This window comes from Mesorhizobium sp. P2_E10 (genome assembly GCF_056404235.1).
This window is the reverse complement of sequence record NZ_JBFUEK010000012.1, coordinates 1-55913: the sequence shown is the minus strand read 5'-3', so window position 1 is coordinate 55913 and position 55913 is coordinate 1. Positions and strand designations below refer to the sequence as shown.

Genomic DNA, 55913 nt, shown 5'->3' with positions numbered 1-55913 from the left:
GGCGGCAAAACGACTGCAAAGAAAAAGAAGGGATGAGAGATGACCGACAAGAGCAAGGTATTTGTCTACCCCAAGGATGTTAGCGCCTTCGGCTTCGACTGGGGCCGGCTGGCGCTGACCGTCGCTCCCGAGGTCAACGGTGCGGAGCGCTTTTCCGGCGGCGTCGTCGACCTGCCCCCCGGCAAGGGCCACACGCGGCACAATCATCCGGGCGCCGAGGAAATCATCTTCGTCATCTCAGGCCATGGCGAGCAGATGGTCGAGGACGAGAAGGGCAATCCGGTCGTCGCGAAAGTCGGGCCAGGCTGCACCATCTACGTGCCGGAAAGCCGTTTTCACTCGACGCTGAACACCGGCGACGGACCGATGCAGCTGTTCGTCGTCTACTCTCCGGCAGGGCCTGAACTGGTGCTGCGGGAGTTACCGGATTTCAGGCTGCTGCCGCCGGGTGGGAAATAATCAACTCCCTGTCCGCTAAGCGACCCCACCGCGATTCCACCTCCTGCCCCGGTCGCCGAACATCACATAGCCGGCCTCGGTGACCGCCAGCGTGTCCTCCAGCTTGATGAAGCCGCGCGTCGGGTGAAGCATGGTCGTCTCGACCGACAGCACCATGTTTTTCTCCAGCGGCTTTGCCGCATAGGTGCCCTCATAGGTCACCGGATGGTTGGTCATCAGGAACGGCGCTTCATGCGTGATCAGCCCCATGCCGTGGGCGAAAAAATCGGTGTAGGGCGCCACCTTCGACGCCTTCAGCACGCCCTCGGCGTAGGAGATCATGTCGCCACCCAGCGTGCCCGCTTTGACCTTGGAGAAGGCCGCCTGCTGCACCGTCTCGACCTCGGCCAGAAGATCCTCCAGCTCGGCGTCCGGCTCGCCCAGAATGCCCATGCGACAGAGGTCGCCGATATAGCCGTGATAGTTGCCGCCGGAATCGATCGACAGCACCTCGCCCTTTTTCCACGCTTGCGGTGAAGCGGCGCGGTTGTGGCTGGCGCCCAGCGTCAGCAGGCAGTATTCGAAATGCGCGCCGCGATTGGTCTCCTCGCGCCGAAGCTGCTCGATGATCTCGCTCTTGGTCGTGCCTTCTCGCGCCCAGCCAATGGTTGCCAGCATGGAATCGGTGATCAGTTCGGAGGCGGTGCGCAGCTTCTCCAGCTCGGCGTCCGTCTTGATGGCGCGCATGCTCTCCAGCATGGCGGTGGCGTCGATCAGCTTGGCATCCGGCAGCGCCTTGCGGATCAGGGTGTAGGCGTCTGACGGCAGAAAACCCGGCTCGATGCCGATGCGGGCGCCCGCCTTGCCGATCTTCGTCAGGTGTTGGACGGCCAGATTGGCGGCGTCGAGCGTGCCCCAGCAGGCGGCGTGCAGTGTCGGCGTCCAGAACGGGTTGTTCTGATGCTCTGCGCCTTCCATGCGGTTGCCGATATAGGCGGCGTGGTCCAGCCCGCCCTTCTCGTAGACGACAACCGGCAGATAGCGGCTGTGGCCGATTGCATCCATGGCGGCGAAGAAGATGAATTTGTAGCCGCCGAGCAGATACTGCGTGTTGTGCTTGGACGTCGCGAGCAGCACATCGATGCCCGCCTCCTCCATCAGCCGGTCGACCCTGGCGTGGTCGAACGGGATGTTGCTGACGGCAGTCTTGCCCGGGGCGACGTTCATCTCTCTCTCCCTGAATTCGCCAGCCGGTCGGTCGGATCGCCGGCTGTTTTGGTCCTGATCTTCTGGCTGTCCGCCAAATCTGCACCATTTTGCCCGGTCTGGTCCAGCCAGAAATAGGTTGTTCTGGCTCAACGGCTCAAGCTGCGGGCTCCGCCAGCCGCTTTCAGCCAAATCTGGTCTTACCAGATCGGGCGCATTGAGCCACTCCCCTGTAACTGGTCCAGCGGATGGAATTTTCAAAGCCACATGAAGATGCGCCAATTCCGTCTCTGGCGAAACCCTCGGCAAGGCCCATAATCTCCGCCGCATGGATGCTCGCGAGCGTCCTAGGATATTGGCGCCCCCGGCCGGGTCGCGGAGAGGACGGAGTTCGACCATGTCAGATTTCACGATTTCCAGACGCACGATGCTTGCCGGATCAGCCTTGCTGCTGGCCTCCACCGCCATGCCTGATATCGGCTGGGCGCAGACGCCGAAAAAGGGCGGACGGCTGGTGCTTGCCGCCGATTCCGAGCCGCGCAACCTGAACCCGGCGATCGTCGCCTCCAACGGCGTCTTCTTCATCTCGAGCAAGATCGTCGAAACGCTGGCGGAAGCCTCGTTTGACGGCAAGGACGGGCTCGACCCACGCCTGGCGCTCAGTTGGGAAGGCGCTGCCGACGGCCTGTCGGTGACCTTCAAATTGCGCGACGGCGTCAAATGGCATGACGGCAAACCCTTCACCTCCGCCGACGTCGCCTTCTCGGCGCTGCAGATCTGGAAGCCGCTGCAGAATCTCGGCCGCACCGTGTTCAAGGATCTGGCCGCCGTCGACACGCCGGACGAGCTGACCGCGGTGTTCAAATTCGCCAAGCCGACACCATTCCAGCTGATCCGCAATGCCCTGCCGGCGCTGTCGAGCGTGGTGCCGAAGCATATCTACGAGACCGGCGACATCGCCACCAACCCGGCCAACAATGCTCCGGTCGGCACCGGCCCGTTCAAATTCGCCGAATACAAGGCCGGCGAATATTACCGGCTGGCCAGGAACCCAGACTACTGGGGCAAGGACGAGCCCTGGCTGGACGAAATCATCTACCAGGTTCTGCCCGACCGCACCTCGGCGGCCAGCGCGCTCGAAGCCGGCGAGATCCAGCTCGCCGCCTTTTCCGCCGTGCCGCTGGCCGACCTCGACCGCATCTCCAAGGTGCCGGGCCTCAAGGTGATCACCAAGGGTTATGAAGGCCTGACCTACCAGCTGGTCGTCGAGATCAACCATCGCCGCAAGGAGCTGGCCGACCTCAAGGTGCGGCAGGCGATTGCACACGCCATCGACAAGGATTTCGTCGTCAAGACCGTATTCCTCGGCTATGCCGCCACCGCCACCGGGCCGGTGCCGAAGAACGATCCGCAGTTTTACACCGCCGACGTGCCGACCTATGCCTTCGACGTCGCCAAGGCCAACGCGCTGCTCGACGAAGCCGGTTACAAGAAGGGCCCGGACGGCAAGCGCTTTACGCTAAAACTCTTGCCGGCACCCTATTTCAACGAGACCAAGCAGTTCGGCGACTATCTGCGCCAGGCGCTGGCGGCCATCGGCATCGACGCCGAGCTGGTCAACAACGACTCGCCCGCGCACATCAAGGCCGTCTACACCGACCACGCCTTCGATCTCGCGGTCGGCCCGCCGGTGTTCCGCGGCGACCCGGCCATCTCGACCACCATCCTGGTGCAAAGCGGCATCCCGGACGGCGTGCCCTTCTCCAACCAGGGCGGCTACAAGAACGACGATCTAGACGCCCTCATAGCCAAGGCCTCGGAGACGCTCGACACATCAGCCCGCACCGAGCTTTACAAGGAGTTCCAGAAAAAGGTCGCCGCCGACCTGCCGCTGATCAACGTCGCCGAATGGAGTTTCATCAGCGTCGCCAAGGATACGGTGGGCAACATCGCCAACAATCCGCGCTGGGCGGTCTCGAACTGGGCGGACACGTATCTGGCGGGCTAACCTCCAGACTTGCAGATCATCTGTCCGGGTGCTCAGGTTCGACAATGAGAGTCCCTTCGCGCCCCCCTCTGTCCTGCCGGACATCTCCCCCACGAGGGGGGAGATCGGCTGTCATTGTCGCCTTCGCAAATCGCCAACGTCGCAGGATGGAGCGCCGCGCTGAAACTGCCAATCTCCCCCCTCGTGGGGGAGATGTCCGGCAGGACAGAGGGGGGCGCCCTAGAACGCGACCTCAAATGCTCGCGAGCGGCGTCTTTACGCCATGACCCGCGCCCTCACCCTCCTCCGTCGCCGTCTCGTCGGCAGCATCTTCGTGCTGGCGATCGTCATCATCGGCACCTTCCTGCTGCTCGAACTGGCACCCGGCGACGCGGTCGACGCCTATATCGTCTCGACCGGCGGCGATGCCGGCATGATCGAACTGCTGCGCCATCGCTGGGGCCTCGACCAGTCGGAACTGACGCGTCTTGCCAACTATCTCTGGGCGCTGCTGCATCTCGATCTCGGCCAGTCCGTGACCTTCTCACGACCGATCCGCGACGTCATCCTCGAGCGCCTGCCCAACACCCTGCTTCTCATGGGCAGCGCCACCGCGCTTTCCTTCGGCCTCGGCTCGGCGCTCGGCATTTATGCCGGCGCCAGACCCGGAAGTTTTCGCGACCGTTTCCTGTCGATCGGCTCACTGGCGCTCTATGCCGTGCCGGGCTTCTGGCTCGGACTGGTGCTGATCGTCGTCTTTGCCGTCGACCTGCGCTGGTTTCCGATCGGCGGCATCGAAAGCATCGCCTCGAACAAGACCGGGCTTGCCCGCGCCGCCGACATCGCCACCCATCTCGTCCTGCCGGTGTCAGCACTCGGCTTCATCTACCTGGCGCTCTATCTGCGCATGATGCGCGCCGGCATGGCCGAGGTCTGGCGGCAGGATTTTGTCCTGGCCGCTCGCGCCAAGGGGCTGTCGCGCCGCCGCATCGTGCTCGCCCACGTCGCCCGCAACGCGCTGTTGCCACTGGTCACCATGCTGGGCCTGCAGTCGGCGCAGATGCTGGGCGGCTCAGTCGTCATCGAAAGCGTCTTTGCCGTGCCCGGCCTCGGCCGGCTGGCGCAGGAAGCGGTAGCCGCGCGCGACACCCCATTGCTGCTCGGCATCATTCTCGTCAGCGCTGTGCTGGTCATCGTCATCAACCTTCTCGTCGACATCGCCTACGCCGTCCTCGATCCGCGCGTCGGCGCCAGCGAGGCCGGCGCGTGAGCCCGCTCCGCCGCTTTCTGCGCACCCCGGAGGCCGTTGCCGGCGCCATCATCCTGGCCGCGCTGTTTGCCATGGCGCTGTCGGCGTCGCTGTTTTTTCCCGGTGACCCGCAAGCCATTGCCGGACCGGCGCTGCTGCCGCCGTTCCAGGATTGGTCGCTGCCGCTCGGCACCGACCGGCTCGGCCGCGATGTGCTGGCCGAGCTTTTCCATGGCGCCCGCACCTCGCTGGCGGTCGGGCTGGCGGCGGCAGCTGCATCCCTCTTTATCGGCGCTGTTGTCGGCACGCTGGCCGGCTTTGCCGGCGGTCTCGTCGACGAGGTGCTGATGCGCATCACCGACGCTTTTCAGACCGTGCCGAGCTTCCTTTTGGCGCTGGCCTTCGTCAGTGTCGTCGGGCCGTCGCTCGGCGTCGTCGTCGTGGCCATCGCGCTCAGCGCCTGGACCGGACCGGCGCGTGTCGCGCGCGCTGAAGTGCTGTCGATCCGCGAGCGAGATTTTGTAGCCGGTGCCCGCGTCATCGGCATGCATCCACTGGAGATCGCCTTTCGCGAGGTGCTGCCCAACGCATTGCCGCCGGTGCTGGCGCTGTCCTCGGTGATCGTCGCCGCCGCCATCCTCACAGAAGCGGCACTTTCCTTCCTCGGCCTCGGCGACCCCAATCGGGTGACCTGGGGCGGCATGATCGCCGAAGGCCGCGCGGTCCTGCGCACAGCGCCCTTCCTGTCGATCATTCCAGGCATTGCGCTCGTGCTGACCGTGCTCGGCGTCTATCTCGCCGGCGAAGGCGTCGTCGAGACGACAGCGGTGCGAAGGAGCCTGTCGTGACGGCGCTGCTCTCCATCCGCGACCTGACGGTGACCTATCGGCGTGATGGCAGCGGGGTGGTGGCCCTGAAAAGCATCAGCCTTGATATTGTTGCCGGCGAGCGCTTGGCCATCATCGGCGAGAGCGGCTCGGGCAAGAGCACGCTGGTGCTGGCGATTGCGGGGTTGTTGCCAGCTTCCTCCATAATCGGAGGGCGCATCGAATGGCCGGCGATGGATTTTCAATCGTCGAAGGATCGCCAACCTAAATTCGTCCCCCTCCCCGGTCGCGATATCGGCTTCGTCTTCCAGGACCCTTCGGCCAGCCTCGATCCCGTCATGCCGATTGGCAAACAGATCGCCGAGGTCGCCCACACCCATCTCGGCCTCGGTTGGGGAGAAGCCTTCGCCAAAGCCAAAACCCTGCTCGCCCGTGTCCGCTTGCCTGATCCAGGCGCCGCCATGCGTGCCTTCCCGCATCAGCTGTCCGGCGGCCAGAAGCAGCGCGTGGCGATCGCTGCCGCGATCGCGGCCGGGCCGAAACTGCTGATCGCCGATGAAGCGACCAGCGCTCTCGACACCATCGTGCAAGCCGAGATCGCGACCCTCATCCGGCAACTAGTGGCCGAGGACGGCATGACGCTGCTGTTCATCAGCCACGACATCGCATTGGCCGCCGAGCTTGCTGAGCGCATCGCCGTGTTCCGGCATGGCGAACTGGTCGAACTCGGCGCAACGACGCAGATCATCAACGCGCCGCGCCACGCCTATGCGCGTTCATTGCTGGATGCCAATCTCGGCCTCGATGCCGAGCCGCTGCTTGGTCGAACAGTCAGGCTCCCGGCATGAGCCTGCTGACGGTTTCCAGTCTCGCCAAGCGATACCGCGGCAGTGGCAAGCCCATCGCCGCGGTCGATGATGTCTCCTTCCACATTGAACCCGGTGAGACCCTGGCTCTGGCCGGGCCTTCCGGCAGCGGCAAGTCGACCATTGCGCGGCTGGTGCTGCGGTTGATCGAGCCTGATACCGGTCACATCGAATTCGAGGGTAGCGATTTCCTGGCCTTGAACGGCGCAGCCTTGCGCGCGCTGCGCGCCCGCCTGCAGATGGTGTTCCAGGATCCGCTCGCCGCCTTCAACCCGCGTGCCACCGTGGCGCGTGTGCTCGACGATCCCCTGCGCATTCACGGCGTTGCCCCCCGCAGCGAACGCCCGCGCCGTATCGCCGCGCTGCTGGAACGTGTCGGCCTGACGGCTGATCTCGCCTCACGCGCCATCCATGAAATCTCCGGCGGCCAACGCCAGCGCGTCGCCATCGCCCGCGCCACCGCGACAAACCCGTCGCTGATCGTGCTCGATGAAGCCGTGTCGGCGCTTGATGTATCGGTGCGTGGACAGATCCTGGAGTTGCTGCTTGACCTGCAGCGTGAGGAACGGATCGCCTATCTGTTCATTTCGCATGATCTTGGCGTTATCAGAGCTATCGCCCATCGCATCATCATCCTCGACGCCGGCCGCATTACCGAGAGCGGCGACGCGCGTGCCGTGATCGAAGCACCGCAATCGGCGATCGGCAAAGCGCTGGTGGCGGCAGCCCCGAAATTGAAAAGAAGCCAGGACGCATCATGACCGACCTCGAAGCCAGGGCCGAGAAACTGTCGCGCGAACTCGATTCCGCCTTCCGCAACCGCGCCGACCTCTACCGCCTGTTCCTCGATGAACTGACGGAAGAACTCGGCGCCGAAAAAGCCGAAGCGATCATGATCCGCACCATCGAGCAGCGCGGTAAGGAGGTCGCGGCCGCCGCCTTCGCCGCCTTTGGGCCCAACGACGCCCGCGCCATAGGCGAGGCATTTCTGGCCATCAGTCCGGATGGCGGCCGCATGTATCCGACCGATGTCGAACGCAGCGACGAGCGCATTGCCTTCAAGGTCAAGCGCTGCCCGTTGAAGGATGCCTGGGTGGAGGCTGGTGTTGGCGACGAAAAACTCGCCACGCTCTGCCGCATCGCCGGCGCCTTCGACCGCGGCCTGTTCGAGGCGACCGGCGTGCACTTCGACAATGTCACCTGGACGCCGGGCCACGGCTCCGGCTGCTGTCATATCGCCTTGACCAACCGGGATGCGGGCTAGACGAGATCAGCGGCTGCGAAAACGTGGATTTCCGTACCGGCCTCTTCGCTGGCCGCGCGCAATTCGGCCTGCGGTTCGCGGTCGGTGACGATGTCGGAAATGTCGCGGAGCGCGCAGACGCGCTCGAGGCTGGCGCGGCCGAACTTGTCATTGGTCACCACCAGGACCGTCGACAGCGATCGCGACATCATCGCGCGCTTGACCGCCGCCGCACCCGAGATCATGTCGCTCGGGCCATCCGCCGTCACCCCAGATGCACCGATGATGGCGACGTCGGCATTGTAGCGGTTGACGAACTCGACCGTGTCTTCGCCCAGCACGCTGCCTTCGCGGCTGTCATAGGTGCCCGGGCACAGGATGACGCGAAAGGTCGGATTGGCGCCGGCCACCGATGCCACACCGGTCGAGTTGGTGATTATGATCAAATCCCGCTTCAGTTGGGAAAGGTTGCGCGCCACCTCATAGGTGGTCGAGCCGCCGTCGATCATCACGATCTGGCCTTTCTCGACCAGGCTTGCCGCGCCGCGCCCGATCCGCGCCCGTTCCTCGACCATGGTCAGGCCACGCTCGGAAATCACCGGCTCCGACGTCACCAGAGAGATCGTCGCGCCACCATAGGTGCGGTTGAGAAGCCCGGCCTCGCCCAGTTCGATCAGATCGCGGCGGATCGTTTCGCCGGCGACGCCGATGCGTCTGGCCAGCTTTGAGATGCGGATGGAGGCGGAACGGCGCACTTCCGAGAGGATGAGCTCGTGCCGCTCCTTCTTCGTCAGTCGGCCTGGCTCCATGGCTATTCCCGTTCCTTCACTGCAATCAGCGCCTTCGCAAGTTCGGCAAATCCGTCCGCGCCGCGTCCCCCTGTGACGAAGGCGGGCGACGCCGGAAGTTCGCCGGCGAAGTCGAGAACATTAGCGACGCCGACGCTGTTGGGGAAGAAGCCGAACATCGGTGCGTCGTTTGGACTGTCGCCGACAAAAACAACACTGTCCTTGTCGCGGTCGATGTCTATACCGAAACAGTCCCGCAAGAATAGCCGGCTTGTCGACAGTTTGTCATAGCCGCCGAACCAGCCATTGACGTGGATGGACGAGATTTTTGCCGTCGCGCCATGGCGCCGGAAGATGTCGACGATCCTCAGCACCTCGGACTTGTGAAGTGGCTGCACATCCTCACGGAAATCGATCGCCAGATCGGCCTCGCGATAGGCTTGATCCGCCGCCACCGCGGCGCCTGGAATTTCCGCGAGCACCTCCCGCTCGATCTGCCGAAGCTTTGCGGCATCGGCATGCCGCTCGGTGGCATTTTTGGCGTAGTGGCGAACGATCCGCTTCCTGGCGTCGTCGTAGCGAAAGTAGAAAGCGCCGTTCTCGCCGATCACGCCGTCCACGGGCCATTGCCGTGCGATCAGGTCGCACCAGCCGGCCGGCCGGCCCGTGACCGGGGCAACGATGAAGCCCGCCTGCTTCAGCCGCTCCAGCGCCGTATAAGCTATGGCCGGCAGCCGGCCCTTGTCGGTCAGCGTGTCGTCGATGTCGGTGAGCACGACTGTGATCTTGCGCCGGTCCTCAACCGTGAAATCCGCGAGCGGGCGCAGCACCCGCTCAGGCCCCTGCCGGCACTGGCGCGAGCGACGCCGCCGCAACATCGAGCATGGTGAACCGGTCACGGATCAGCCGCGCATTGGCGACCGCCTCGTCGTAGAACGCAGGCGGTATCGCCACATCCTCGGGCGTGGTCGGTGCACCCACCGCAAGCAGGGCCTGCGCGATCTCACGCGCTGGCCGCGCCGCCTTGGTGAGCCTTTCACGATGCGACGGCCAATGCCTGGCCAGCATGGCGTTGATAACGTCCGTCCTTTCCCGGTCGAAAACCTTGGGCTTGAACGCAGCCCAGCAGGAGCGTCCGAGCGCCTCTCCAAAAATCGCAGTGAAGCGATCCGGTGTGTCGGATGTCGGCGACAGCAGCAGTTCGGGTAGGGCCAGCACCCGCTCCTGCAGCCGTGCCATGGTCAGCGTCGTCACCGCGATGTGTTCGCCGTGATGCGCCTCCGGCAATCCCTGGCCGCGCATGTCGATGTAATGCGCGATGAGATGCTCGCCCTGGCTGGCCGGATAGGAGCCGCCGCACAGCGTCATGCCGAGGCCCGACATGACGAGCGTGCGCACTAGCACTTCCATCGCTGCGAGATCGCCTGTCCTGAGATCGCCGGCCTTTGCGATGAGCGCCTTCTCATCTTCCGCCAGAAGCATGAACGGCGCCTCGCGGTACGGCGTGCCGATCAACAGATGCGCCATCAGCCAATCGGTCTGGGCGGTTGGCCGGGCCATCGAATCGCCGAAACCGGCGGCGATCAGCCGGTGCGGCGCCCGCGCCATCACGTCGAGATCGAGGAAGACGCCGACCGGCAACGTCGCTGTCAGCGACTTCTTCAGGCCGTCCTCGGTGATCGCCGCCGAGACCGATGTGTAGCCGTTCATCGACGGCGCGGTGCCAAACACCGCATAGGGTTTCTTGGAGAGATGCGCGGCATATTTGGTGATGTCGTTGATCGAGCCCGACCCGACCGCAACGAGGCCGCTGGCGTTTTGCGTGCGGGCGATGACCGATCGAACCGCCTCCATGTCGGGATGCGGATGGCGCGGCAGGATGATCTTGTCGACATCGCCCGTGCCGCGCAGTGCGATCGACACCCTTTCGCCCAGCGCCAGCCTTGTATCGGGATCCATGACGACGGCCAGCTTGCGGCCGAGCGGCAGCGGCGCCACCAGCGTGTCGGCCTCGTCGCCAAGGCCGCGGCCGATGACGATGGTTTTCAACGGCACCGACAGCATGCCGCCGCCATCCGGATCAGGCAGCGTGCCGGCGATGAGGCGATCGAGCATTAGTCTGGACATGAGGATGTCGTCCGGTCAGTCGTGGAGTGGTGCCAGCGCGTCGAACAGCGTTCGATAGCGCCGGTAGCTTCTGTCGTAGATTTCCCCGGCTACGGGGTCTGGGTCGATTGTCTCGATGCGGCCGGCCAGCCTTTCGGCGGCTTCCTGCACCGAGGTGGAGAGGCCGATGGCAGTGGCGGCCAGGATTGCCGCCCCGATCGGCGAGGCGTCAGTGGCGCTGGTGATTTCCACCGGCCTGCCGCTGACATCGGCGCGGATTTGCGCCCATACAAGGCTGCGTGCGCCGCCGCCCGAAAGCCTGATGCGCCGGGTCGCGATGCCGAGTTCGCTCAGCCGGTCGACCACGTCGCGCATGGCGAAGGCACAGCCTTCGAGAACAGCGCGGGCGCAAGCTGCTTTGCCGTGGAAGGAGGTCAGCCCATAGAAGGCGCCCCGCGCGCCGGCAATCCAGCGCGGCGCCATGGCACCGGACAGCGCCGGCAGGAACAAGAGATCGTCGCTGCCGGCAACGATCGTTTCTGCCAGTTTCGACATCGCCGCCGGCGATCTGACGCCGAAGGTCGACAGGAACCACGTCACCGCGCCGCCCGAAAGCCATCCTGGATTCGAGACGAAATAGCGATCGCCGAGGAAGCCGTGTGTTTCGACCAGACCGTCCGGGTCGATGCGAAGCGTGTCGGAAATCGCGCCGACCACTTCGGCGGTGCCGAGATTGCAGGCGACGACGCCAGGCACGACGACGCCGGCGCCGATGGCGGCGGAAAAGTCGTCGCCGGTGCCGACCGCCAGCGGTATCCCCAGGGGAAGCCCGGTCAGCTCCGCGCCGGTGCGCGTCAAGGTTCCCGCGACCGCCGACGCGTTGTCGATCTCCGGCAGCCTTGTCACATCGATGTCGAACGCGGCCAGCAGGTCACCGGCATAGGCCCGCTCCTTCAGCCCATAGAGCATGGTCGTCGAAGCCAGCGCGTGGTCGATGACGGCGCGGCCGCACAAGGCGGCGACCACAAAAGACACCGGCTGGTGCCAGCGCATTGCGCGGCGCGCTTCAGGCAAATTGCGTGAGGCCCAGCGGATCTTGGCCGCCATGTGCGTGGCGTCGAGGACAAGACCGGTGCGTTCGCGAATGAAGCCGGCATCGATGCCGGCGATTTCCGCGGCTGCCCGGCGGTCCATCCAGATGATGCAGGGTGCCAGCGCACGGCCGTTGCGGTCGACCGCAATACAGCCGTCGAGCTGGCCGGCGATGGCCATACCCCTAATGTCGGAAGCGTTAAGCCCGGCCTTGCCAAGCGCATCGGCAATGGCGGGCTTCAAGGCAGCGAGCCACAGCGCCGGATCCTGCTCGGCCCAGCCTGGCGCCGGGAAGACCGGCTGGTAGGGCACGCTTGCCTCGCCACGCAGCCGCAGATCGTCGTCGACGACGACCGCTTTCAGGCTCTGTGTGCCGAGATCGATGCCGACGACTGCCATGATGCCTCAGACGCGTTCGCAATCCGCGAGGACATCCCGCAGCTGCGAAAGGATAGAACCTTTCGTCGGCGAATAGGAACCGTCGAAAACCGCGGTGCCGATCGTAAAGGCATCGGCGCCAGCCTGCTTGATCGCCTTGATCCGCTCGGCCGAGGCAACGGCGCCGGCAACGATGAGATGTGCAGCCTGGCCAAGCCCGCGGCGGGCGGCGCGAACCAGCTCGATCGGATCGGCCTCGGTGGCGCGGTAGGCGAGGATATCGCATCCGGCACAACCTTTTTCGGCGAAGGAACGGCAATCGGCCTCGACATCGGCGACGGAGCCGCCGAGCTTGGTCGGGTGGCCGACCGGCTTGCCCGGAAACGGGTAGTATTGCGTGTCACTACCCTTCAGCAGCTGCATGATCTCGTCGACCTGCGTGCCGCCCAGCAACCGATGAATGCCGAGATCGCGGGCGATGCGCGCCGAGTTCAAGCAGGCCTCCGGTGTCGTCGAAACGACTTCCATATAAGAGGTCGCGCCGGTCCGGTGGATGGCGCCGGCCAGCGTCTTCAGCACCTCCGGCGCCACACCGATATCCTTGAAGCCGACGTGCTTCAGGCCGACCGGCTCGATCAACTCGACGAGATCGAGACAGTCCTCGACCGTGCGATCGTTGCGCGTCAGCATGAAGATGAAGTCCATTCGAAATTCCCTTGGCCTGGTCGGAAAGGCGGCTCGCTGCCGGTCTGTTAGCACCACTCAACCAATTGTTGCAAGGTGCCACATTTTGATTTGCAGTACTACACATTTTGTGACAGAACGGGCGCCAGCTTCGCCAGGCACGCTCCGAGGAGAGAGAAGAATGCTTAAGTTGCTGACGCGCGGGAGTACCGCATCCGGGCTGCTCGTTGCCGCCGCCCTATTGTGGCAAGTCACACAAGCGGCGGCGTGGAGTTTGGAAGAGGCGTCGAAGCCTTACAGCGGGCAGACCATCCGCATGGTCGGCGAGTCGCTGCCGCCGCTTGAAGCGCTGAAGAAGATGGCGCCGCAGTTCGAGAAACAGACCGGCATCCATGTCGAAGTCGAGATGTACGAGCATTCGGAAGCCGTTAACAAGGTCCAGCTCGATCTCAACTCACACCGCGGCCGCTACGATGTCATCATCCAGCCGCACCGCGAACTCGGCAAGTTCGCCACCAACAATCATCTCATTGAAATCTCCAAGATGATGGCAGATCCGGTGCTGCGCGATCCGACCTTCGAGCCGGAAAAGCAGCTCTACCAGACCGCCTGGCACGAAATCTCGTGGTATGACGGCAAGGAGTACGGCTTCCCCTTCACCGTGCTCAACATGTTCATGTGGTATCGCTCCGACCTGCTGGCCGATCCCAAGGAACAGGCCGGCTTCAAGGCCAAATACGGCTATGACCTCGCCCCTGCCCAGGACTGGAAGCAATACCGCGACATCGCCGAATGGTTCTATCGCCCCGACCAGGGATTTTATGGCACCGCCTTGCAAGGCAAGCGCCACGAAGCGCTGTGGTACGAATGGCTCAATTTCCTCTACTCCTTCGGCGGCGACGTGCTCGACGTAAAGAGCGGCTCGGCCTGCGGCCCTGTCATCGTCAACAGCCCGAAGGCCGTCGCCTCGCTCGAATACTACAAGAGCCTGCTGCAGTTCTCGCCGCCGGACAGCCTCAACTATTTCTGGGACGACGTGATGGCGCTGATGCAGCAGGCCAAGGTCGCCGAGCTGATCATGTGGAACGACGCCACCTATGCCGTGTCGGTCGACACCACGGCATCGACGGTCGTCGGCAAGGTCGGCTTCGACCTCGTGCCGCAAGGCGATGGCGGCAAGATCGGCCAGGTCGAGGGCTGGACCTACCTCATCCCGGTCTATTCGAAGAACCCGCAGGCCGCCTTCCTCTTCGTCCAGTGGATGATGGGCTACGACCGCCAGCTCGAACAGCATCTCAATGGCGGCGCTTCGGGCCGGCCCGATGTCTATGCCTCGCCGGAGGTGCAGAAGCTGCCCTACGCCAAGGCCTCGATGGCGGCCAACGAACATGCGGTGCCGAAGGCGACGCTGCCGCAATCGGCTGAGATGACCGACATATTGGTGCGCGAACTCTCCTCCTACCTCGCCGGTGAGAAGGAAGCGCAGGCGGCACTCGACACGGCGGCGACCGATATCTCGACGCTGCTCGGTTCTTGCGCGCCAGTGACCTATCCGGCACGATAGGCCCCAAGCGTCGCGCAGAGGCTACCCGCAGCAGCGGGTAGCCGTTCTTGTACCCAGGAATTGCCCGTGACCAACCGCACTCCATCGTCCCGCGGAATGCCGCTCCTTGACCGTGGTGTGGGACCACTGCTGATGCTGCCGGCGACGCTGCTGGTCGTCGTCTTCCTGGTCGGTCCGTTCTACTACATGGTCTATACGGCGCTGACCGATCTCAGCTTCGCCGATGCGAGCCATTCCGGCGCCTTCATCGGCTTCGACAATTTCCGCAAGCTGATGCGCAATGATCCGTTCTTCTGGGCATCGTTCCTGCTGACGCTGAAATTCGTCATCATCGCCGTGCTGCTCGAATTCCTGATCGGCTTCGCGCTCGCCTTCCTGATCTTTCGCTTCGTCGCCAGCCAGCGGCTTTTGACCACGCTGCTGCTCATCCCGATGATGATCGCGCCGGTCGCCGTCGGGCTGATCTGGCGCCTGCTTTTGCAGGGCGACTTCGGCATGCTCACCTTCAACATGCGCAAGATCGGCTTGCTGGCGCAGAACGCGGCGGTGCTTTCGGCTCCCGATCTCGTCTTCCCAACCATCGTCGCCATTGATGTCTGGCAGTGGACGCCCTTCGTCACGCTGATCATGCTGGCCGGCATGATGAGCCTGCCGCGAGCACCGTTCGAGGCGGCAATGATGGACGGCGCCAAACCGTTCCAGATTTTTCGCGATGTCATGCTGCCGCTGCTCAGGCCCGTCATCGCCCTGGTGCTGCTTTTGCGCGGCATCGATGCCTTCAAGGAATTCGACAAGGTGTTTTTGATGACCGGCGGCGGCCCGGGAACGTTGACCGAACTGGTGTCGATCTATGCCTACCGCGTCAACTTCCGCAACTGGGACCTCGGCTACGGCGCCGCTGTCGCCTTCATGATCTATCTGGTGGTGCTGATCCTGTGCTCGGTCTTCTACAAGGCCGTCTACTGGACAGGCAGCAAGCCGGCGGCTGCGTTTTGAGGGCGCGTCGATGATCGATCAATCCACCAGCCGCGCCTGGAAGAGCTTTGCCTGGGCGGTGCTGCTGGTTGCCGTGGTGGTGGCGCTCACGCCTTACGTCTGGATGGTGCTGGCCTCGTTCAAGAACCGCGTCGACCTGTTGTCGTCGGTGCCGAAGTGGATTTTTTCGCCGACGCTCTCCAACTACCCGGCCGTCTTTATCGACAAGGAATACTGGCCGCTGGCGATCAACTCGGTGCTGATCTCGGTGTCATCGACCGTGCTCTGCATCCTCATCGGCGCGCCCGCCGCCTATGGCTTTGCCCGTTCCGACTTTCCCGGCAAGGAAGACCTGTTCTTCTTCTTCCTGACCACGCGCATGGCGCCGCCGATCTCGATCGCCGTGCCGCTGTTCCTGTTCTTCACCTCGCTTGGCCTGATCGACACCATCTACGCGGTGGTGATCGCCCACACCTCCTTCAATCTCTCGCTGGTCGTCTGGATGATGCGCGGCTTCTTCGCCGAAATCCCCAAGGAGATCGACGAAGCCGCGATGATGGATGGCCGCTCGCGCTTGGGCGCTTTCTTCTTCGTCGTCGCACCGCTGGCCGCACCCGGCATTGGCGCCACGGCGGTACTCTGCTTCATCCTGTCCTGGAACGAGTTCCTCTATGCCTTCATCCTCGTCGCCTTCGACGGCCGGCCGCTCACCGTCGGCATACCGGGACTGGTGACGCCGCATGGCACGCTCTGGGGTCAGGTCGCGGCGGTCGCCATCGTGGCGACGCTGCCGATCGTCCTCTTCACCTTCCTTGTCCAGAAACAGCTCGTGCGCGGCCTCACCTTCGGCGCGGTCAAAGGCTGATCTCAGGAGTTCGCATGGCAATCGTTTTCGACGGCGTCACCAAGGCCTTCCCGGACGGGACGGTGGCGCTGCAGGCGCTCGACCTCGCGTTCGAGCCGGGCGAGTTCCTCGTCCTGCTCGGCCCTTCGGGGTCCGGCAAGACGACGGCCTGCCGGCTGCTCGCCGGCCTCGAACGTCCGACAGCCGGCCGCATCATGGTCGAGGGCCGTGATGTCACCGACCTGCCGCCGCGCCTGCGCGGCATGGGCATGGTGTTCCAGAACTACGCGCTCTACAGCCACAAGAGCGTCTACGAGAACATCGCCTATCCCTTGCGCATCCGGAAGATGCCGGCCGCCGAGCTCGACCGCAGTGTGCGCGCCATGGCTGAGCTGCTCGAAATCACCCGTTATCTCGACCGTCGCCCGTCGCAACTGTCAGGCGGACAGGCGCAGCGCGTTGCCGTTGCCCGTGCGCTGGTCTGGCAGCCCAGCCTCTGCCTGATGGACGAACCGCTTTCCAACCTCGATGCGTTGCTACGCCTTCACATGCGCACCGAACTGAAGCGGCTGCATCGTGAGTTGAAGAAGACCTTCGTCTTCGTCACCCACGACCAGGAAGAGGCGATGACTTTGGCGACAAGGGTCGCGGTGCTGCGCGAAGGCGCGCTGATCCAGTTCGACGATCCGCGCGAAATCTATCGCCGGCCCGCCAATCGCTTCATCGCCGAATTCATCGGCCGCCCGGCGATGAACACCTTTGACGGCCATGTGCGTGGCGGCATCTTTCACGCCGACGGTTTTTCCTGCCCCTTGCCCGGCCGGCCGGATGGTCCGATCACCCTCGGCATTCGTCCGGAGCAGATCCAGCTCGTCGATGCCACCGCCGGCGATGCGATCAGCTTCGCCGTCGATGTCGTCGAACTGGTCGAACCGGATGTGCTGATCTTCGCCAGGAGCAAGGCCGACGCCCTGATCGTCAGGACCGTCAACGACGATCGCGCCTACGATCCCGGCCAGACGCTGCATCTGCGCTTTCCCGCAGCGGCGCTGCATGTCTTCGACGCAGCATCGGGAGCACGGCTGCCGTGAGCACGCTGCTTGCGTTTGTCCCACTGGTCGCGGCAGCGTTCGTCTGGTGGCAGTTCCACCGCTTCAACAATTCGAGGCGCTGGTTCTCGACCGGCGAGCTGATCTTCTGGGACGCCATCGCGCTGGTCATCCTGCAACTCGTCTGGCTGATCTGGTTCTAATGCATGTCGCCCAAAAGTGCGCAGCGGTTTTGGGACAACGACACGCATAAAGACAAAGACACAGCCGTTTCGTCAGTAGCCCAGCGCGCAACCGTCCTTGCGCGGATCGGAGGCGCCGGTGAGCGTGCCCTTGTCCCAGTCGATCAGCACCAGTTGACCACAGCCATGCGGCTCTTCCGCAATCGATACCTGATGGCCCCGCTGGCGCAAGCCGGCGATCGCCTCGGCCGGAATACCACGCTCCGCCAGCACTGCGTTCTCTTTGTAAAACACCCTTGGTGCATCGAGTGCCTGCTGCGGATCCATGCCGAAATCGAACATGTTGGTGAGCAAGTGAACATGGCCGAACGGCTGGTAGCCGCCGCCCATCACCCCGAACGGCATCACCGCCCGGCCATTTTGCGTCACCATGCCCGGCATGATGGTGTGCATGGGACGTTTTCCCGGCGCGATGCGGTTCGGATGGTCCGCTGCGAGCTGGAAGCTCTTGCCGCGATTCTGCAGCACCACTCCGGTCTTCGGCCCCACCACGCCGCTACCGAACGAGCCGTAAGTCGAGTTGATGAAGCTGACCGCGTTCCGATCGCGATCGACCACGGAGATGTAGACGGTGTCGCTCGGCTGCAGCTCGAGCCGCGGCAAATGCGTCATGGCGCGGGCCGGATCGATGGCGGCGCGCAGCCGGTCGGCATGGGAGCTGGACAGTAACTGTTCCACAGCGACGTGGACGAAATTCTGATCGCCTATGAAATTGTCGCGGTCCTGATAGGCGAGCCGGCCGGCCTCGATCTCGAGATGCAGCCGCTCGGCGCCGTTCGGCTCCAGCGAACCGAGCGCAAAGCCGGAAAGCACATTGAGCATGATCAGCGCCGTCATGCCCTGATTGTTCGGCGGCATCTGATGGATGTCGTAGCCTTGGTAGGATGTAGCGACGGGCCTTACATAGTCGCCCTTCGTCGCCGCAAAATCCTCAAGCGCATGCAGCCCGCCGAGGGCACGCAGACGCTCCACCATGTCGGCGGCGACCGCGCCTTCATAGAAACCGGCGCGGCCCTGCCTCGAGACGATACGCAAGGTTTCCGCCAGCTCCGGTTGTCGATGCAGGTCACCGGCCTGCGGCGCCCGTCCGTTCGGCAGGAAGATGCGCGCGGCATGCTCGTTGGCGGCGAGCAGGGCGACCTCGTCAGCCCAATCGAAGGCGACGCGGTCGTGAACGACATAGCCCTGTTCGGCATAGCGTATGGCGGGCGCCAGCGCTGCGTCGATGCCCTTGTTGCCGTGATCGTCAAGCAGCCGGCACCAGGCGTCGATGGCGCCCGGCACGGTGACCGCATGCGGGCCGGACTCGGGCAACCCGTCATACCCCTTGTCCAGATACCACTCGGCTGTCGCGGCTGCGGGTGAACGCCCTGAGCCGTTGAAGGCGAGGACATCGCCCTCGCCCTTAGGACTGTAGAGAACAAAACAGTCGCCGCCAATGCCGGTCGATTGCGGCTCGACGACCGCTTGCACCGCCGCCGCGCACACGGCCGCATCCATCGCGTTGCCGCCGGACCGCAGCATGTCGACCGCAGCCAGCGTCGCCAGCGGATGCGAAGTCGCAGCCATCGCTTCCGTCGTGCGCACCGGCGACCGTCCGGGGAATTGAAAATCACGCATGCAATCGCCTCCGATGGTCCCCGCCCGCCAACAGTAACGTCAATGCTTGATACGGTCGCGCATCGCGTACCACAGCATGCCGAGCACATAGAGCGGACCGCGCAGCGCCGTGCCGCCGGGGAACGGCATCGGGGTCAGCGTCGAGAACAGATCGAGGCGTGACGAATCGCCGGTGATCGCTTCGGCGAGCAGCTTGCCCGACAGCGTCGACAGGATGCCGCCCTTGCCGGAATAGCCATGCGCGAAATAGACCTCGCCATAGTGCCCAACATGCGGCAGCCGCGACGTCGTCACCGAAACCAGCCCACCCCAGGCGTGGTCGATGCGACAGCCCTTCAGTTGCGGAAATGTGGCTTCCATATGCGGCCGCACGAAGCCGGCAATGTCGGCCGGCGGCGACGGCGTGTAGCGCTCGCCGCCACCGAACAGCAACCGTCCGTCTGCCGACATGCGGTAGTAGTTGACGACGAAACGCGTGTCGGACACCGCGACATTGGCCGGGATGACATTGCGCTTGCCCTCCAGCGGCTCGGTGGCGACGATGTAGTTGCCGACCGGCATGATGCGGCTGTTGACGCGCGGCTCCAGCCCATGCAGCAGCGCATCGCCGGCCAACACGACATGTTTGGCCCGCACCGCCCCCTTCGCCGTCGAGACCCGGATCGGCGGCTCGCGCTCCAGCTTCATCGCCACCGAATTCTCATGAATAACGACGCCGGCGGCCACGGCGGCACGGGCAAGACCGAGCGTGTAGTTCAGCGGATGCATGTGGCCACCAAGCGGCTCATACATGGCCCCGTGGTAAGGCGTGTCGACCTTGGCCCGCGCGTCCGCCGCCGACAGGATCTCGACATCGCGAAACTTCATCACGCTCTGAAGGCATTTCGCCTCTTCTTCGAGATCCCTAAGATCGGAGCCGTTGACCGCGCCGACCAGATGGCCGGTCAGTCTCAGGTCGCAATCGATGGCGTGGCGCTCGATGATGTCGAGCACCAGGCCGCGCGCCTCGAAGGCGAGGTCGAACAGCGCCTTCGCCCGCTCGGGGCCGTAGAGCTTGACCAGCCCCTTGGCGCCCTTGCGCAGGCCGGGAATCATCTGGCCGCCATTGCGGCCCGACGCCCCCCAGCCGATCTTGCCGCCTTCGAGCAGCACCACCTTCAGGCCGCGCTCGGCGGCATGAAGGGCGGCGGACAGGCCGGTGCAGCCGCCGCCGACCACCACCAGGTCGGCCTCGACATCGCCTGCCAGCGACGGATGATCCGGCGCCGGATTGGCGGTGGCGACATAATAGGAGTTGCCGATATCGAGACCGGAATTGAAACCCGTTGAGCTGGAGGCCATGATCACACCTTCAGCAACAAATGGTCGCGTTCCCAGCTCGTCACCACGCTCTGGAACAGGTCGAGTTCAACGCTCTTGACGCGCAGATAGGTCTGGTAGAAATCCTCGCCGAGCAATGCCCGCACTGGCTCGCAAGCGGTGAATCGGTCGAGCGCCTCCTCCATGGTTTTCGGCAGCGTGCTTTTGATCTTGTAGGCATTGCCCGATGCTTCCACCGAGCGCGCCAGTTTCTGCTCGACGCCGAGATAGCCGGCGAGCAGCGAGCCGGCGATCGCCAGATAGGGATTGCAATCCGCACCCGGCAAGCGGTTCTCCACCCGTCTTGCGGCACGCCCGCCGGCCGGCACGCGCAGGCCGCAGGAACGGTTGTCATGCGACCATTCGATGTTGGCCGGCGCGCTGTGGTTCGGCCGGATGCGGCGGAACGAATTCACGTTCGGCGCAAACAGCGGCATGATCTCAGGCACGTACTTCTGCAGGCCGCCGATGAAATGGTCGAACATTTCGGTGTCGGCATCATCAGCGCTGGCAAACAGCGCCGCGCCGGTCTTCTCATCGACGACGGACATGTGCAAATGCATCGAGCTTCCCGCCTGCGCGGCGATCGGCTTGGCCATGAAGGTGGCATGCATGCCGCTCTGTTGTGCGGCCTGGCGCGTCAGCCGCTTGAACAGCAGCACCTGGTCGGCTAGCGACACCGCATCGCCATGGAGCAGATTGATCTCCAACTGCGCGGTGCCCGATTCATGGATCAGCGTGTCAAGCGGCAGGCCGGCGGCCGCGGCATAGTCATAGACGCGCCGGATCACCGGCTCGAATTCTTCCAGCGCCACCATGTCATAGGGATGCTGTGAGCCTTCGGCGCGGCCATTGGCGCCGACCGGCGCGGTCAGCGGCTGGTCTGGATTGGGATTGGGCGCGGTCAGATAGAATTCCACCTCCGGCGCCACCACCGCCCGCCAGCTGCGCTGGCGATAGAGATCGAGTACGGCGCGGAGCACATGACGCGGCGAGGCCATCCATGGCCTGCCGTCCATGTGGAAGGCGTCTGCGAAGACGTACGCTTTGCCAACACCGCCGCCCGGCGCCAGGCACAGCGTCGAGACGTCGGGCACCATGCGCATATCCGGATCCTGATAGGCAAAGCCTTCATCGATCGAGCCGGAATAGCGGCCATCAATGCTGACCAGGAAAGCGCTGCTCGGCAGATAAAGCGCGCGGTCTTCCAGCGCCTTGAGAAACTTCGCCGTCGGCAGCGCCTTGCCGCGCAGCACGCCGTTCATGTCTGGCACCAGGCACTCGACTTCGGTGATGCCGTGCTGAGCGAGCCAGCTCTTGGGATCGTTGCCGGTGAAGAGAGTGGTGTTGGTATTTTTGTCCTGCATTTTGGTTCACGTACCTACGAGAGAGAGTATGGCTTGCGCGGCCACATCCGTTCCAGGGGTCAGCGCCATCCGGGCTGCATTCTCCCTGAGGCGGGCGCGCATGACATCGTCGGCCAGCAGACCGAGAATGGCTCTCTCCAATCCCCCTTCGGTCCAGGCATCGCGGCCGATATGGTCGCCGACGCCCGTCTCTCCCGCGCGTTGCGCATTGTCATGTCCGTCCCAGCAATAGGGCATGATCAGCGACGGCACGCCGAAGCGCAGCGCCTCGCAAAAGCTGTTGTTGCCGCCGTGATGGATGAACAGGTCAGACTTCGCCACCACAGAAGGTTGCGGAAACCAGGCGTCGAGATAGACATTGTCCGGCACCGCGCGATAGGCGTCGCGCAGTCCGCCGGCATTGACGATGAAGCGCGCCGGCATCCTGTCGAAGACGGCCAGCATGCGCTCGATCAGACCGACATCCATGGCGCCAAGGCTGCCGAAGCTGACATAGACCAGCGGCCCGCCATTGCGCGGAAACACCGGCACCTCGAACGGCCCCTCCGAGCGCACGCAGCCTTCGAGATAAATGAAGCGTTCGGGGTCGAGCGGCTCGGCACGCTCGCGCCGTACGATCGCCGGCGTCAGCAGCAGGTTGAGATCGGGTGACGTCTCGAGAAAAAGGCCTTTGGGCAGCGGCGCCAGGCCGGAATCCGCGCGAAAACGGTTGAAGCGGTCATGTGCCGGCGCCGAGGCCGACAGATAGCGCGCCTCGAACGCCTCGCGCTGCGGGTCGTCGGCAGCCATCCCGGAGAGGTAAGGTGGCACCTCGGCATCCGGCAGCTCTGTCTCGGCGCAGGAGACGACACGCACCCACGGGCAACCGGCGGCAGCAATCGCCGGGAACATGATGACATTGTCGAGCACCACGGCATCCGGCTTCAGACGCGCCAGCAATTGGCGCAGGGGCGCCTCGGCATTGACCGCCGTGTCGACGATCGCTTGCCAGGTCGGCGCGACATAGGTTTCGAGCTGGTCGATCGGGCTCAGCCGGAAATGCGGCAGATGCCGGCGCACGAACGCCTGCCAGTAGCTCTGGCGGTCACTGTCGCTTAGCGGCTCGTCGGTCGGCAGCTGGTATTCCTGGAAACCATAGTCGGCAAAGACGCCGGAGAAACCGGCATGGCAGATGAAGACGGGCCGGGCGCCCCGTGCGCGCAATGCCTGTGCGATACCGACGCAATTCAACGCGGCGCCGAAACTGGCTTCGGGAAACAGCGCGATGGTCGGGCTGGCTTTACGCGTCAATTATTCCTCTTCAGTCCGGCCGGCTGATCATGCCGAACAGTGCGGGAGCTCCGCGGCTGGCCGCTTGCGGTCGCTGGTTGCGGGAGAGCCGCAGGTGGATGCGAAGCAGATCGGCAGCCACCTCATACTGCCGGCTTTCAAGATAGTCGAGTATGCCTAAGTGTTCGCGCAGCGATTGCCGCAGCCGGAAGACGTTGACGCCGGCATAGATGCCAGGCAACCGGCGCAGGCGGAGATGATCGGCCAGCGCATCCGACACAAAGCGGTTGGCGCAGCCTTCGGCGATCATGCCGTGGAAATCCATGTCCAGCCGCTGGAACTCGCGCGTGTCGAAGCTTGCGTCCGGCAACGCCGACAGTACCTCCATGCCCTGGCGCAACGCTGCCGCCCGCGCACCGTCCAGCCGGAAGCCAGGCGCCAGGATCGCAGCCGGCTCCAGCAGCAGGCGGAATTCATAGCTCTCGCCTTGCGCCTCCGGATCGTCCGGCGCGCGCCGGAACAGCCAGGACTGGCCGGGCGCACGATCAAGCAGATTCTCGTCAGTCAGTTTGTTAAGCGCTTTTAGTACCGTCTTGCGATCAGCATCGTACCGCCGCATCAGCCCGGCGACGGTCACCGTCTGGTCCAGCCGGCGCGCCGAGCGGTCGCGCAGGATCGCTTCCGCGAGTTCGTCTTCCTCGGCACTCGGGAGCTCGGCGGCGATCGCCGGCTGCGCGGCGAGATCGACCGCCAGGTGATAACCCGTGTCGGCCTCCCAGCGCACCACGCCCTGCCCGGCAAGCAGGCTGAGTGCGGCGCGCACCGGCGTGCGCGAGACATTACAGAGCGAGGCGATCTGCTGTTCGGGCAGGCGCGCGCCGGGCTCAAAACCGCGCTGGCGCGCGACATCGAGGATGCGCTGCGCCAGATCGAGATGGTTGGTGCGAGGTCGTCGGGCTGCGGCTTGCATGACTGGTCTCGGCGGACGGAAGTGACTGCATTTGGTTTGACCGATCGCCGAACGGACGCAATCGGCCAGATTCCTCGGTCGGTTGGCAAATTATGGATTGACGTACTTTTTTCTGCAATAGTACTGTCAGCACAATCGGCGAGAAAAGACCGAGGGAACAGGATCGAGCCAGCGGCACGGGTCGCCGGCCTTGGTTCGGCGATGAATTCGACGATCAAACCGAATGGGAGTCTGCCATGACCGCTACCAGCCTGCGGCGCCGTGCGCTCAATATATCTTCAATCGCTCTCGGCCTTGCTCTGGCGCTGTCGGCGCCGGCTGCCGCCGCCGACCTCGTCATCTCCAACTGGGACGGCTACATGGCGCCCGACGCCATGGCCGCCTTCAAGACCGCGACCGGCATCTCCGGCGAAGTGGTGGTGCACGCCACCAATGAAGAGATTATGGGCAAGCTGATTGCCGCCGGCGGCAAGGGCTATGACGTGGTTTTCGTCTCCTCGCCCTTCGCCGAAGTGTTGAACAAGCTCGGTCTGACCGAGCCGGTCGATCACGCCAAGATCCCCAACCTCGCCAACCTCTATCCCGAGGCGACCAAGCTGCCGCACGATGTCGGCAACGCTTTCTCGGTTCCCTACACCTGGGGCACGACGGGCCTCTGCTACCGCTCGGACCTGGTCAAGACGGCGCCGACCAGCTGGAGCGACTTGCTCGCGCCTTCCGATGAGCTGAAGGGCAAGACCACCATGCTGGCGACCGACCGCTGGTTGCTGGCCGCCGGCCAGCTCGACAAGGGCTATTCGGTCAACGAGACCGATCCGGCCAAGATGGCCGAGGTCAAGGACCTGCTGATCTCCGCCAAGAAGACCTTGCTCGCCTATGACGACACCACCTTCTATTCGAAGCTGGTGTCAGGCGAAGCGTTGATGGTGCAGGCCTGGGACGGCTGGTGCAACTACGGCATCGCCGACAAGCCCGAGATCAAATATGTGATTCCGAAGGAAGGCTCGGACCTGTGGGTCGACACGATGGTGGTGATGAAGGCTTCCGAGCACAAGGACGCCGCCTTCCAGTTCATCAACTTCATGCTCGACGCCAAGAACCACGCCTGGGCTGCGCAGAACATCGACTACAAGGTGCCGAACAAGCCGGCGATGGAAAGCCTGCCGGCCGATTTCCTGGCCAAGTTCCCCAACATGGCGATGCCGGTGGCCGACCTCGTCAAGTTCGAACAATTGCGTGACGTCGGCGAAGCCCAGCGCGACTATTCCAAGATCGTCAGCGAGATCAAGGCCGCGCAGTAAGCCGCGGCAAATCAGAGATCACAACCGACGGCGGATTTCCGCCGTCGGCTGCTGAATGCGGTGCCCCAATCGTGTCCTCAACCAGACTTCGCTCCTCCTTGCTGATGGCGCCGGCACTGGCCTGGCTGACCGCCTTGATGGTGGTGCCATGCGCGCTGGTGCTGGCGCTCGCCTTCTTCCGGCGCGGCATCTATGGCGGCATCGAATACACCTTCACGCTGGAGAATTTCGGGCTGGTCTTCGACCCGCTCTATGCCGGCATCTTCTTGAACTCGGCGCGCATTGCCGGCACCGCAACCCTGATCGCGGTGGTGATCGGTTACGCCGCGGCTTATGCCATCGCGGCTGCGCCCCGCCGGCTGCAGCCGGTGTTCCTGTTCTTCGCCGTGCTGCCCTTCTGGTCCAACTATCTGATCCGCACCTATGCCTGGATCGTGCTGCTCAACCGCGAGGGCCTGATCACCCAGCTCTTGCGCTGGTTTGGCTACACCGGCGAGCCGCCGTCGATGCTCTATACCGAAGGCGCTGTCATCGCCGGCCTCGTCTACAACTATCTGCCCTTCGTCATCCTCGCCTGCTACGCGCCGCTGTCGCGGCTGAATCCCGAGCTTGCCGAAGCCTCGCGCGACCTAGGCGCCTCGGCCACAACCACATTTCGCCGTGTCATCCTGCCACTCACCGTGCCCGGCATCGCCGCCGGCGCGGTCTTCGTCTTCGTGCTGTCGATCGGCAATTTCGTCACCCCGGCGCTGCTCGGCGGCGGCCGCTTCCAGATGATCGGCAACCTCGTCTACGACCAGTTCCTGACCGCCAATGACTGGCCCTTCGGCGCCGCACTCGCCATGGCGCTGATCGCCATCATGCTGCTGGTGCTGATGGCGCAGGCGCTGGCCGCCAATCGCGCCTCGGGCCAAACCGCGCAAGCCGGGGGCGACGCCGATGGCTGAGCGCTCCCCCGCTACGCGGCGCACGCTCTGGCTGGTGCTCGGCCTCGTCTTCGCCTTCCTCTACATCCCGATCGCCGTGCTGGTGGCGCTGTCGTTCAACGAGGGCGGGCTGCCGACCGCATGGTCCGGGTTTTCGCTGAAATGGTATGTCTCGCTCGCCGGCAATTCCGCGATCCTCTCCGCTGCACTGAACACGCTGATCGTGGCGCTGGTCTCGACCGCCATCGCCACCTTGCTCGGCACGCTGCTGGCGATCGGCGTCGAGATGCGCCGGCAGTACGGCAAAGGACTGGAAGCACTGATCTTCGCGCCGATGATCATTCCCGACATCGTGCTGGCGATCGCGCTGCTCTCGTTCTTCTCGATGCTCAACATCACCATGGGCCTGCACACCATCATCCTCGCGCATGTCGTCTTCAACCTCGCCTTCGTCTGCTCGGTGGTGCGCGCGCGGCTGAAGAGTTTCGACTGGTCGATCGTCGAGGCCTCCGCCGATCTCGGCGCCTCCGCCATCACCACCTTTAGGCGCGTCACCTTGCCGGTCATCCTGCCGGCGGTGATCGCCGGCGCGCTGCTCGCCTTCACGCTGTCGGTCGACGAGTTCATCATCGCTTTCTTCACCGCCGGCGCCGGGCGCACCTCGACCACGCTGCCGATGCAGATCTACGCGATGATCCGCTTCGGCATCACGCCGGAGATCAACGCGCTGGCGACCATCGTCATGGCTGTCTCGATCACCGCGCTGACCCTGTCGCAGCGGCTCAACCGTGGGATCATCGGCCAATGAGCGAACCGCGTACGCTGCTGGCCATCGATCATGTGTCGAAGAATTTCGGCCGCGTCACCGCGGTCGACGGCATTTCGCTCGACATCCGCGAGAACGAGTTCTTCGCGCTGCTCGGTCCGTCCGGCTGCGGCAAGACCACGCTGTTGCGCATGCTGGCCGGCTTCGAGACGCCCAATGACGGGCGCATCCTGCTCGATGGCAGGGACATCGCGAAAATCCCGCCCAACAAGCGGCCGGTCAATCTGATGTTCCAATCCTACGCGCTGTTTCCGCATATGAGCGTCAGGGCCAATGTGTCCTACGGCCTCGAAATGGAGCGCTTGCCGACCAGCGAAATCCGCTCCCGTGTCGACGCCATCCTGGCGACCACCGAACTCGTCGCCTTCGCCGATCGCAAGCCGGAGCAATTGTCGGGCGGCCAGAAGCAGCGCGTTGCGCTCGCCCGGGCCTTGGTCAAGCGGCCGCGGCTGCTGCTGCTCGACGAGCCGCTCGGCGCGCTCGACAAGAAACTACGCGGCGCCATGCAGCTTGAGTTGAAGCGCCTGCAGCACGAGGTCGGCATCACCTTCGTCATCGTCACCCATGACCAGGAGGAGTCGCTCGTCATGGCCGACCGCATGGCGGTGTTGAAAGACGGCAGACTGCTGCAATGCGATACGCCACACGCGATCTACGAACATCCGGCAGACCGTTTCGTTGCCGACTTCATCGGCGTGATGAATTTTGTTCCGGGCAAGGCCACGGCTGACGGCGTGGTGGCGGCCAACGGTGCACGGATCGCTGGCAAACTTCCCGCCACGCTTTCGCCGGGCGCTGCTGCGGTCGCGTCGGTGCGGCCCGAACGTATCCGGCTGTTTCCGTCAGCTGAGACAGTCAACCGTGTTGCCGGCACCGTTGAGGCGCTCGCCTACCACGGGCTCGACCTGCAACTGCATGTCCGCACCGCTTTGTCGCCAAAACCATTCCTGGTGCGCGTCACCGCTGACGCCGCCGACCGCCGGCCGGTTTCATCAGGCGACGCTGTCGAACTCGGCTGGGACGCCGCCGACGTCAGAATTTTCGCAGAGTGATTGAAGGAGAGCTTGATGGCGCAGAAGACGATCGCGTTTTTCCCCGAAGCGGCCTTTGGCCCGGCGCTCAATTCCGTCGGCATCGCCCAGGCGGTCGAGGCGCGCGGCCACAGGGCGGTGTTCCTGTCCGATCCCGGCTTCGTCGATGTCTACAAGGGTTACGGCTTCGAGGCCCATCCGGTGAACCTGTCCGAGCCGATGCCGCCCGAACAGATGGCCAAGTTCTGGGAAGACTTCATCAACGGCCACATCCCGAATTTCCGCAAATCGCCCTACGACCAGGTCGACAACTACGTCAAGGATTGCTGGACGGCGATCGTCGACAGCGCCAAATGGGCGCAGAAGGATCTGCCGCGGGTTCTCAACGCCATCAAGCCAGACGTGATCTGCGTCGACAACGTCATCCTGTTTCCGGCGATCAAGCAGTATGGCAAACCCTGGGTGCGCGTCATCTCCTGCTCGGAAAACGAGATCGAGGACGAGGATATCCCGCCGCATCTGTCCGGCTGCGGCGAGAACGACCATGCCGGACACCAGCGCTACCGCGATCATTTCAACGCCGTGATCAAGCCGATCCATGACGACTTCAACGCGTTCCTCAACGCCAACAACGAGGCGCCCTATCCGATCGGCCAGTTCTTCGAGGCTTCGCCCTACCTGAACCTGCTGCTTTATCCAGAGGCAGCAAAATTCAAGCGCCGCCATCCGCTCGATCCGGCAAAATTCCAGTATCTGGAAGGCTGCGTGCGGCAGGAGAAGCCCTACACTGTGCCGACTTTTGCTGAGAATAATGACGGGCCGCTGCTCTATGTCTCCTTCGGCAGCTTAGGGGCCGGCGATGTCGAGCTGTTGAAGCGCATCATCACGACGCTCGGCAAGACCCGCTACCGCGCACTGGTCAATGTCGGCGGCTACAAGGACCAGTACACCGACGTGCCCGGCAACGTCATCGTCGACAGCTGGTTCCCGCAGCCCTCGGTCATCCCGCAGGTCGATGCGGTGATCCACCATGGCGGCAACAACTCGTTCACCGAGTGCCTCTATTTCGGCAAGCCGGCCATCATCATGCCCTATGTCTGGGATGGCCACGATAACGCCACGCGCGTCGAGGAAACCGGCCACGGCTTCGGCATGCCGCGCTACGACTGGACCGATGCCGAGCTGGTCGCAAAGCTGGAAGCTTGCCTGACCGACCCGAGAATGAAGGCGAAGCTGGGGAAGACCTCGGCGCAGATGCAATCGCAGAATGGACCGGAGAAAGCCGCCTGCCTGCTGGAGAAGCTGCTGTGACCTCCTCCGTGCCACACCTCTACCAAGCCTCCACCCGCACCGACCTCGTCGACTGGGGCGCGCAGCCGGATGCGCTGGAAGGCGCTTCGCACTCGACCGGCAGGCTGGTGCACAAGGGGCCGAACAACCAGCCGGAATCCGGTATCTGGGTCTGCACCCCCGGCCGCTGGCGGCTGGCGATCCCGCGCGACGAATTATGCCATTTCGTCGCCGGCCGTGCGACCTACCGATCTGATGTCGGCGAGGTGATAGAAGTCGCCGCGCAAACCGTGGTCATGTTCCCGGCCGGTTGGGTGGGCGAATGCACCGTCCACGAGACCATCCGCAACATCTACATGCTGGCCTGATCACTGGAGTTCCAAAACATGCCGACACCTTATTGGCCGAACGCCGCCTATGTAGCGCTGGACGACTGGGGCGCAAGTTCGTCGCCGCTCGCCGGTTCGCCACATGCATCGGGCAAGATCCTGTCCCAGAATCCGGACGGATCGAGCGAGTGCGGCCTCTGGTCATGCACGCCGGGCACGCGCCACATCATCTTCGCCGCCGATGAGTTCTGTCATTTCCTGTCCGGGCGCGGCAGCTACGTCCATGACAACGGCGAACAGATCCCGGTCGAGGCCGGCACGCTGGTGTTCTTCCCAGCCGGCTGGACCGGCATCTCCGTCATCACCGAAACGCTGACCAAGGCCTTCATGTGCCGGTGAGCACCCAGGAACAGTTTCAAGGAATATCCGGATGACCACCACGCCAATCATGAAATCGCCGCTCACCATCACCGAACTTGTCGACTGGGGCATCATCCCCACCATGATCGAAGGCGAATCCCGCACCTCCGGCAAGCTGCTGCACAAGGGGCCGGAGGGCCGTTCCGAATGCGGTCTATGGGTCTGCACGCCGGGCAAATGGCATTGTCACGTCACCCGCGACGAGTTCTGCCATTTTCTCGAGGGCCGCTGCACCTACGTCCACGAATCCGGCGAGGTGATCGAGATCGAACCGGACACGGCAGCGTTCTTCCCACAGGGCTGGAAGGGCATCTGCACCGTCCATGAGACCATCAAGAAGGTCTACATGATCCGCTGAGCGGGCTTGAAAGGACGACCATGGATTTCTCCGCTGACCGGCCGACATTCTTCGTCAATCCGGACTGCCGGCCGATGACCGGCTCGAACAAGCCGGTGATCGATCCGGCGACGCTGGAAACGGTTGGTGCCATCGCTGCGGCAACAGACGGCGAGATCGATGCCGTGCTGACCGCGGCGACTACGGCGCAAGCGGCGTGGAAAAGGCTCGACGCCAAGAGCCGCGCCAAACATCTGCATGCCGTCGCCAATGCCATCGAAGCCGCCGACTTCACCCGCTGTGCCGAGCTGATGGTCCGCGAGATGGGCAAGCCCTATCCGGAAGCCATCGGCGAGATCGCCAATTGTGCACCGATCTTCCGCTACTATGCCGAAATGGCGCGCGACGATGCCGGCAAGATTGCCGGCACGACGCAGGCCGGTTCGTTCCAGTACGCGCGCTACGAGCCCTACGGCACCTCCGTCCACATCATGCCCTACAACTTCCCGATCCTCTTGATGTGCTGGACCGTCGCCGCTTCGCTTGCCGCCGGCAACGCCTGCATTGTCAAGCCGGCCGAGGCGACGACGCTGTCCACGCTCGACTACATGACCGTGTTCCGCTCGCTGCCCGAAGGGCTGGTCTCCTGCCTGCCCGGCGGCGCGGCGACCGCACAGGCGCTGATCGCCTCGGAACGCACCCACGCGGTCGCCTTCACCGGATCGGTCGCGGCCGGCAAGGCGGTCGCCGTCGCCTGCGCTGAGCGCATGAAGCCATGCGTCATCGAGGCCGGCGGCAGCGATCCCATGATCATTTCCGCGCACGCCCCGCTCGAAGTCGCGGCGGCCGGCAGCGTCACCGCCGCGTTCCACCTCACCGGCCAGGTCTGCACCTCAGCCGAACGGTTTTTTGTGGTCGATGCCGTTCATGACCGCTTCGTCGAGCTATTCGCCGAAAGGACGCTCGCGCTGCGGATCGGCAACGGGCTGGACAAATCCGAGATCGGACCGCTGGTCAGCGAGGCGGCGCGGGCGAAGGTCATGCGGCTGGTGGACGACGCGGTCGCGCACGGCGCAAAGGCGGTCACCGGCGGGCGCATTCCACCGGCGCACACTATCGGCTGGTTCTACGAGCCGACGATCCTGACCGGCGTCACCCCCGATATGGCGATCGTGCGCGAAGAGTGTTTTGGGCCGGTCGCCGCGATCTGCCGGGTGAAAGATTTCGACGAGGCGATCAGGCTCGCCAATGACAGCCCGTTCGGGCTCGGCGCCTCGGTCTTCACCACCGATCTTGCCGAGGCGCATGAGGCGGCCGAACGGCTCGAGGCCGGCATGGTCTGGATCAACAACCCGCTGATCGACAATGACGCCTTGCCGTTCGGCGGCTGGAAGGCCTCAGGCCTCGGCCGCGAGCTCGGTCGCCAGGGGCTCGATGCTTTCCGCCGCTCGAAGATGGTGATCATCGACCACAAGCCTGAGATCCAGGGTTGGTGGTATCCCTATCCCGACAGCTGGTTCCGCGAAGCCGGCGGCCGCAAGCATGTTTGAGGCAACGCGGCCAGAAGCAACAGCTCAGCCGATGCTTTCGCCGCCGTCGATCACCAAGGCCTGGCCGGTCATGAAGGACGAGCGGTCGGAGACGAGGAACAGGATCGCTTCGGCAATTTCCTCGGCGCTCGCCCAGCGCCCCATGGGGATCTTGGTTCGCACATAGCGCTCGATCGCCTCGCGCCCGCCCATCTGGGCGATGAACGGCTCGTTGAACGGCGTGTCGACCCAGCCCGGACAGAGCGCATTGACGCGGACATTGTGCCGGGCATAGTCGAGCGACATCTGCCTAGTCATCGCCACCACGGCATGCTTCGACGTCGCGTAGGCGATCATCTCGCGGTCGTAGAACACCCCTGAATTGGAAGCGGTGTTGAGAATGACGCCGCCGCCCTGTGCGACCATCGACGGCATGACAACCCTCGCCGCCAGAAACTGCGCCCGCACATTGATCCGCCAGGAGGCATCCATGCCGTCGATGCCGACCTCGGTCAGCGTGCCGCCGACCTGGATGCCGGCGTGATTGTGCAGGATGTCGATGCGTCCATGGCTGCCGAGCGTTCCCGCGATAAGCTGCTCGACCGCTGCGTCCTCGCCGACATCGGTCGCCACCGCCTCGGCCCTGCCGCCGGCAGCGCGGATGTCGCAGGCTGTTGCTTCACCGGCAGCCTGATCCCGGTCGGCGATCACCACCACCGCCCCTTCTCTGCCCATGATCATGGCGCCGGCGCGCCCGATGCCCGACCCGGCGCCCGTCACCACGGCGATGCGATCTCTCAGAATCATGATGTCGTCTTTCAGTGCGATGGTTTTCGTTGGCGCAATTGCCATTGGGCAAGCACCACGAGCAGGATTGAGGCGACCAGCACGATCGTCGCGATGGCGTTGATCTCCGGCGTCACCCCGCGCCGGATCGAGGCAAAGACATAGATCGGCAAGGTCGTCTGCGCGCCGGCAACGAAGAAGGCGACGATGAAATCGTCGAACGAAAATGTGAAGGCGAGTAGGAAACCGGCGATCACCGCCGGCATGATCTGAGGCAGCACGATCGAGCGGAACGTCGTCAGCGGCGTGGCGTAGAGATCGCTCGACGCCTCGACCAGATTGCGGTCGAGGCTACCGAGACGGGTGCCGACGATCATCGCCACCAATGCCATCGAAAACAGCCCATGCGCGGCGATGATCGAGCCATAGCCAAGTGCCAGGCGCGGCGGCTGGTCGTTTGGCCACAGCGAAGCGAGAAACGGATTGACGACGGCAAACAGCTGGACGAGCGCGACCAGCGTCGAGATGCCGATGACGACGCCCGGAACGACGATTGCCGCACCGAGCAGCGCGTCGAAGACAGCCCGCGTCCGCACGCTGACGCGCTGCAGGCCGAGTGCTGCCGCGGTGCCGCACAGTGCTGCCAGCAAGGCGCTGGTGGTGGCGATGAACAGGCTGTTCTTCAGCGCTTCGACCAGGAACGGATTCGCCAGCGCCTTGCCATACCACTGCACTGAAAAGCCGGTGAACTCGCTGGCGTGGTGGCCGGCGTTGAAGGAGAACAGCACGACAAGCGCGATCGGCAGATAGAGGAAGGCAAACACCGCAACGACGAAGGCGCGCATCAGATCAGATCCACCCGGCGCGCGCCCGACAGTCGGGTCGAGATGCGATTGGCGGCAATCAGCACCACCACCGAAACCAGAACCAGCGTGATGGCGATGGCCGAGCCGAACGGCCAGTTGCGCGACTGCAGGAACAAATCGACCAACGCATTGCCGATGAAGAACACCTTGCCGCCGCCAAGCAGCGTCGGGATCAGATACTCGCCGAGCAGCAGGATCATCACCAGCGAGAAGCCGGTCATCACGCCGGGCAGCGATAGCCTGAGCGTCACGCCGAGGAATGTCGAGATGGGCGTCGCGCCAAGATCGGCGGAAGCCTCCAGCAGCCGGCGGTCGAGCCGCTCGAGGCTGACATAGATCGGCAGGATCATCAGCGGCAGATAGCCGTAGACGATCCCGAGCAGCACCGCGCCCGGCGTGTTGATCAGCCTGACATCCTCGAACCCGACATAGGCCAGCAGCGCCGGGATGCCGCGCCCACCCAGCACATACATCCAGGCATAGGTCCGCATCAGAAGGCTGGTCCAGAACGGGATGACGACGAGCGCGAGCAGGATCAGCCGCCACCGCTCCGGCGCGCGCAGAGCGAGGTAATAGGCAACGGGATAGGCGACGAGGAGGCAGGCCAGCGCGCCTATTGGCGCCAGCACCATGGTGTTCCAGAAGGCGGTCGCCCGCGCCGGCAGATTGGCATATTGCGCTAAAGTGAAGGCGGCCTGGTAGCCGCCTTCCGGCGCCCGCTCGCCGACGCTAAAGACGGCGATGGCGACGAACGGCAACACCAGGAACACCACCAGCCACGCGGCTGCCGGACCGAGCAGCAAGGCGGTCACAAGATTTCTACGAAAAAGGCTGCCGTGCATGGAGAACTGTTCCCGGTTCCGGCGGACATATGCCCGCCGGTCAATTTTCTGCGGGACCGGCCGCTCAAGCCGACTTGAAGCGGGCCATCAGTTCGGCGCGACCCGGATCGGTCAGCGTCGCCGCCGCGCCAAATTCCAGCGGCTTCAACAGCTCCGCCGCGGGGTAGAGAATCGGGTTGTCCAGCACCTCCTTGGGCAGCAGCGCATTGACCCGCGCATCGGTCGACGGCGCACCATTGGCGAGGTGCTCCTTGACCGCAACTTTCGGTTTCATCAGGTAGTTGAGCAGCGCGTAGCCGGCCGGCTTGTTCGGCGCATCCTTGGGGATGGCGTAGAAGTCGGTCCAGATCTCGCCGCCTTCCTTGCCAAGCACATAGGCGATCTCGGGGATGTCGCGATTGAGCTGCGCCCCGTCATTGGTCCAGCACATCGTCATCCAGGCGTCGCCGGCGCGCATCGACGGCTGATAGTCGCTGGAAACCGCGAACAGATGCGGCTTGACCTTGAGCAGCAATTCCTCGGCCTTGGCGAGTTCGTCCGGCTTCAGCGAGTTGAACGAGAAGCCGAAATATTTCAGCGCATTGCCGATGGTGGTGAGCTGGTAGTCATGCACCATGGTGCGGCCATCGCCTTCGGCCATGGCCGTGTCCCAGAACTCCTTCCAGCTCGTCATCGGCTTGGTCAGCTTCTTGGTGTTGACGGAAAAACCTGTCGTGCCCCAGTTCTTCGGCACCGCATAGATCACGCCGTCGATGGTGCCTTCCGAGGTGAAGCGCGGGTCTTCCTGCGTGCCGTCGAAATTTGCCAGCTTGGCCATGTCGAGCGGTTCGATGATGGCGAGCTTCTTGTAGGTCGAGATCGTGTAGTTGGTCGGCACGAACAGGCTCCAGCCCGAAGCGCCGGCCTGCAGCTTGGCCAGCATCTCCTCGTTCGAGCCGAAGACGTTGACTTCGACCGCCACGCCGGTCTCGGCCTTGAAGCTCTCGAACGTCGCCGGGTCGTGGTAGTTGGGCCAAGTGGCGATCGACATGCGGTCGCCAAGGCTTTCCGCGGCGTAGGCCGGTGTCGGCATGATGCCGAGTTCGCGTGCCATCACCGCCGTTGCAACGCCAAGGCCGGTAAGGCCCAGGAACTCGCGGCGGCCGATCGAGCCGCGCTTCAGGCGCATTAATTGATCGACGAATTTTTCAGGGCTTATCGGCAGTCCGTCACGATATGATTTCGACATGTCTGTTTTCCCTCTGGTTGGTCCCGTTGTTCTTGGGGTCCGGAAACGCCAGCGGCGTCCCAGTGGCAAAGCCGATGGCGACGGGTTCACCCGGCTTGAAGAGATTGCCGTGGCCGATCACATGGTCGGCCTTGGCGAGCAGCGTTCCCATGCCCTCGACTTCGATCGCGTACTCCGCGGTCGAGCCGAGAAAAATCCGGTTGCGGACAATGCCCTTCAACCGGCCGCTTGCCGCGGCGCCGAGGCTGAGCGATTCCGGACGCAGGCTGACCGAAACGGCTTCGCCCTGGCGCAGCGGCGTCCGCTTGCGCGCCGCGATGACGGTGCCGTCGGTCAGCACCACCTCGACAAGGTCGCCCGAGAACCCGGCCACCGTGCCGCTCAACAGATTGGTCTTGCCGACGAAATCGGCAACGAAAAGATCGGCGGGCTCGTCATAGATCTCGCTTGGCTGTCCGAGCTGGACGATGCGGCCGCTATTCATGACGCAGACGAAATCGCTCATCGACAGCGCTTCTTCCTGGTCGTGGGTGACAAGGACGAAGGTAATGCCGAGTTCGCGCTGCAGGTTCTGCAGTTCGATCTGCATGTCGGTGCGCAGCTTCTTGTCGAGCGCCGCCAGCGGCTCGTCGAGCAACAGCACCGCCGGCTTGTTGACCAGCGCACGCGCCAGCGCGACACGCTGCTGCTGGCCGCCGGAAAGCTCATGGATCTTGCGGCGGCCATACCCGGCAAGCCGTACCATCGCCAGCGCTTCGCCTGCCCTTGAGGAGATCTCGCGGGCCGGCAGCCGCGGCCGGGCCTGGCGCAGGCCGTATGCGATGTTGTCCTCGACATCGAGATGCGGAAACAGCGCATATTGCTGGAACACCATGTTGACCGGCCGCCGATAGGGCGGCGTGCCGGCCATGTCCTGGCCACGGATGAACACCGCGCCTTCGGTTGGCTGTTCGAAGCCGCCGATCATGCGCAGGCAGGTCGTCTTGCCGCAGCCGGAGGGGCCGAGCAGCGCGACAAAGGCCGACGGCGGAATGGCGAGATCGATGCCACTGACCGCCGTCACGCTGCCGTAGCGCTTGGTCACGCCGCGAAACTCGATGTCGGGCACTGCGGTCAAGGCTGCGGGCTCCAGCGACAAGGCAATCTCGAAACGCTATCAGAGCCAATGGCGGCTGGTATATACCTCGCAGGTGGTATATTTGATCTATTTTCGCGTTTAAGGGGGTATAGGCTGAGCGCGTCCCGCAGCGACGACTACAACGACCTCGCCGCAGTCATCGCCGCGACACGCGAGACGAGCGGTGACCTTTTCGGCAAGGCGTTGGTCGGCTGGCTGCGGCAGCACGTCGGGTTCGATCACTGCGTGGTCTTCGGCTATCGCGGCGCGGTGCGCCCGCCCCTGCTGTTCGAGACCTTTTCGCAGGCCGAGAGTCACATCTTCGTCGCGCTCTATCAGGAAGGGCCCTATCTGCTCGACCCGTTCCACCATGCGGCGGTCGAGCGCAAGGAAGGCTTCTGGCGCATGCGCGAACTGGCGCCGGACCGCTTCTATGCCAGCGAATATTATCGCTCCTATTACAGCCAGACCAGGCTGGCCGAGGAGGTCGGCTTTTTCGTCCCGCTGGCGGGCAAGGATGCGCTGGTGCTGTCGCTGATGCGGTTGCGCGCGTCCGGGCCGTTCGGAACCGCCGATGCCAGGCTGCTGCGCGACATGGCGCCGGCGGTGATCAACTTTGCCAGGCTGCGCTGGCCGGGTTTGCCAACGGACGAGGCGGCAACGGCGCCACGCGGCGAAACGGTAGCCGCCGTCAACGAGTTCGACCGGGCCCACATCTGGAAAAGCCTTTCGCTGACCTCGCGCGAAAAGCAGGTCGTCGATCTGGTGCTGCAGGGGCACTCCACGGAATCAATCGCCCGGGCAATGCGGATCGTGCCGGGAACGGTGAAGGTCCACCGTCGCAACATCTACCGCAAGCTCAAGATCAAGTCGCAGGCCGGTCTTTTCGCCCGCTTCGTCGAGATCATAGACGCGCAGGCGCGATAGAATCCGGATGCATCGGGTCGACACTGGCAAAAACGGCGCTCGCCTCACTGACGATCGAAACGTGATCCCTGGCGGCTTTGCCGGCGGCAGTGCCGTCACCACGCATGATCGCGGTGACGATCGCGTCATGCTCCTTCCAGGATTTGGCCAGGCGGCCGGGCAGCATGAACTGCGCACGGCGGAAGGGCGCCAGGCGGCTGCGTGTCATCACCGTCATTTCGTAGATATGCGTGTTGTGGGCGCCGCGATAAAGCCGGCTGTGGAACTCGGTGTTGAAGTATTCATAGTCCTCCTCGGCGCCCAGCTGCACCAGCCGCGCCGAGCCCTGATGTTCGATCTCGAGCGTGCGCCGCTCGCCGCCGGTCATCCGCTCGGCGGAGAAGCGAGCACAGATCGCTTCCAGTTCGGCCATGCTTTCGAACATCGAGGCGAGGTGCTCCTGCGTCACCACGGCGACGATGGCGCCCCGGTTGGGCCGTCTTTCGACCAAGCCCATGGCGCTGAGATGACCAAGCGCCTCGCGCACCGGCGTGCGTGAGACGTCGAAGCGGGCGGCGAGCGAAGCCTCGTCGAGCTTTTCGCCGGGGCGCAGGAAGCCGGTGACGATGCGGTCGCCGATCGCCCTCACCATCTGATCGACGGTCGTGCCCGACCTGATCAAGCTGCGCTTTCCCGACACATCTCCTCCGTCCAGTCTTTTTGCAGGGTTGGCTCGCGGGCCAGTCCCGACTCGGGTCGCCTCAGTCTATGCCTTAATTTTAATCTACATGTCAAACTGGCTATTTTCAAGGCAAAAAGTGTATGCAATTGCCTTTCGCTTGTGCAGTCACCATCCGAGTTTTCACTGATTTTGTTGGATAAATTAGGATTTTGGAACTGGCACGCTGATTGCATGCACTTTCCTGACAAGGCGTTAACCGACCCGGAAAAGGGTCCTACAGGGGAGCATAAGAGATGACCGACAGATTCATGCTTAGCCGCCGCCAGCTGCTCAAGACCTCCGCCGCCGGAGCAGCCCTTGGTCTTGCCTCGGCAGCCTTTCCCATCAACAGGGCCTTCGCCGCGGCCGCCACCGTCGGCTTCATCTATGTCGGGCCGAAGGACGACTACGGCTACAACCAGGCGCATGCCGAGGGTGCGGCGGCGCTGAAGGGCATCGAGGGCATCTCCATCGTCGAGGAGGAGAACGTCCCCGAGACGGTCGACGTCCAGAAGACTATGGAATCGATGATCAACCTCGATGGCGCCTCGCTGATTTTCCCGACCTCCTTCGGCTATTTCGATCCGCACATGCTGGCCATGTGCGCGAAATTCCCCGACGTGCAGTTCCGCCATTGCGGCGGCATGTGGAACAAGGACAAGCATCCGATGAATGCCGGCTCCTATTTCGGCTATATCGGCATGGGCCAGTATCTCAATGGCGTCGTCGCCGGCCACACCTCGAAGACCAAGAAGCTCGGCTTCGTCGCCGCCAAACCGATCCCGCAGGTGCTGCTCAACATCAACTCCTTCCTGCTTGGCGCGCGCTCGGTCGACCCGACCATCACGTGCCAGGTGATCTTCACCGGCGAATGGTCGCTGGCGGTCAAGGAGGCGGAAGCCACCAACGCGCTGGTCGATCAGGGCGCCGACGTCATCACTTGTCATGTCGACAGCCCGAAAGTGGTGGTCGAGACGGCGGCCGGACGGGGCGCCTTCATCTGCGGCTATCACGCCAACCAGAGCCCGCTGGCGCCGGAAAAATACCTGACCGGCGCGGAATGGAACTGGGCCAAGGTCTACAAGATGTTCGTCGACGACCTCGTCGCCGGCACGCCGCTGCCCAATTTCACCCGCGGTGGCCTCGCCGACGGCTTCGTCAAGATGAGCCCGCTCGGCCCTGCCGTGAGCGAGGCGGCCCACAAGCAGTTCGACGCCACGCTGGCCGAAATGATGAAGGGTGGGTTCTCCGTCATCAAGGGTCCGTTGAAGAGCAACAAGGGCATTGTCGTCGCCACCGAAGGCCAGGCCTTCGTCGAGACCGCTATCGAGCTCGAAAGCATGGACTATCTCGTCGAGGGCGTCGTCGGTTCGACCGCCTGAAGCTGAACGCGCGCAGGAGACGGGCCATGGCAGATACGGTCAGCAGCGCGGATGCGCCGGCGGTGTTCGGTGCCAGGGGCTATCCGGCGGCGCTGGAGTGGCTTGCCCGGCGGGCGGAAGCCTTCGTCATTCCGCTCGCGGCGTTGGTCGTCGGCATGCTGCTGTTCAGCCTGTTCATTGCGTTGGTCGGCAAGTCGCCCGTCCAGCTCTATGAAACCATGTGGCGCGGCGGCTTCGGCTCGTGGTTTTCGATCCAGAACTCGCTGTCGCGCGGGGCACCCCTGCTGCTTGCGGCGCTCTGCGTGGCGCTGCCGGCCCGGCTCGGCCTCGTTGTCATCGGTGGCGAAGGCGCCATCGTACTCGGTGGCGTCGCCGCCGCTGCCACAGGCGTGGCGCTGAGCGGCGCGCCATCATCAATCGTCATTCTTGCCATGGGCGTGGCGGGCATGGCCGCCGGCGGCATCTGGATCGGTGCCGTCGGCGCGCTTCGCCACTACCGTGCCGTCAACGAAACCATCTCCAGCCTGCTGATGGCCTATATCGCCATCGCCCTGATGAATCATCTGGTGGAAGGACCGCTGCGCGATCCCGCCTCGCTCAACAAGCCCTCGACCCAGCCGCTGGCCGACGCCTATCGCATCGGCAACATTCCCGGCATGGAGGTGCATTGGGGCCTCGTCGTCGGCATCGTCGCCTGCATCCTGTCCTGGCTGCTGATCGAAAAGACCCGCTGGGGCTTTGCCGCCCGCATCGCCGGCGGCAATGTCAGGGCAGCCCAGGTGCAAGGGCTGGCAGTCGGGCCGCTGATCGTCGGCTTCACCGCGCTTGCCGGTGGCTTCGCCGGCCTCGCCGGCATGCTGGAAGTCGGCGCCGTGCAAGGCAGCGCCAATGCCTCGCTCGCCGCCGGCTACGGCTATACCGGCATTCTTGTCGCCTTCCTTGCCCGCCACAACCCGTTGGCGATCATCCCGGTTGCCATCCTGCTTGGCGGCATCAACGCGTCCGGCGGCCTGATCCAGCGCCGCATGGATCTGCCCGATGCCACCGTGCTGGTGCTGCAGGGCATGCTTTTCGTCGTCATCCTGTTCAGCGAAACCTTCTACGGCCGCTTCAAGGCCTTCAATCCCGACCTCTGGAAGCGAGGCGCCTGATGGACGCGACCGAGATCGGCCTCTGGGGCGTTCCGCTCGCCATCCTTGGCGGCGCCATCCGGGTTTCGACACCCTTCATCTTCGTATCGCTTGGCGAAGCCATTACCGAACGCTCCGGCCGCATCAATCTCGGCCTTGAAGGCACGCTGGTCTTCGGCGCCATGACCGCCTATGCGGTGGCGGTGATGACCGGTTCGCCCTGGCTCGGCCTGCTGGCGGCCGCCGCGGCCGGCCTCTGTTTCGGCCTGTTCCACGGCTGGATCTGTAAATTCCCTGGCGTTAACGACATCGCCATCGGCATCGCGCTGATGCTGCTCGGCTCCGGTCTTGCCTTCTTCTTCGGCAAGCCGTTCATCCAGCCCTCGGCGCCCGACCTGCCGGCCATTCCCTTCGGCGGCTGGTCCGATATTCCGCAGGTTCAGGCGGCGCTCAACGTCAATGTGCTGTTCCTGATCGGCGCGGCACTGGCGGTGTTCCTGTGGTGGGCTTTCCGCAACACCCGCGCCGGCCTGATCCTGCGCGTCGTCGGCGACAGTTCCGATGCCGCGCGCGCCATGGGCCTCAACCCGAACACGGTGCGCCTCATCGCCACCGGCCTCGGCGGCGCGCTGGCAGGCATCGGCGGCGCCTATCTCTCCCTCTACTATCCCGGCAGCTGGACCGAACGCATCTCGTCGGGCCAGGGGCTGATGGCGGTGGCGCTGGTCATCTTCGCGCGCTGGAATCCGCTCGGTTGCTTTGCCGCCGCCTTGCTGTTCGGCGGCGCCGGCGCGCTCGGCCCGGCGCTGCAGTCTGTCGGTGTCACGCAAGGCTACTATCTGTTCTACGCCGCTCCCTACATCCTCACCCTGATCATCATGATCGCCACTTCGTCGCCGAGCCGCTCGCTTGCCGGCGCGCCGGGCGAATTGTCGATCACCAAGTAACTGGAGTTTTTGCCATGAACGCCAGAGCCGAGGTCACCCAGCGCTACATCGACGCCGACCCCTATCCATGGCCCTACAATGGCGAACTTCGGCCCGACAATACGGCGCTGATCATCATCGACATGCAGACCGATTTCTGCGGGCCGGGCGGTTATGTCGACCATATGGGCTACGACCTGTCGCTGGTGCGGGCGCCGATCGAGCCGATCAAGTCGGTGCTGTCGGCCATGCGGGCGAAGGGCTACACCATCATCCACACACGCGAGGGCCACCGGCCCGACCTCGCCGACCTGCCGGCCAACAAGCGCTGGCGCTCCCGCCGCATCAATGCCGGCATCGGCGATCCCGGCCCTTGCGGGCGCATCCTGGTGCGTGGCGAACCAGGCTGGGACATCATCCCCGACCTCTATCCGATCGAGGGCGAGCCGATCATCGACAAGCCGGGCAAGGGCTCGTTCTGCGCCACCGATCTGGAACTGATCCTCAACCAGCGCGGCATCGAAAACATCGTGCTCACCGGCATCACCACCGATGTCTGCGTGCACACCACCATGCGCGAGGCCAACGACCGCGGCTTCGAATGCGTCATGCTGGAGGATTGCTGCGGCGCGACCGACTACGGCAACCACCTCGCCGCGATCAAGATGATCAAGATGCAAGGCGGCGTGTTCGGCGCGGTGTCGAATTCGGTATCCTTCGTCGCCCAACTGCCATGAGGTTCGACCATGAGTGAAGGCGGCAGGAAAGCAGTCAGCGTCGAGACCATCGGCATGACCATGCGCTTCGGCGCCTTCACCGCGCTCGGCGACGTCTCGATCAAGGTGCCCGCCGGGTCCTTCCATGCGCTGCTCGGCGAAAACGGCGCCGGCAAGTCGACGCTGGTCAAATGTATGATGGGTTTTTACCACCCGACCTCCGGCGACATCCTGGTCGACGGCCGCGAGGTGGCGATCGCCAGTCCCCGTGATGCCTCGGCACTCGGACTCGGCATGGTCTACCAGCACTTCACCCTGGTCCCGTCGCTAACCGGCGCGGAAAACCTGGTTATCTCGCGCGAAAAGGTGCCTGGTATCATCGACTGGCGCAAGGAGCGCGCCGACCTTGCTGCCTTCATGGAACGGATGCCGTTCAAGCTGCCGCTCGACGTCAAGGTGGCCGAACTCGCGGCCGGCGAAAAACAGAAGCTGGAGATCATCAAGCAGCTTTATCTCGGCCGCAGCTTCCTGGTGCTGGACGAGCCGACTTCCGTGCTCACCCCCGGCGAGGCGCAGGAAGTGCTTGGCCTCGTGCGCGACATGACCAGGGCGGGCGGCCTCACCGTGCTGATGATCTCGCACAAATTCCATGAAGTGACGGCGTTTGCCGACGACATCACTGTGCTGCGCAAGGGCAGGTTGACCGGAACCGGAAACGTGTCGGCTCTCTCGCACAGGGAGATGGCGGCGATGATGATCGGCGACCAGCCGATCGCCGCGCTCGACAGCCGCGCGCCGGTGCCGACCGACGCTAGGCAGATCCTGACGGTGAAGGCGCTGAAGGCGCCGGACCGGACAGGCCTGAAAACCATCAACATCGGCGAACTCGATGTGAAGTCCGGCGAAATCGTCGGCGTCGCCGGCATCTCCGGCAACGGCCAGAAGGAGTTTCTCGAAGTCCTGGCCGGACAGCGCACGCGCGACGGCGGCGACGTTCTGGTCAAGGGATCGCCCTACGGCGCCAGCCGCAGCGAGGCGCGCACGCTCAATGTCCGCTTCATTCCCGAGGAACCGTTGCGCAACGCCTGCGCGCCGAAGATGACGGTGGCCGAAAACATGGCCTTCCGGACCTTCGATTTGAACGACGCCGGCAAGCCGATCAGCTGGATCAGGATGAGCGCCATCCGCGACTATGCGACCCGCCTGGTCGAGCAGTTCAAGGTCAAGACCGCTTCGCTCGCCTCGCCGATTTCGTCGCTGTCGGGCGGCAATGTGCAGCGCGCCGTGCTGGCGCGCGAACTCACCGGCGAGGTTGACCTGCTGATCGTCTCCAACCCCTGCTTCGGCCTCGACTTCTCGGCGGTGGCCGAAATCCGCGCCCGCATCATGAAGGCGCGCAATGCGGGTGCCGCCGTGCTCCTGATGTCGGAAGACCTCGACGAGCTGCTGGAGCTTTCCGACCGTATCTTCGTCATGTCGGATGGCGCCTTGGTCTATGAGACGCCGATTGCCCAAGCCAGCGTGCAGACGATCGGCGAGCACATGGCGGGACATCACTGATGGCGGAAATAGACGCGCTGCCGTTTTCCTTCACCTTCAAGCCGCAGACCATGGCGCTGGTCGTCATCGACATGCAGCGCGACTTCGCCGAGCCTGGCGGCTTCGGCGCCAGCCTCGGCAACGACGTCAGCCGGGTCGTGGCCATCGTGCCGACGGTGAAGCGGTTGATCGAAGGGTTCCGCGCAGCCGGCCTGCCGGTGATCCACACGATGGAGTGTCACCGGGCCGACCTTTCGGACCTGCCACCGGCCAAGCGCAATCGCGGCAATCCATCGATCCGCATCGGCGATGTCGGCCCGATGGGCCGCGTGCTCATCGTCGGCGAGCCGGGAACGGCGATCCTCGACGAGCTTGCCCCGCTGCCCGGCGAGATCGTCATCGAAAAGCCCGGCAAGGGCGCGTTCTATGCCACGAGCTTCGGTGAAGACCTCAAGCGGCTCGGTGCGCAACAACTCGTCTTCGCCGGCGTCACCACGGAGGTCTGCGTGCAGACGACGATGCGCGAGGCCAACGACCGCGGCTATGAGTGCCTGCTCGCTGAGGACGCCACGGAGAGCTATTTCCCGGAGTTCAAGGCGGCCGCAGTGGCCATGATCCGGGCGCAAGGCGCCATCGTCGGCTGGACGGCGACGACCGACCAGGTGCTTCAGGGAATTGCCAATGCCTAATCTTGCTTTTGCTGGCCTCGTCAATGGCGGCTGGCGCGATCTGGCATACGAGCATTTCCGCGACGGCATCACCGTGCATTGGCTGCTCAAGGGCGGGCCGGTCGAACCTTCGGTTGCGATCCTGAACTACCGGCCCGGCGCCGGCGTGCCGCGCCACCGCCATGTCGGACTGGAAACCATCGTCGTGCTCGAAGGCATACAGAGCGATGAGAACGGCGACTATCCCGCAGGCAGCGTCATCCTGAACCCGGTCGGGACCGAGCATTCGGTGTGGACGAAAGACGGCTGCATCGTGCTGATCCAGTGGGACCTGCCGGTGATCATTCTGGGGGAGGCCAAATGAGCGACATCCACTTCGATATCACCAGCCTGCACGCCGCCTATCGGGCCGGCGTCAACGTCAACGAGATGATCGATGCGATCTACACCCGCATCGAGGCGGCGGACAACCCCGGTATCTTCATCCATCTCGCCAGCAAGGCAGAGATGATCGCGAAAGCAGAAAGGCTCGGCCCGTTCGATCTCCAGGCAAAGCCGCTGTGGGGCATTCCCTTCGCCGTCAAGGACAACATCGACGTTGCCGGCATGCCGACGACGGCCGCTTGCGCCGAATATGCCTACACACCGGGGATGGACGCCACGGTCGTGGCGCGGCTGAGGGCAGCCGGCGCGCTTGTCGTCGGCAAGACCAATCTCGACCAGTTCGCCACCGGCCTCGTCGGCGTCCGCACACCCTGGCCGATCCCTCGCAATGCAATCGATCCAAGACTGATCCCGGGTGGATCCTCGTCCGGTTCGGCGGTAGCGACTGCCGGCGGCATCGTCTCGTTTGCGCTCGGCACCGACACCGCCGGTTCCGGCCGCATCCCGGCCGGCCTCAACAACATCGTCGGGCTGAAGCCGACCGTCGGCGCGCTGTCTACAACAGGCGTCGTGCCGGCCTGCCGGACGCTCGACTGCGTCTCGATTTTCGCATTGACCGTCGATGATGCCTATGCGGTCCTCGCAGTGGCTGCCGCAAAGGACGACGCCGATTCCTATTCGCGCGCCATCGACATCCTGCCCCTTGCCACGCGCCCGCCGGTGCTGACAGTCGGCGTGCCGGCCAGGGCCGATTTGAAGTTCTTCGGCGACACCTCGATGCAGGCCGGCTTCGACGCGGCTCTTGTCTCGCTGGAGACGCTGGGCTGCAGGCAGGTCGAAATCCCCTTCGGCGATTTCTACGCCACTGCCAATCTTCTCTATGAAGGCGCCTGGGTCGCCGAACGCTACGCAGCGATCCGGGAGTTCATGGACGCCAGCGAAGCGGCCCTGCATCCGGTGACGCGCAAGATCATCGGCGGCGCCCGCAATCTTTCGGCGGCCGACGCCTTCAAGGGCCTCTATGCCTTGCAGGCTTACAAGGCGAAACTCGCCCCTGTCGTCGCTTCGGTCGACCTGTTCTGCGTGCCGACCGCGCCGACCCACTACTCGGTCGATGCGGTGCTTGCCGATCCGATCGTTACCAACAGCCGGCTCGGCACCTACACCAATTTCGTCAACCTGCTCGACATGTGTGGCATCGCCGTGCCGACGGGACAGCGCGATGACGGCCTGCCGATGAGCGTCACCTTGCTGGCGCCTGCGGGAAGGGATGCGCTGACGGCGGCGCTTGCCCGCGACCTGCATGCAGCGAGCGGCCTCCCGCTCGGCGCGACGGGCTGGCAGCAGCCGCCCCCTCTCCCGGCTCCGTCGCCAAGCGCCGACGGCATGATCGACCTGGTGGTGGTCGGCGCGCATCTCTCGGGTATGCCGCTCAACGGCCAGCTGAAACAGCTCGACGCGCAATTCTCGAGAGCCGTGAAAACAGCGCCTGCCTACAAGCTCTATGCACTCGCCGGTCAATCTGTACCGAAGCCTGGACTGGTGCGGGTCGCCAATGACGGCATGGCGATCGATGTCGAGGTCTGGCGGCTTGCGACAGACGCGTTCGGGCGCTTCGTCGCGGCGATCCCGTCGCCGCTCGGCATCGGCACAATCGACCTTGCAGACGGCACGTCGGCCAAGGGTTTCCTGGTCGAAACCGCCGGGCTGGCGGCAGCGACCGACATCTCGGCCTATGGCGGCTGGCGCAGCTTTGTCACCAGCGCCCGCGAACCGCAACAGCGCCTGGAAGGCGTTCCTGCCAATTGAACGACGGTCGCGCGTCCAAGACCCGTTTCCCTGTCCTGACTTGGGACCGCCTCTGACGGAACTACCTGATGCCTGCGCCTTTGCGGAAATCGGAAGGCGACATGCCGGCAAGCTTGCGGAACGACTTGTTGAAAGCGCTGAGCGAACCGAAACCCGAGTCCATGGCGACCCTGAGCACGTTGGCGTCCTGGTGCATCAGCATTGCCTGTGCGTAGCTGAGCCGCAACAGATTCACATATTCGTTGAGCGTCATGCCGGTCGATTTCTTGAACGTGCTCATGGCGTATTTGGGATGGATGTCAGCTGCGGCCGCGATGTTCACGCAGTCGATGTCGTAGAGAAAGTTCTCCGCGATAAAGTCGCACATACGCCCGACATTACGTGAAGACTGCTGATCGAAGGGGCTGCCGGCTGCCTGTCCGATCGCCGTTTCCGGCACCAGCCGGTACGGCTCGAACCGCATCCGCTCCAGCCGCAACAGCAGTTCGTTCACGGCATGCTCCGCCTTTGCCGGATCGCCGGAACGGACATAGCGGTTCCAACGCTCGAAATTGTCGTCGTCCGACCGGTCGGTCGCATTGCTCACCAGTGTCGCGCCTGTCATCAGCCGATGCCGGACATCGGTCGGCAGGTGCAGCCGGAAGAAATGCACCAGCGGCAGATGCGCGCCGGCATAGACGGCATCGTCGCTGAGATCGTCCATCTGGTGCGGCAGGCCGCCCCAGAACAGGCACATCTCGCCGGCCGACAGCGAGATCTCATGGTCGCTCATGCGGTAGTGCACGCTGCCGCGCACAATGAAATTGACCTCGACCTGGGCGTGCCAATGCGGCTTGAGCATAACCAGGGGCTGTGTATGAAACATCTGCAGCAGCAGCGGCAGGCCTTCCACGCTGCTGGCGCCAGGCTGATAAAACGGCCGATCCGGCATCTTACTTTCCGCCAATTCCGTATTCCCTTTGACGGCGACAAGCCTTCCGCACCGCATAGTCTACCCACGCTCACCAAGACAGAGCAAATGAAATGGGAGGATTTCAATGCGCACCCTACTGACCTGCGCCGCGCTCGCGCTTGCTCTGGGCTCCGGCCCGGCCCTTGCGCAGTCTGGCGAAATCACGATCTGGAGCTGGAACATCGCCGCTTCATCGTTGAAGGCGACCGTCGCCGGCTTCAACAAGCAGTACCCCGACGTCAAGGTGACGGTCGAGGATCTCGGCAACCAGCCGACCTATGACAAGTCGATCGCCGGCTGTGCCGCGGGCGGCGTCGGCCTGCCCGATATCGTCTCGATCGAAAACGGCGAGGCCGAGAATTACTGGAGCCAGTTCCCGGACTGCTTCGTCGACCTGCATACGCTCGGCTACACCGCCGAGGACCAGGCAAAATTCCCCGACTTCAAGCGCACCGAACTCGAAGTGGGCGACAAGGCCTATGCAATGCCATGGGATTCCGGCCCGGTCGCCGCCTTCTACCGCCGCGACTTCTATGAGAAGGCCGGCGTCGATCCCGCCTCGATCAAGACCTGGGACGATTTCATCGCCGCCGGCAAGAAGATCCAGGCCGCCAATCCGGGCGTGACGATGACCAATGCCGACTTCAACGGCGACTCCGAATTCTTCCGCATGATCTCGAACGAGCAGGGCTGCGCCTACTTTGCCGCCGACGGGCAGTCGATCACGGTCAACCAGCCCAAATGCGTCGACTCCATGACCAAGCTCAAGGAGATGAAGGACGCCGGGATCATCTCCTCGGCCGACTGGGGCACCAAGATCACCAACAACACCGCCGGCACCGTCGCCACCCAGATCTATGGCGGCTGGTATGAGGGCACCGTTCGCACCGAATCGGCGGGGGAAAACGGCAAATGGGGCGTCTATCTCATGCCGAGCCTGACAGCCGACGGCCCCCGCGCCGCCAATCTCGGCGGCTCCTCGCTTGCCATCACATCGGCATCGAAGAACAAGGAGGCCGCCTACGCCTACTTGAAGTACACGCTCGAGACCAATGAAGGCCAGATAACGATGCTGAAGGACTTCGGCCTCGTACCCTCGCTGATCTCGGCGCTGAATGACCCCTATGTCTCCGAAGGCCTGCCCTATTGGGGTGGCCAGGCAGTGTGGAAGGACATACTCGCCACCTTGCCCAAGGTCGTTCCCAGCCGCGGCACGCAGTTCCAGAGCGACGCCGAAATTATCGTCCGTGCCGTGCAGACGAAATATCTGGCCGGCGGCTATCCGGACGCCAAGGCAGCGCTCGACGATGCCGCCAATCAGATTGCGGCAGCGACCGGACTGCCCGTCAAGTCCTGATCTGGACGAGATGGTCCCGGGCGGCATCGATGCTGCCCGGGACCATTTCCAACGCGCTGCGTGTTTGAGCACGCGTGCTCACCCGCCAATGCGGAAAGGAGGCAACCATGCGCTATCAGAACGCCACGGCGTATCGCTTCCTTGCGCCTTATCTGCTGATCTTCGCGATCTTCTGGCTATGGCCGATCATTGACTCTTTCCTGATCTCCTTCCAGGCGACGCGCACCGTGCCATGGCGGTTCGCGCCCGGCTTCAACTGGGGCCGGCTGATCGGCGACCCCGCCTTCTTCAATGCGCTGGAGAACACGCTGCTCATCCTGGTCATCCAGGTGCCGGTGATGATCGCGCTCGCCACGGTGATGGCGGTGCTTTTGAATTCGCCGCTGCTGAAAGCCAGGGGCCTGTTCCGCTTCGCCTTTTTCGCCCCGGTCGTGGTCGGCGAAGTGGCCTACTCCGCGGTCTTCCGGCTGATGTTCAACCTCAATTTCGGCATCATCAACAAATTGCTGAACAGCGTCGGCCTGCCCAGCGTCGACTGGTTTTCCAACGTCACGCCGGCGATGGCGCTGATCATGATCGCGGTGACCTGGCGCTGGGCCGGCTACAACGCCATCATCCTGCTGGCCGGCATGCAGTCCATCCCTCAGGATGTCTACGAGGCGGCGACGCTCGACCGCGTCAGCAAGGTGAAGCAGTTCTTCTACATCACCCTGCCATTGCTGAAGCCGATCATCGTCTTCTGCTGCGTGCTGTCGATCATCGGCACCATGCAGCTGTTCACCGAACCGTTCCTGATCACCGAACGCGGCGGCCCAGGCGGCGGCACCGAAACGCTCGGGCTGCTGCTTTACCGCCAGGGTTTCAGGTCGCTGAACTTCGGCTACGCCTCGGCCGTCGCCTACACCATGGCCGGGCTGGCAATCGCCATCACGCTGGCGCAACTCTGGCTGACGAAGGAGCCGAAATGAGCTCGCGTTCGCAAGCCAAACTGGGCCGCAGCGTCGCGCTGCATCTCTTCCTGACGCCGCTGGCGCTGATCTGGCTGTTTCCGCTGTGGATGATGACCATCTTTTCGACGATGCCCGACAACGGCATCTTCAGCCCCGGCATCGAGCTTCTGCCGCACGGCAATTTCATCGAGAATTTCAACAATCTGCAGCGCGACACCGATTTCGTCCGCGCCATCGGCATCTCGGTTTCGGTGGCCGTGACCTACACCGTGCTGTCGGTGCTGCTCACCTCGATGGCCGGCTGGGCGCTGGCGCGCTACCAGTTCTTCGGCAAGGGCGCGGTCGTCGCGATCATCCTCGGCACCATCACACTCCCCTATGCCGTCGTGCTGATCCCGCAATTCATCATGGTGGCGCGCGACTTCAAGCTCGCCAACACCTGGGTGGCGCTGGTCGTGCCGCCGCTTTTCAATTCGCTGGGTGTTCTCTTCATGCGGCAGAGCTTTTCGATGATGCCGGCCGATCTGTTCGACGCGGCGCGCGTCGAAGGGGTCAAGGAATGGCGCATCTTCCTGTTCGTGGCGCTGCCTTTGGCGCGGCCGACGCTGGCAGCACTTGCCATCATCCTGTTCCTCGCCTCTTGGAACAACTACCTCTGGCCGTTGCTGATCAACAGCCAGCCCGGCTCGATGACGGCTCCGGTGGCGCTCGGCACGCTGATCGGCCTGACCAAAGTGTCATGGGGCGGCATCATGGCAGGCTCGATGATGCTGACGGCGCCGATGCTGGTCGTTTTCGTGCTCTTGCAGCGTCATTTCATCGCCGGCATTGCCGCCGGCGCCATCAAGTAAGGATCGGCAATGGCGGCGGTTACACTCAGCAATGTCGTCAAGCGCTTTGGCAACTTCGAGATCGTTCATGGCGCGAACATCGATGTGAGCGACGGCGAATTCGTCGTCTTCGTCGGCCCCTCCGGTTGCGGGAAGTCGACGCTGCTGAGGATGATCGCCGGCCTTGAGGACATCAGCGGTGGCGAGATCGCCATCGGCGGCAAGGTGGTCAACGACGTCGAGCCGGCCGACCGCGGCATTGCCATGGTGTTCCAGTCCTATGCGCTCTATCCGCATATGACCGTCGAGCAGAATCTGAGCTTCGGCCTCAGGATGACCGGCAATCCGAAAGGCGACACCGAGCGGCGGGTGAAGCGGGCGTCCGAGATCCTGCGCATCACCGAGTTGATGGCGCGCCGGCCACGCCAGCTTTCCGGCGGTCAGCGCCAGCGGGTCGCCATCGGCCGCGCCATTGTGCGCGAACCCCAGGTGTTCCTCTTCGACGAGCCGCTGAGCAATCTCGATGCCGAACTGAGAGTGCAGATGCGCGTCGAGATCTCGCGCCTGCACAAGGAACTGGGCACGACGATGATCTACGTCACCCACGACCAGACCGAGGCGATGACGCTGGCCGACAGGATCGTGGTGCTGCGCGGCGGCCATGTAGAGCAGATCGGCCGGCCGCTCGATCTCTACGACAATCCCGACAACCAGTTCGTGGCCGGATTTGTCGGCTCGCCAAAGATGAACTTCATCAACGGCCGCGTTGTCGGGCGCGACACGCACGGCATCGTCGTCGAGTTGGCGGGCCAGGAAAGGACCCGCATCACGCAGCCTCTGATCGGCGCGGCACCCGAAACGGGAAGCAAGGTCATCGTCGGCGTGCGGCCCGAACATTTCGGCAATGCCGGAGAAGGCGATGCCGACCTTGTCGTTCGCATCGACGTGGTCGAGCATCTCGGCGGCACCAGCTTTCTCTATGCCAGGACGACCAACGGCGAAGACGTGGTGATCCAGCGCGACGCGGCAAAGGTTCCCGACACCACCGAGGTCACCGTTTCCATCCGCAAATCCTACCTGTTCGACGAAAACGGGCTGCGGCTGCGCTGACCGTTTTCCCTTTCCATCTTTAAGGAGAATGACAATGACTTCAACCGCGCCCATCCGCTGGGGCATTCTCGGGCCGGGCAGCATCGCGCTCGCCTTTGCCGGTGGCGTGGCCCAGTCGCGCACCGGCAAACTGGTCGCCCTCGGCGCCCGCAACCCAGGGAAATCGGGCCTTGCCGAAAGTTTTCCCGGCGCCCGCATCCTCGACGGTTACGACGCTTTGCTCGCCGACCCGGATATCGATGCGGTCTATATTTCGATTCCGCATCCCGGCCATGCCGAATGGGCGATCAAGGCAGCCGAAGCCGGAAAGCATGTGCTTTGCGAAAAGCCGATGGGGCTGACCGCCTTCGAGGCCGACGCGATGATCCATGCGGCGCGCAAGGCCGGCACTTTTCTCGGCGAAGCCTTCATGTACCGGCTGCATCCGCAGACGCTGAAGCTGGTGGAGTTGATCAAGTCGGGCGTCATTGGCGAGGTCCGCATGATCAAGTCCAGCTTCGGTTTCGCCATGCCGGGCTTCATGCCGGAGCACCGGCTCTATGCCAACGACCTCGCTGGCGGCGGCATTCTGGATGTCGGCGGCTATCCCGTGTCGATGGCGCGGCTGATTGCCGGCGCCGCTGCAGGAGTGCCCTTTGCCGAGCCGGACAAGGTGACCGGCGCCGCGCATCTTGGCCAATCCGGTGTCGATGAATGGGCCTCGGCGCTGCTGCATTTTCCAGGCGGCATCGTCGCCGAAGTCTCGTGCAGCATCTCGCTCAACCAGGACAATGTGCTGCGCATCCTTGGCACCAAGGGCCGCATCGAGGTGCCGGATTTCTGGTTCGCCGGCGGCAACCGCGACGTCGGTCTGGGCCAGATCGACGTGATCCGGTCCGACGGGACGCGCGAGACCATCAGCGTCAATGAAACGCGCCATCTCTACTCTTTCGAGGTCGACGCCGCCGGCGAGGCCATCCTGGCCGGTAGCAAGGAATTTGCCTGGCCGGGCATGGGCTGGGCCGACAGCCTCGGCAATCTGCGCGTGCTCGACAAATGGCGCACTGCTGTCGGGCTCGAATACGAGATCGAGAAATCCACGAGACGCGTCAACACGATTTCGGGCCGGCCGCTGCGCTCCAACGGCACGGCCATCGGCAAGCGAAAAATTCCGGGCTTGTCGAAACCGGCATCCGTGGTGGCCCTCGGCTTCGAGGATTTCCGTACGTTTTCCTCGGGCGCGATCCTGCTCGATGGCTTTTTCGAAGCGGGCGGCAATCTGTTCGACACTGGCTATGTCTATGGCGCCGGCTATACCGAAGCGCTGCTCGGCCAATGGTTGAAGAACCGCGGCGTGCGCGAGCAATCTGTGGTCATCGGCAAGGGTGCACACTCGCCACTCTGCTATCCCGATGTGATCGGCAAGCAGCTTGCCCAGTCGCTCGACCGGCTGCAGAGCGACTATGTCGATGTCTATTTCATGCATCGCGACAATCCAGATGTGCCGGTCGGCGAGTTCGTCGACGCAATGGACCGCGAGGTCAAGGCCGGGCGCATCCGTGGCCCGTTCGGCGGCTCCAACTGGACGATGGAGCGCATGGATGAAGCCATTGCCTATGCCGAGCGGACCGGCAAACAGAAGCCCGGCGCGCTTTCCAACAATTTCTCGCTGGCCGAGATGCTGGAGCCGATCTGGGCGGGCTGCGTCACCTCCTCCAGCGACGAGTGGAAAGCCTGGCTGACATCCAGGCAGATGCCCAATTTTGCCTGGTCGAGCCAGGGGCGGGGTTTCTTCACCGACCGCGCCGGCCGCGACAAGCGCGACAGTGAAGAGCTTGTCCGGGTCTGGTACTCGGAGAAGAACTTCGGCCGCCGTGACCGGGCGATCGAACTCGCCGGCAGGCTGGGCAAGAGCCCGATCCACATCGCGCTCGCCTATGTGCTGGCGCAGCCCTTTCCGTCGGTTCCGCTGATCGGCCCGCGCACGCTCGGTGAACTGGAAGACAGCCTGCAAGCGATCGACATTTCGCTCTCACCGGAGGATCTCGAGTGGCTGGACGGCGGTTCGGATCGAAACCAGCCAGCCAGAGGCCAATCATCCCGATAGGATCGGGACGAGGCTCACTTTGCTGTTCGACCATGATCCCAACCCGAGGGGTGGGGTCATGGTCTATGTCTGCAGCGTTTCCAGAGGCGGGGTCCCGGCAAGATGGGCCGCGTGCAAATCGCCAACGTCCGCCATGCATTTCGCACGCAGCGCATTTGCATAGAGCCGGGCAATGCCCTTGTGTCGCCGCCGCAAATAATCCGATTGATCGAGCCGCCAGTGCCGCTCGATATCCGCCATAATCGCCGGATTGCTCCAGACGGAGTAGCCACCCCCCGTATAAATGGTGACCTCGCCGGCGAACAGCCGCTCGTTGGTGACCAGAAAATCGATACGGGCATAGTCGAGGTCGCCAGCGATGCGCGGCGCGATGGCGACTGCCTGACGAATGTACTCGACCAGGCGCGCTGTCACGGGCAGCGCCTGGTCCTCGCGCGGATAGTCGACATCGCGGCCGGCCAAGGGATTGCCCTCAGGGTCGAACAACCGCGACATGTGCGCCTTCTTGTCCTCGGCCCTGACATGGCACACAACACCGCTGCAGATCTGAACCTTGATCTCGGTGGCAATCTCGCCGCCGCTGAGCGGCAGGCGCTGTTCAACGAAGACCGTCGGCGTAATCGACCAATAGGCCCATTCGCCGTTGTGCCGTCCTTGACGTTTCCTGAGCCAGCGTTTCGTCTGGCTCACGATGGTCGCGCGCTCCGGCTGGCCGCCGGAAACGAATATGTTCATGTCGCAGCCATGGTTCGTCTTGACCACCACGTCTTTGGCCAGCAGGTCGAGCGGGATGTCATCGGGATCGTGGCCCGACCACAGCGTCTCCGGCACCATCAATTCCGGGCAAACCTCGCGGATGTAATCCTTCACAGCGAGCTTGTCCGACAACGTCACGAACAATGGATTGTGGTCGACGATTCTTCGCCACAACATCCGCTCGTGATAGCTCTCCGGCGCCGCAGGGTTGGGCAGATAGCCAAACCTCCTGGCAAGTCGCATGACGAGCATCGGGTGTCGAACAGTCAGCAGCAGCCGCGCGACTGCCAGAATAAGGCGGTGTTTCGCGGGAATATTGGCTCTCGACTTCATTGAAAGGATTCAATCACCCTGAACAGAGCGCTTCTGCTGCCAAGCAGATTGTTGGGCCACGGTTTGCCTCGCCCTTTGGTCATGCAGCTAGCATCGACCGAGCGTGCCGACAAGCGCGCCGGCCAAAGCCCTATCGGTTCGAACGGCCAGCAGACCGCATAGCAAAACGGCCCGCATGATGCGGGCCGTTTTGGGATTTGGTTGCGGGGACAGGATTTGAACCTGTGACCTTCAGGTTATGAGCCTGACGAGCTACCGGGCTGCTCCACCCCGCGTCAACCTTAGAGGTAAGTTTTACCTTACCGGAATCAAGAGCCCCCAAATGAAAGGGCCGCTTGCGCGGCCCGTGTTCCCGTTGGCGGGCCTGTTCGTAAGGAGAAGATTTCACTGACTTCCGATTGGATGTG

General features: G+C 63.8%; 55 protein-coding genes and 1 tRNA gene (1 of these 56 running past the window's edge). 36 read left to right on the top strand and 20 right to left on the bottom strand.

Annotated features, from left to right (window positions below):
• Positions 1 to 36 carry the end of a phosphoenolpyruvate hydrolase family protein gene (locus AC1D0N_RS25015; RefSeq protein ID WP_477248646.1) on the top strand. It extends 828 nt beyond the left edge of the window, so only the last 36 of its 864 coding nucleotides appear in the window; its start codon lies beyond the left edge, outside the window; its stop codon occupies positions 34 to 36.
• Between the two features lie 3 nt (positions 37 to 39).
• Positions 40 to 459: a cupin domain-containing protein gene (locus tag AC1D0N_RS25010; protein WP_477248645.1), complete on the top strand. Its 420-nt coding sequence runs from the start codon at positions 40 to 42 to the stop codon at positions 457 to 459.
• Between the two features lie 15 nt (positions 460 to 474).
• On the opposite strand, the gene AC1D0N_RS25005 is transcribed toward AC1D0N_RS25010, so the two are convergent.
• Positions 475 to 1665, bottom strand: coding sequence for a M24 family metallopeptidase (locus tag AC1D0N_RS25005; protein ID WP_477248644.1), 1191 nt, complete (start codon positions 1663 to 1665; stop codon positions 475 to 477).
• Between the two features lie 376 nt (positions 1666 to 2041).
• Between AC1D0N_RS25005 and AC1D0N_RS25000 the strand changes: the two genes are divergently transcribed.
• The 6 genes from AC1D0N_RS25000 to AC1D0N_RS24975 all read left to right on the top strand — a co-directional run bounded on the left by AC1D0N_RS25000 (position 2042) and on the right by AC1D0N_RS24975 (position 7837).
• Positions 2042 to 3652, top strand: a complete 1611-nt coding sequence (locus AC1D0N_RS25000; protein ID WP_477248643.1) for an ABC transporter substrate-binding protein — start codon at positions 2042 to 2044, stop codon at positions 3650 to 3652.
• 262 nt (positions 3653 to 3914) lie between these two features.
• Entirely contained in the window at positions 3915 to 4901 is a 987-nt protein-coding gene (locus AC1D0N_RS24995; RefSeq protein WP_477248642.1) for an ABC transporter permease, read from the top strand.
• Positions 4898 to 5728 carry an ABC transporter permease gene (locus AC1D0N_RS24990; protein WP_477248641.1) on the top strand — a complete coding sequence of 277 codons (831 nt, stop codon included), beginning with the start codon at positions 4898 to 4900 and terminating at the stop codon, positions 5726 to 5728. The genes AC1D0N_RS24995 and AC1D0N_RS24990 overlap by 4 nt, the downstream gene beginning before the upstream one ends.
• Positions 5725 to 6555 carry an ABC transporter ATP-binding protein gene (locus AC1D0N_RS24985; protein WP_477248640.1) on the top strand — a complete coding sequence of 277 codons (831 nt, stop codon included), beginning with the start codon at positions 5725 to 5727 and terminating at the stop codon, positions 6553 to 6555. Before AC1D0N_RS24990 ends, AC1D0N_RS24985 begins: the two co-directional genes overlap by 4 nt.
• Positions 6552 to 7334, top strand: coding sequence for an ABC transporter ATP-binding protein (locus AC1D0N_RS24980; protein WP_477248639.1), 783 nt, complete (start codon positions 6552 to 6554; stop codon positions 7332 to 7334). The genes AC1D0N_RS24985 and AC1D0N_RS24980 overlap by 4 nt, the downstream gene beginning before the upstream one ends.
• Positions 7331 to 7837 (top strand): L-2-amino-thiazoline-4-carboxylic acid hydrolase, encoded by a 507-nt coding sequence (locus AC1D0N_RS24975; protein WP_477248638.1) that lies wholly within the window; start codon positions 7331 to 7333, stop codon positions 7835 to 7837. The genes AC1D0N_RS24980 and AC1D0N_RS24975 overlap by 4 nt, the downstream gene beginning before the upstream one ends.
• Here AC1D0N_RS24975 and AC1D0N_RS24970 read toward each other — a convergent pair.
• From AC1D0N_RS24970 to AC1D0N_RS24950, 5 genes are read right to left on the bottom strand one after another with little or no spacing between them, the layout of a single operon-like run.
• Positions 7834 to 8625, bottom strand: a complete 792-nt coding sequence (locus tag AC1D0N_RS24970; RefSeq protein WP_477248637.1) for a DeoR/GlpR family DNA-binding transcription regulator — start codon at positions 8623 to 8625, stop codon at positions 7834 to 7836. The genes AC1D0N_RS24975 and AC1D0N_RS24970 overlap by 4 nt on opposite strands.
• A gap of 2 nt (positions 8626 to 8627) precedes the next feature.
• Positions 8628 to 9431, bottom strand: a complete 804-nt coding sequence (locus AC1D0N_RS24965) for an HAD-IIB family hydrolase (RefSeq protein WP_477248717.1) — start codon at positions 9429 to 9431, stop codon at positions 8628 to 8630.
• Between the two features lie 7 nt (positions 9432 to 9438).
• Complete coding sequence (locus AC1D0N_RS24960; RefSeq protein ID WP_477248636.1) at positions 9439 to 10731, bottom strand: iron-containing alcohol dehydrogenase; 1293 nt, start codon at positions 10729 to 10731, stop codon at positions 9439 to 9441.
• 15 nt (positions 10732 to 10746) lie between these two features.
• Positions 10747 to 12201, bottom strand: a complete 1455-nt coding sequence (locus tag AC1D0N_RS24955; RefSeq protein ID WP_477248635.1) for a xylulokinase — start codon at positions 12199 to 12201, stop codon at positions 10747 to 10749.
• Positions 12202 to 12207: 6 nt separating this feature from the next.
• Positions 12208 to 12885 carry a 4-hydroxythreonine-4-phosphate dehydrogenase gene (locus AC1D0N_RS24950; RefSeq protein ID WP_477248634.1) on the bottom strand — a complete coding sequence of 226 codons (678 nt, stop codon included), beginning with the start codon at positions 12883 to 12885 and terminating at the stop codon, positions 12208 to 12210.
• A gap of 160 nt (positions 12886 to 13045) precedes the next feature.
• Here AC1D0N_RS24950 and AC1D0N_RS24945 point away from each other — a divergent pair, with 160 nt between their 5' ends.
• The 5 genes from AC1D0N_RS24945 to AC1D0N_RS24925 all read left to right on the top strand — a co-directional run bounded on the left by AC1D0N_RS24945 (position 13046) and on the right by AC1D0N_RS24925 (position 17499).
• Positions 13046 to 14428, top strand: coding sequence for an ABC transporter substrate-binding protein (locus AC1D0N_RS24945; protein WP_477248633.1), 1383 nt, complete (start codon positions 13046 to 13048; stop codon positions 14426 to 14428).
• 66 nt (positions 14429 to 14494) lie between these two features.
• A complete protein-coding gene (locus AC1D0N_RS24940; RefSeq protein ID WP_477248632.1) occupies positions 14495 to 15424 on the top strand; it encodes a carbohydrate ABC transporter permease in 930 nt (309 codons plus the stop codon).
• Positions 15425 to 15434: 10 nt separating this feature from the next.
• The gene (locus tag AC1D0N_RS24935) at positions 15435 to 16268 is read left to right on the top strand and encodes a carbohydrate ABC transporter permease (protein WP_477248631.1); all 834 of its coding nucleotides are present in this window, start codon (positions 15435 to 15437) and stop codon (positions 16266 to 16268) included.
• Positions 16269 to 16282: 14 nt separating this feature from the next.
• The gene (locus AC1D0N_RS24930) at positions 16283 to 17338 is read left to right on the top strand and encodes an ABC transporter ATP-binding protein (RefSeq protein WP_477248630.1); all 1056 of its coding nucleotides are present in this window, start codon (positions 16283 to 16285) and stop codon (positions 17336 to 17338) included.
• Positions 17335 to 17499, top strand: a complete 165-nt coding sequence (locus tag AC1D0N_RS24925; protein WP_477248629.1) for a hypothetical protein — start codon at positions 17335 to 17337, stop codon at positions 17497 to 17499. Before AC1D0N_RS24930 ends, AC1D0N_RS24925 begins: the two co-directional genes overlap by 4 nt.
• A gap of 72 nt (positions 17500 to 17571) precedes the next feature.
• On the opposite strand, the gene ggt is transcribed toward AC1D0N_RS24925, so the two are convergent.
• The 5 genes from ggt to AC1D0N_RS24900 are packed head-to-tail and all read right to left on the bottom strand — an operon-like array spanning position 17572 to position 24123.
• Positions 17572 to 19158: a gamma-glutamyltransferase gene (gene ggt, locus AC1D0N_RS24920; RefSeq protein WP_477248628.1), complete on the bottom strand. Its 1587-nt coding sequence runs from the start codon at positions 19156 to 19158 to the stop codon at positions 17572 to 17574.
• Positions 19159 to 19197: 39 nt separating this feature from the next.
• The gene (locus AC1D0N_RS24915; protein ID WP_477248627.1) at positions 19198 to 20499 is read right to left on the bottom strand and encodes an NAD(P)/FAD-dependent oxidoreductase; all 1302 of its coding nucleotides are present in this window, start codon (positions 20497 to 20499) and stop codon (positions 19198 to 19200) included.
• Positions 20500 to 20501: 2 nt separating this feature from the next.
• On the bottom strand, positions 20502 to 21884 hold the full coding sequence (locus AC1D0N_RS24910; protein ID WP_477248626.1) for a glutamine synthetase family protein: 1383 nt from the start codon (positions 21882 to 21884) through the stop codon (positions 20502 to 20504).
• A 6-nt stretch (positions 21885 to 21890) separates the two neighbouring features.
• Complete coding sequence (locus AC1D0N_RS24905) at positions 21891 to 23174, bottom strand: glycosyltransferase (RefSeq protein ID WP_477248625.1); 1284 nt, start codon at positions 23172 to 23174, stop codon at positions 21891 to 21893.
• Positions 23175 to 23184: 10 nt separating this feature from the next.
• Positions 23185 to 24123, bottom strand: coding sequence for a GntR family transcriptional regulator (locus AC1D0N_RS24900; RefSeq protein ID WP_436261473.1), 939 nt, complete (start codon positions 24121 to 24123; stop codon positions 23185 to 23187).
• Between the two features lie 236 nt (positions 24124 to 24359).
• Here AC1D0N_RS24900 and AC1D0N_RS24895 point away from each other — a divergent pair, with 236 nt between their 5' ends.
• From AC1D0N_RS24895 to AC1D0N_RS24855, 9 genes are all read left to right on the top strand, one after another.
• Positions 24360 to 25424, top strand: coding sequence for a polyamine ABC transporter substrate-binding protein (locus tag AC1D0N_RS24895; RefSeq protein WP_477248624.1), 1065 nt, complete (start codon positions 24360 to 24362; stop codon positions 25422 to 25424).
• Positions 25425 to 25528: 104 nt separating this feature from the next.
• Positions 25529 to 26371 (top strand): ABC transporter permease, encoded by an 843-nt coding sequence (locus tag AC1D0N_RS24890; RefSeq protein ID WP_477248716.1) that lies wholly within the window; start codon positions 25529 to 25531, stop codon positions 26369 to 26371.
• A complete protein-coding gene (locus AC1D0N_RS24885; protein WP_477248623.1) occupies positions 26364 to 27158 on the top strand; it encodes an ABC transporter permease in 795 nt (264 codons plus the stop codon). The genes AC1D0N_RS24890 and AC1D0N_RS24885 overlap by 8 nt, the downstream gene beginning before the upstream one ends.
• A complete protein-coding gene (locus tag AC1D0N_RS24880) occupies positions 27155 to 28228 on the top strand; it encodes an ABC transporter ATP-binding protein (protein WP_477248622.1) in 1074 nt (357 codons plus the stop codon). The genes AC1D0N_RS24885 and AC1D0N_RS24880 overlap by 4 nt, the downstream gene beginning before the upstream one ends.
• Positions 28229 to 28243: 15 nt before the next feature.
• Positions 28244 to 29518 (top strand): glycosyltransferase, encoded by a 1275-nt coding sequence (locus tag AC1D0N_RS24875; protein WP_477248621.1) that lies wholly within the window; start codon positions 28244 to 28246, stop codon positions 29516 to 29518.
• Complete coding sequence (locus AC1D0N_RS24870) at positions 29515 to 29865, top strand: cupin domain-containing protein (RefSeq protein WP_477248620.1); 351 nt, start codon at positions 29515 to 29517, stop codon at positions 29863 to 29865. Before AC1D0N_RS24875 ends, AC1D0N_RS24870 begins: the two co-directional genes overlap by 4 nt.
• An 18-nt stretch (positions 29866 to 29883) precedes the next feature.
• Positions 29884 to 30225: a cupin domain-containing protein gene (locus AC1D0N_RS24865; RefSeq protein ID WP_477248619.1), complete on the top strand. Its 342-nt coding sequence runs from the start codon at positions 29884 to 29886 to the stop codon at positions 30223 to 30225.
• Positions 30226 to 30256: 31 nt separating this feature from the next.
• A complete protein-coding gene (locus AC1D0N_RS24860) occupies positions 30257 to 30604 on the top strand; it encodes a cupin domain-containing protein (protein WP_477248618.1) in 348 nt (115 codons plus the stop codon).
• Positions 30605 to 30624: 20 nt separating this feature from the next.
• Positions 30625 to 32133: an aldehyde dehydrogenase family protein gene (locus AC1D0N_RS24855; protein WP_477248617.1), complete on the top strand. Its 1509-nt coding sequence runs from the start codon at positions 30625 to 30627 to the stop codon at positions 32131 to 32133.
• Between the two features lie 24 nt (positions 32134 to 32157).
• On the opposite strand, the gene AC1D0N_RS24850 is transcribed toward AC1D0N_RS24855, so the two are convergent.
• From AC1D0N_RS24850 to AC1D0N_RS24830, 5 genes are all read right to left on the bottom strand, one after another.
• Entirely contained in the window at positions 32158 to 32919 is a 762-nt protein-coding gene (locus tag AC1D0N_RS24850; protein ID WP_477248616.1) for an SDR family NAD(P)-dependent oxidoreductase, read from the bottom strand.
• An 11-nt stretch (positions 32920 to 32930) separates the two neighbouring features.
• Positions 32931 to 33743 (bottom strand): ABC transporter permease, encoded by an 813-nt coding sequence (locus tag AC1D0N_RS24845; RefSeq protein WP_477248615.1) that lies wholly within the window; start codon positions 33741 to 33743, stop codon positions 32931 to 32933.
• Positions 33743 to 34606: an ABC transporter permease gene (locus tag AC1D0N_RS24840; RefSeq protein WP_477248614.1), complete on the bottom strand. Its 864-nt coding sequence runs from the start codon at positions 34604 to 34606 to the stop codon at positions 33743 to 33745. The genes AC1D0N_RS24845 and AC1D0N_RS24840 overlap by 1 nt, the downstream gene beginning before the upstream one ends.
• 64 nt (positions 34607 to 34670) lie before the next feature.
• On the bottom strand, positions 34671 to 35834 hold the full coding sequence (locus tag AC1D0N_RS24835) for an ABC transporter substrate-binding protein (protein ID WP_477248613.1): 1164 nt from the start codon (positions 35832 to 35834) through the stop codon (positions 34671 to 34673).
• Positions 35815 to 36951, bottom strand: coding sequence for an ABC transporter ATP-binding protein (locus AC1D0N_RS24830; protein ID WP_477248612.1), 1137 nt, complete (start codon positions 36949 to 36951; stop codon positions 35815 to 35817). Before AC1D0N_RS24830 ends, AC1D0N_RS24835 begins: the two co-directional genes overlap by 20 nt.
• A gap of 48 nt (positions 36952 to 36999) precedes the next feature.
• Here AC1D0N_RS24830 and AC1D0N_RS24825 point away from each other — a divergent pair, with 48 nt between their 5' ends.
• Positions 37000 to 37878, top strand: a complete 879-nt coding sequence (locus AC1D0N_RS24825; protein WP_477248611.1) for a response regulator transcription factor — start codon at positions 37000 to 37002, stop codon at positions 37876 to 37878.
• On the opposite strand, the gene AC1D0N_RS24820 is transcribed toward AC1D0N_RS24825, so the two are convergent.
• Entirely contained in the window at positions 37856 to 38539 is a 684-nt protein-coding gene (locus tag AC1D0N_RS24820) for a GntR family transcriptional regulator (RefSeq protein WP_477248610.1), read from the bottom strand. The two genes, AC1D0N_RS24825 and AC1D0N_RS24820, sit on opposite strands and share 23 nt — an antisense overlap.
• A 293-nt stretch (positions 38540 to 38832) precedes the next feature.
• Here AC1D0N_RS24820 and AC1D0N_RS24815 point away from each other — a divergent pair, with 293 nt between their 5' ends.
• Genes AC1D0N_RS24815 through atzF form a run of 8 tightly spaced genes read left to right on the top strand, consistent with a single transcriptional unit; the run spans position 38833 to position 47132 of the window.
• Positions 38833 to 39960, top strand: a complete 1128-nt coding sequence (locus AC1D0N_RS24815) for a BMP family ABC transporter substrate-binding protein (protein WP_477248609.1) — start codon at positions 38833 to 38835, stop codon at positions 39958 to 39960.
• Between the two features lie 26 nt (positions 39961 to 39986).
• On the top strand, positions 39987 to 41111 hold the full coding sequence (locus AC1D0N_RS24810; protein WP_477248608.1) for an ABC transporter permease: 1125 nt from the start codon (positions 39987 to 39989) through the stop codon (positions 41109 to 41111).
• Positions 41111 to 42037 carry an ABC transporter permease gene (locus tag AC1D0N_RS24805; RefSeq protein ID WP_477248607.1) on the top strand — a complete coding sequence of 309 codons (927 nt, stop codon included), beginning with the start codon at positions 41111 to 41113 and terminating at the stop codon, positions 42035 to 42037. Before AC1D0N_RS24810 ends, AC1D0N_RS24805 begins: the two co-directional genes overlap by 1 nt.
• A gap of 14 nt (positions 42038 to 42051) precedes the next feature.
• Positions 42052 to 42753 (top strand): biuret amidohydrolase, encoded by a 702-nt coding sequence (gene biuH / locus AC1D0N_RS24800; protein ID WP_477248606.1) that lies wholly within the window; start codon positions 42052 to 42054, stop codon positions 42751 to 42753.
• 9 nt (positions 42754 to 42762) lie between these two features.
• Positions 42763 to 44292 (top strand): ABC transporter ATP-binding protein, encoded by a 1530-nt coding sequence (locus AC1D0N_RS24795; RefSeq protein WP_477248605.1) that lies wholly within the window; start codon positions 42763 to 42765, stop codon positions 44290 to 44292.
• Positions 44292 to 44960 (top strand): cysteine hydrolase family protein, encoded by a 669-nt coding sequence (locus AC1D0N_RS24790; RefSeq protein WP_477248604.1) that lies wholly within the window; start codon positions 44292 to 44294, stop codon positions 44958 to 44960. Before AC1D0N_RS24795 ends, AC1D0N_RS24790 begins: the two co-directional genes overlap by 1 nt.
• Positions 44953 to 45303 carry a cupin domain-containing protein gene (locus tag AC1D0N_RS24785; RefSeq protein ID WP_477248603.1) on the top strand — a complete coding sequence of 117 codons (351 nt, stop codon included), beginning with the start codon at positions 44953 to 44955 and terminating at the stop codon, positions 45301 to 45303. Before AC1D0N_RS24790 ends, AC1D0N_RS24785 begins: the two co-directional genes overlap by 8 nt.
• Positions 45300 to 47132, top strand: a complete 1833-nt coding sequence (gene atzF / locus AC1D0N_RS24780) for an allophanate hydrolase (protein ID WP_477248602.1) — start codon at positions 45300 to 45302, stop codon at positions 47130 to 47132. Before AC1D0N_RS24785 ends, atzF begins: the two co-directional genes overlap by 4 nt.
• A gap of 61 nt (positions 47133 to 47193) precedes the next feature.
• On the opposite strand, the gene AC1D0N_RS24775 is transcribed toward atzF, so the two are convergent.
• Positions 47194 to 48063 carry a helix-turn-helix domain-containing protein gene (locus tag AC1D0N_RS24775; RefSeq protein WP_477248601.1) on the bottom strand — a complete coding sequence of 290 codons (870 nt, stop codon included), beginning with the start codon at positions 48061 to 48063 and terminating at the stop codon, positions 47194 to 47196.
• 106 nt (positions 48064 to 48169) lie between these two features.
• On the opposite strand from AC1D0N_RS24775, the gene AC1D0N_RS24770 reads away from it, so the two are divergent.
• From AC1D0N_RS24770 to AC1D0N_RS24750, 5 genes are all read left to right on the top strand, one after another.
• Entirely contained in the window at positions 48170 to 49441 is a 1272-nt protein-coding gene (locus AC1D0N_RS24770) for an ABC transporter substrate-binding protein (RefSeq protein ID WP_477248600.1), read from the top strand.
• Between the two features lie 107 nt (positions 49442 to 49548).
• The gene (locus tag AC1D0N_RS24765; protein WP_477248599.1) at positions 49549 to 50409 is read left to right on the top strand and encodes a carbohydrate ABC transporter permease; all 861 of its coding nucleotides are present in this window, start codon (positions 49549 to 49551) and stop codon (positions 50407 to 50409) included.
• The gene (locus tag AC1D0N_RS24760; RefSeq protein WP_477248598.1) at positions 50406 to 51242 is read left to right on the top strand and encodes a carbohydrate ABC transporter permease; all 837 of its coding nucleotides are present in this window, start codon (positions 50406 to 50408) and stop codon (positions 51240 to 51242) included. Before AC1D0N_RS24765 ends, AC1D0N_RS24760 begins: the two co-directional genes overlap by 4 nt.
• Before the next feature lie 9 nt (positions 51243 to 51251).
• The gene (locus tag AC1D0N_RS24755) at positions 51252 to 52331 is read left to right on the top strand and encodes an ABC transporter ATP-binding protein (RefSeq protein WP_477248597.1); all 1080 of its coding nucleotides are present in this window, start codon (positions 51252 to 51254) and stop codon (positions 52329 to 52331) included.
• Positions 52332 to 52365: 34 nt separating this feature from the next.
• Positions 52366 to 54417 (top strand): aldo/keto reductase, encoded by a 2052-nt coding sequence (locus AC1D0N_RS24750; protein WP_477248596.1) that lies wholly within the window; start codon positions 52366 to 52368, stop codon positions 54415 to 54417.
• Positions 54418 to 54480: 63 nt separating this feature from the next.
• On the opposite strand, the gene AC1D0N_RS24745 is transcribed toward AC1D0N_RS24750, so the two are convergent.
• The gene (locus tag AC1D0N_RS24745) at positions 54481 to 55425 is read right to left on the bottom strand and encodes an ATP-grasp fold amidoligase family protein (protein ID WP_477248595.1); all 945 of its coding nucleotides are present in this window, start codon (positions 55423 to 55425) and stop codon (positions 54481 to 54483) included.
• A gap of 279 nt (positions 55426 to 55704) precedes the next feature.
• Positions 55705 to 55781, bottom strand: a tRNA-Met gene (locus tag AC1D0N_RS24740).
• Positions 55782 to 55913: the final 132 nt, after the last annotated feature.

Excerpts from the sequence above, each read along its gene's own strand:
- AC1D0N_RS24790 (WP_477248604.1), top strand. The coding sequence starts at position 44,292 with ATGGCGGAAATAGACGCGCTGCCGTTTTCCTTCACCTTCAAGCCGCAG.
- AC1D0N_RS24785 (WP_477248603.1), top strand. The coding sequence starts at position 44,953 with ATGCCTAATCTTGCTTTTGCTGGCCTCGTCAATGGCGGCTGGCGCGAT.
- AC1D0N_RS24875 (WP_477248621.1), top strand. The coding sequence starts at position 28,244 with ATGGCGCAGAAGACGATCGCGTTTTTCCCCGAAGCGGCCTTTGGCCCG.
- AC1D0N_RS25005 (WP_477248644.1), bottom strand. The coding sequence starts at position 1,665 with ATGAACGTCGCCCCGGGCAAGACTGCCGTCAGCAACATCCCGTTCGAC.
- AC1D0N_RS24770 (WP_477248600.1), top strand. The coding sequence starts at position 48,170 with ATGCGCACCCTACTGACCTGCGCCGCGCTCGCGCTTGCTCTGGGCTCC.
- AC1D0N_RS24745 (WP_477248595.1), bottom strand. The coding sequence starts at position 55,425 with ATGCTCGTCATGCGACTTGCCAGGAGGTTTGGCTATCTGCCCAACCCT.
- AC1D0N_RS24900 (WP_436261473.1), bottom strand. The coding sequence starts at position 24,123 with ATGCAAGCCGCAGCCCGACGACCTCGCACCAACCATCTCGATCTGGCG.
- AC1D0N_RS24865 (WP_477248619.1), top strand. The coding sequence starts at position 29,884 with ATGCCGACACCTTATTGGCCGAACGCCGCCTATGTAGCGCTGGACGAC.
- AC1D0N_RS24880 (WP_477248622.1), top strand. The coding sequence starts at position 27,155 with ATGAGCGAACCGCGTACGCTGCTGGCCATCGATCATGTGTCGAAGAAT.
- atzF (WP_477248602.1), top strand. The coding sequence starts at position 45,300 with ATGAGCGACATCCACTTCGATATCACCAGCCTGCACGCCGCCTATCGG.
- AC1D0N_RS24815 (WP_477248609.1), top strand. The coding sequence starts at position 38,833 with ATGACCGACAGATTCATGCTTAGCCGCCGCCAGCTGCTCAAGACCTCC.
- AC1D0N_RS24835 (WP_477248613.1), bottom strand. The coding sequence starts at position 35,834 with ATGTCGAAATCATATCGTGACGGACTGCCGATAAGCCCTGAAAAATTC.
- AC1D0N_RS24895 (WP_477248624.1), top strand. The coding sequence starts at position 24,360 with ATGACCGCTACCAGCCTGCGGCGCCGTGCGCTCAATATATCTTCAATC.
- AC1D0N_RS24840 (WP_477248614.1), bottom strand. The coding sequence starts at position 34,606 with ATGCACGGCAGCCTTTTTCGTAGAAATCTTGTGACCGCCTTGCTGCTC.
- AC1D0N_RS24910 (WP_477248626.1), bottom strand. The coding sequence starts at position 21,884 with ATGCAGGACAAAAATACCAACACCACTCTCTTCACCGGCAACGATCCC.
- AC1D0N_RS24955 (WP_477248635.1), bottom strand. The coding sequence starts at position 12,201 with ATGGCAGTCGTCGGCATCGATCTCGGCACACAGAGCCTGAAAGCGGTC.
- AC1D0N_RS24885 (WP_477248623.1), top strand. The coding sequence starts at position 26,364 with ATGGCTGAGCGCTCCCCCGCTACGCGGCGCACGCTCTGGCTGGTGCTC.
- AC1D0N_RS24795 (WP_477248605.1), top strand. The coding sequence starts at position 42,763 with ATGAGTGAAGGCGGCAGGAAAGCAGTCAGCGTCGAGACCATCGGCATG.
- AC1D0N_RS24855 (WP_477248617.1), top strand. The coding sequence starts at position 30,625 with ATGGATTTCTCCGCTGACCGGCCGACATTCTTCGTCAATCCGGACTGC.
- AC1D0N_RS24915 (WP_477248627.1), bottom strand. The coding sequence starts at position 20,499 with ATGGCCTCCAGCTCAACGGGTTTCAATTCCGGTCTCGATATCGGCAAC.
- AC1D0N_RS24860 (WP_477248618.1), top strand. The coding sequence starts at position 30,257 with ATGACCACCACGCCAATCATGAAATCGCCGCTCACCATCACCGAACTT.
- AC1D0N_RS24845 (WP_477248615.1), bottom strand. The coding sequence starts at position 33,743 with ATGCGCGCCTTCGTCGTTGCGGTGTTTGCCTTCCTCTATCTGCCGATC.
- AC1D0N_RS24775 (WP_477248601.1), bottom strand. The coding sequence starts at position 48,063 with ATGCCGGATCGGCCGTTTTATCAGCCTGGCGCCAGCAGCGTGGAAGGC.
- AC1D0N_RS24750 (WP_477248596.1), top strand. The coding sequence starts at position 52,366 with ATGACTTCAACCGCGCCCATCCGCTGGGGCATTCTCGGGCCGGGCAGC.
- AC1D0N_RS24975 (WP_477248638.1), top strand. The coding sequence starts at position 7,331 with ATGACCGACCTCGAAGCCAGGGCCGAGAAACTGTCGCGCGAACTCGAT.
- AC1D0N_RS24850 (WP_477248616.1), bottom strand. The coding sequence starts at position 32,919 with ATGATTCTGAGAGATCGCATCGCCGTGGTGACGGGCGCCGGGTCGGGC.
- AC1D0N_RS24970 (WP_477248637.1), bottom strand. The coding sequence starts at position 8,625 with ATGGAGCCAGGCCGACTGACGAAGAAGGAGCGGCACGAGCTCATCCTC.
- AC1D0N_RS24960 (WP_477248636.1), bottom strand. The coding sequence starts at position 10,731 with ATGTCCAGACTAATGCTCGATCGCCTCATCGCCGGCACGCTGCCTGAT.
- AC1D0N_RS24760 (WP_477248598.1), top strand. The coding sequence starts at position 50,406 with ATGAGCTCGCGTTCGCAAGCCAAACTGGGCCGCAGCGTCGCGCTGCAT.
- AC1D0N_RS24825 (WP_477248611.1), top strand. The coding sequence starts at position 37,000 with ATGGCGGCTGGTATATACCTCGCAGGTGGTATATTTGATCTATTTTCG.
- AC1D0N_RS24810 (WP_477248608.1), top strand. The coding sequence starts at position 39,987 with ATGGCAGATACGGTCAGCAGCGCGGATGCGCCGGCGGTGTTCGGTGCC.
- AC1D0N_RS24755 (WP_477248597.1), top strand. The coding sequence starts at position 51,252 with ATGGCGGCGGTTACACTCAGCAATGTCGTCAAGCGCTTTGGCAACTTC.
- ggt (WP_477248628.1), bottom strand. The coding sequence starts at position 19,158 with ATGCGTGATTTTCAATTCCCCGGACGGTCGCCGGTGCGCACGACGGAA.
- AC1D0N_RS24945 (WP_477248633.1), top strand. The coding sequence starts at position 13,046 with ATGCTTAAGTTGCTGACGCGCGGGAGTACCGCATCCGGGCTGCTCGTT.
- AC1D0N_RS25010 (WP_477248645.1), top strand. The coding sequence starts at position 40 with ATGACCGACAAGAGCAAGGTATTTGTCTACCCCAAGGATGTTAGCGCC.
- AC1D0N_RS24930 (WP_477248630.1), top strand. The coding sequence starts at position 16,283 with ATGGCAATCGTTTTCGACGGCGTCACCAAGGCCTTCCCGGACGGGACG.
- AC1D0N_RS24805 (WP_477248607.1), top strand. The coding sequence starts at position 41,111 with ATGGACGCGACCGAGATCGGCCTCTGGGGCGTTCCGCTCGCCATCCTT.
- AC1D0N_RS24765 (WP_477248599.1), top strand. The coding sequence starts at position 49,549 with ATGCGCTATCAGAACGCCACGGCGTATCGCTTCCTTGCGCCTTATCTG.
- AC1D0N_RS24950 (WP_477248634.1), bottom strand. The coding sequence starts at position 12,885 with ATGGACTTCATCTTCATGCTGACGCGCAACGATCGCACGGTCGAGGAC.
- biuH (WP_477248606.1), top strand. The coding sequence starts at position 42,052 with ATGAACGCCAGAGCCGAGGTCACCCAGCGCTACATCGACGCCGACCCC.
- AC1D0N_RS25000 (WP_477248643.1), top strand. The coding sequence starts at position 2,042 with ATGTCAGATTTCACGATTTCCAGACGCACGATGCTTGCCGGATCAGCC.
- AC1D0N_RS24995 (WP_477248642.1), top strand. The coding sequence starts at position 3,915 with ATGACCCGCGCCCTCACCCTCCTCCGTCGCCGTCTCGTCGGCAGCATC.
- AC1D0N_RS24890 (WP_477248716.1), top strand. The coding sequence starts at position 25,529 with ATGGCGCCGGCACTGGCCTGGCTGACCGCCTTGATGGTGGTGCCATGC.
- AC1D0N_RS24935 (WP_477248631.1), top strand. The coding sequence starts at position 15,435 with ATGATCGATCAATCCACCAGCCGCGCCTGGAAGAGCTTTGCCTGGGCG.
- AC1D0N_RS24980 (WP_477248639.1), top strand. The coding sequence starts at position 6,552 with ATGAGCCTGCTGACGGTTTCCAGTCTCGCCAAGCGATACCGCGGCAGT.